This is a genomic window from Paenibacillus sp. J31R122 (assembly GCF_056269185.1).
This window is the reverse complement of the sequence record NZ_JBWDNM010000014.1, coordinates 57,672-115,342: the sequence shown is the minus strand read 5'-3', so window position 1 is coordinate 115,342 and position 57,671 is coordinate 57,672. Positions and strand designations below refer to the sequence as shown.

51 protein-coding genes, 1 pseudogene and 2 riboswitches (1 of these 54 only partly in view) are annotated in these 57,671 nt (G+C 41.3%); of the genes and pseudogenes, 41 read left to right on the top strand and 11 right to left on the bottom strand.

The features are described from left to right. The 3 genes in view from AC0YN7_RS22025 to AC0YN7_RS22015 are tightly spaced (at most 34 nt apart) and all read left to right on the top strand, a layout consistent with a single transcriptional unit that may run on beyond the window. Window positions 1–312 carry the final stretch of a carbohydrate ABC transporter permease gene (locus tag AC0YN7_RS22025; RefSeq protein ID WP_475812180.1) on the top strand. It extends 579 nt beyond the left edge of the window, so the window shows 312 of its 891 coding nt (coding positions 580–891); its start codon lies off the left edge, out of view; it ends in the stop codon at window positions 310–312. Beyond that, window positions 309–1,151 (top strand): carbohydrate ABC transporter permease, encoded by an 843-nt coding sequence (locus tag AC0YN7_RS22020; protein WP_475812179.1) that lies wholly within the window; start codon window positions 309–311, stop codon window positions 1,149–1,151. Before AC0YN7_RS22025 ends, AC0YN7_RS22020 begins: the two co-directional genes overlap by 4 nt. Window positions 1,152–1,185: 34 nt before the next feature. Continuing rightward, window positions 1,186–2,940: a glycoside hydrolase family 35 protein gene (locus tag AC0YN7_RS22015; protein ID WP_475812178.1), complete on the top strand. Its 1,755-nt coding sequence runs from the start codon at window positions 1,186–1,188 to the stop codon at window positions 2,938–2,940. Window positions 2,941–3,200: 260 nt separating this feature from the next. Here AC0YN7_RS22015 and AC0YN7_RS22010 read toward each other — a convergent pair whose 3' ends face one another. After that, window positions 3,201–5,447, bottom strand: a complete 2,247-nt coding sequence (locus AC0YN7_RS22010) for an AraC family transcriptional regulator (RefSeq protein ID WP_475812177.1) — start codon at window positions 5,445–5,447, stop codon at window positions 3,201–3,203. Between the two features lie 297 nt (window positions 5,448–5,744). Between AC0YN7_RS22010 and AC0YN7_RS22005 the strand changes: the two genes are divergently transcribed. The 15 genes from AC0YN7_RS22005 to AC0YN7_RS21935 all read left to right on the top strand — a co-directional run bounded on the left by AC0YN7_RS22005 (window position 5,745) and on the right by AC0YN7_RS21935 (window position 22,269). Beyond that, window positions 5,745–6,620, top strand: a complete 876-nt coding sequence (locus AC0YN7_RS22005) for an ABC transporter permease (RefSeq protein ID WP_475812280.1) — start codon at window positions 5,745–5,747, stop codon at window positions 6,618–6,620. A 68-nt stretch (window positions 6,621–6,688) separates the two neighbouring features. Further along, entirely contained in the window at window positions 6,689–7,540 is an 852-nt protein-coding gene (locus AC0YN7_RS22000; protein ID WP_475812279.1) for a carbohydrate ABC transporter permease, read from the top strand. Between the two features lie 68 nt (window positions 7,541–7,608). Next, window positions 7,609–9,201, top strand: a complete 1,593-nt coding sequence (locus AC0YN7_RS21995; protein ID WP_475812176.1) for an extracellular solute-binding protein — start codon at window positions 7,609–7,611, stop codon at window positions 9,199–9,201. 255 nt (window positions 9,202–9,456) lie between these two features. Beyond that, window positions 9,457–11,502 carry a hypothetical protein gene (locus tag AC0YN7_RS21990; protein WP_475812175.1) on the top strand — a complete coding sequence of 682 codons (2,046 nt, stop codon included), beginning with the start codon at window positions 9,457–9,459 and terminating at the stop codon, window positions 11,500–11,502. 202 nt (window positions 11,503–11,704) lie between these two features. Continuing rightward, a complete protein-coding gene (locus AC0YN7_RS21985; protein WP_475812174.1) occupies window positions 11,705–13,483 on the top strand; it encodes a sensor histidine kinase in 1,779 nt (592 codons plus the stop codon). Next, complete coding sequence (locus AC0YN7_RS21980; protein WP_475812173.1) at window positions 13,458–15,095, top strand: response regulator; 1,638 nt, start codon at window positions 13,458–13,460, stop codon at window positions 15,093–15,095. The genes AC0YN7_RS21985 and AC0YN7_RS21980 overlap by 26 nt, the downstream gene beginning before the upstream one ends. Window positions 15,096–15,225: 130 nt before the next feature. Continuing rightward, complete coding sequence (locus AC0YN7_RS21975; protein ID WP_475812172.1) at window positions 15,226–16,911, top strand: extracellular solute-binding protein; 1,686 nt, start codon at window positions 15,226–15,228, stop codon at window positions 16,909–16,911. A gap of 110 nt (window positions 16,912–17,021) precedes the next feature. Continuing rightward, window positions 17,022–17,879 (top strand): ABC transporter permease, encoded by an 858-nt coding sequence (locus tag AC0YN7_RS21970; protein WP_475812278.1) that lies wholly within the window; start codon window positions 17,022–17,024, stop codon window positions 17,877–17,879. An 18-nt stretch (window positions 17,880–17,897) separates the two neighbouring features. Next, window positions 17,898–18,785, top strand: a complete 888-nt coding sequence (locus AC0YN7_RS21965; protein ID WP_475812171.1) for a carbohydrate ABC transporter permease — start codon at window positions 17,898–17,900, stop codon at window positions 18,783–18,785. A gap of 93 nt (window positions 18,786–18,878) precedes the next feature. Then, a complete protein-coding gene (locus AC0YN7_RS21960) occupies window positions 18,879–19,028 on the top strand; it encodes a hypothetical protein (protein ID WP_475812170.1) in 150 nt (49 codons plus the stop codon). Between the two features lie 49 nt (window positions 19,029–19,077). Then, window positions 19,078–19,695, top strand: coding sequence for an S-layer homology domain-containing protein (locus AC0YN7_RS21955; RefSeq protein WP_475812169.1), 618 nt, complete (start codon window positions 19,078–19,080; stop codon window positions 19,693–19,695). A 41-nt stretch (window positions 19,696–19,736) separates the two neighbouring features. Further along, entirely contained in the window at window positions 19,737–19,871 is a 135-nt protein-coding gene (locus AC0YN7_RS21950; RefSeq protein ID WP_475812168.1) for a hypothetical protein, read from the top strand. A 398-nt stretch (window positions 19,872–20,269) separates the two neighbouring features. Further along, window positions 20,270–20,761, top strand: coding sequence for a hypothetical protein (locus AC0YN7_RS21945; RefSeq protein WP_475812167.1), 492 nt, complete (start codon window positions 20,270–20,272; stop codon window positions 20,759–20,761). A gap of 375 nt (window positions 20,762–21,136) precedes the next feature. Beyond that, on the top strand, window positions 21,137–21,613 hold the full coding sequence (locus AC0YN7_RS21940; RefSeq protein ID WP_475812166.1) for a hypothetical protein: 477 nt from the start codon (window positions 21,137–21,139) through the stop codon (window positions 21,611–21,613). 446 nt (window positions 21,614–22,059) lie between these two features. Next, window positions 22,060–22,269 (top strand): hypothetical protein, encoded by a 210-nt coding sequence (locus AC0YN7_RS21935; RefSeq protein WP_475812165.1) that lies wholly within the window; start codon window positions 22,060–22,062, stop codon window positions 22,267–22,269. Between the two features lie 23 nt (window positions 22,270–22,292). Here AC0YN7_RS21935 and AC0YN7_RS21930 read toward each other — a convergent pair whose 3' ends face one another. Beyond that, a complete protein-coding gene (locus AC0YN7_RS21930; RefSeq protein ID WP_475812164.1) occupies window positions 22,293–23,324 on the bottom strand; it encodes a BMP family protein in 1,032 nt (343 codons plus the stop codon). Between the two features lie 275 nt (window positions 23,325–23,599). After that, window positions 23,600–23,684: riboswitch (cyclic di-GMP riboswitch) on the top strand. Between the two features lie 79 nt (window positions 23,685–23,763). Here AC0YN7_RS21930 and AC0YN7_RS21925 point away from each other — a divergent pair. Continuing rightward, a complete protein-coding gene (locus AC0YN7_RS21925) occupies window positions 23,764–25,476 on the top strand; it encodes a methyl-accepting chemotaxis protein (RefSeq protein ID WP_475812163.1) in 1,713 nt (570 codons plus the stop codon). 195 nt (window positions 25,477–25,671) lie between these two features. Here the strand turns inward: AC0YN7_RS21925 and AC0YN7_RS21920 are convergent, their stop codons facing one another. Then, entirely contained in the window at window positions 25,672–25,884 is a 213-nt protein-coding gene (locus tag AC0YN7_RS21920; RefSeq protein ID WP_475812162.1) for a small, acid-soluble spore protein, alpha/beta type, read from the bottom strand. A 406-nt stretch (window positions 25,885–26,290) separates the two neighbouring features. Next, window positions 26,291–26,917 (bottom strand): annotated as a pseudogene (locus tag AC0YN7_RS21915) (class I SAM-dependent methyltransferase); the annotation flags it as partial. Between the two features lie 273 nt (window positions 26,918–27,190). Between AC0YN7_RS21915 and AC0YN7_RS21910 the strand changes: the two are divergent. The 3 genes from AC0YN7_RS21910 (at window position 27,191) to AC0YN7_RS21900 (ending at window position 28,662) form a co-directional block, all read left to right on the top strand. After that, window positions 27,191–27,673: a DUF2975 domain-containing protein gene (locus tag AC0YN7_RS21910; RefSeq protein WP_475812277.1), complete on the top strand. Its 483-nt coding sequence runs from the start codon at window positions 27,191–27,193 to the stop codon at window positions 27,671–27,673. 10 nt (window positions 27,674–27,683) lie between these two features. After that, a complete protein-coding gene (locus AC0YN7_RS21905; protein ID WP_204820728.1) occupies window positions 27,684–27,890 on the top strand; it encodes a helix-turn-helix domain-containing protein in 207 nt (68 codons plus the stop codon). A gap of 253 nt (window positions 27,891–28,143) precedes the next feature. Beyond that, the gene (locus AC0YN7_RS21900) at window positions 28,144–28,662 is read left to right on the top strand and encodes a class I SAM-dependent methyltransferase (protein ID WP_475812161.1); all 519 of its coding nucleotides are present in this window, start codon (window positions 28,144–28,146) and stop codon (window positions 28,660–28,662) included. Window positions 28,663–28,977: 315 nt separating this feature from the next. Here the strand turns inward: AC0YN7_RS21900 and AC0YN7_RS21895 are convergent, their stop codons facing one another. Then, complete coding sequence (locus AC0YN7_RS21895) at window positions 28,978–30,372, bottom strand: extracellular solute-binding protein (RefSeq protein ID WP_475812160.1); 1,395 nt, start codon at window positions 30,370–30,372, stop codon at window positions 28,978–28,980. 438 nt (window positions 30,373–30,810) lie between these two features. After that, window positions 30,811–33,963, bottom strand: coding sequence for a cadherin-like beta sandwich domain-containing protein (locus tag AC0YN7_RS21890; RefSeq protein WP_475812159.1), 3,153 nt, complete (start codon window positions 33,961–33,963; stop codon window positions 30,811–30,813). A gap of 448 nt (window positions 33,964–34,411) precedes the next feature. On the opposite strand from AC0YN7_RS21890, the gene AC0YN7_RS21885 reads away from it, so the two are divergent. Beyond that, window positions 34,412–34,801 (top strand): hypothetical protein, encoded by a 390-nt coding sequence (locus AC0YN7_RS21885; protein WP_475812158.1) that lies wholly within the window; start codon window positions 34,412–34,414, stop codon window positions 34,799–34,801. Between the two features lie 139 nt (window positions 34,802–34,940). Here AC0YN7_RS21885 and AC0YN7_RS21880 read toward each other — a convergent pair whose 3' ends face one another. Further along, on the bottom strand, window positions 34,941–35,804 hold the full coding sequence (locus tag AC0YN7_RS21880) for a VCBS repeat-containing protein (RefSeq protein WP_475812157.1): 864 nt from the start codon (window positions 35,802–35,804) through the stop codon (window positions 34,941–34,943). Window positions 35,805–36,380: 576 nt separating this feature from the next. On the opposite strand from AC0YN7_RS21880, the gene AC0YN7_RS21875 reads away from it, so the two are divergent. The 3 genes from AC0YN7_RS21875 (at window position 36,381) to AC0YN7_RS21865 (ending at window position 37,887) form a co-directional block, all read left to right on the top strand. Beyond that, a complete protein-coding gene (locus tag AC0YN7_RS21875) occupies window positions 36,381–36,881 on the top strand; it encodes an RNA polymerase sigma factor (protein WP_475812156.1) in 501 nt (166 codons plus the stop codon). Further along, the gene (locus AC0YN7_RS21870; protein WP_475812155.1) at window positions 36,882–37,481 is read left to right on the top strand and encodes a zf-HC2 domain-containing protein; all 600 of its coding nucleotides are present in this window, start codon (window positions 36,882–36,884) and stop codon (window positions 37,479–37,481) included. A gap of 196 nt (window positions 37,482–37,677) precedes the next feature. Beyond that, window positions 37,678–37,887: a hypothetical protein gene (locus AC0YN7_RS21865; RefSeq protein ID WP_475812154.1), complete on the top strand. Its 210-nt coding sequence runs from the start codon at window positions 37,678–37,680 to the stop codon at window positions 37,885–37,887. A 224-nt stretch (window positions 37,888–38,111) separates the two neighbouring features. Here AC0YN7_RS21865 and AC0YN7_RS21860 read toward each other — a convergent pair whose 3' ends face one another. After that, window positions 38,112–38,534 (bottom strand): hypothetical protein, encoded by a 423-nt coding sequence (locus tag AC0YN7_RS21860; protein ID WP_475812153.1) that lies wholly within the window; start codon window positions 38,532–38,534, stop codon window positions 38,112–38,114. Window positions 38,535–38,582: 48 nt separating this feature from the next. Beyond that, window positions 38,583–39,068, bottom strand: coding sequence for a hypothetical protein (locus AC0YN7_RS21855; protein ID WP_475812152.1), 486 nt, complete (start codon window positions 39,066–39,068; stop codon window positions 38,583–38,585). A 159-nt stretch (window positions 39,069–39,227) separates the two neighbouring features. Here AC0YN7_RS21855 and AC0YN7_RS21850 point away from each other — a divergent pair, with 159 nt between their 5' ends. The 14 genes from AC0YN7_RS21850 (at window position 39,228) to AC0YN7_RS21785 (ending at window position 56,040) form a co-directional block, all read left to right on the top strand. Continuing rightward, entirely contained in the window at window positions 39,228–41,858 is a 2,631-nt protein-coding gene (locus tag AC0YN7_RS21850) for a glucosidase family protein (RefSeq protein ID WP_475812151.1), read from the top strand. Between the two features lie 191 nt (window positions 41,859–42,049). Further along, complete coding sequence (locus AC0YN7_RS21845) at window positions 42,050–43,825, top strand: sensor histidine kinase (protein WP_475812150.1); 1,776 nt, start codon at window positions 42,050–42,052, stop codon at window positions 43,823–43,825. A 9-nt stretch (window positions 43,826–43,834) separates the two neighbouring features. Further along, entirely contained in the window at window positions 43,835–45,457 is a 1,623-nt protein-coding gene (locus AC0YN7_RS21840; RefSeq protein ID WP_475812149.1) for a response regulator transcription factor, read from the top strand. A 313-nt stretch (window positions 45,458–45,770) separates the two neighbouring features. Continuing rightward, window positions 45,771–46,556: an ABC transporter permease subunit gene (locus AC0YN7_RS21835; RefSeq protein ID WP_475812148.1), complete on the top strand. Its 786-nt coding sequence runs from the start codon at window positions 45,771–45,773 to the stop codon at window positions 46,554–46,556. A 16-nt stretch (window positions 46,557–46,572) separates the two neighbouring features. Then, entirely contained in the window at window positions 46,573–47,451 is an 879-nt protein-coding gene (locus AC0YN7_RS21830; RefSeq protein WP_475812147.1) for a carbohydrate ABC transporter permease, read from the top strand. 66 nt (window positions 47,452–47,517) lie between these two features. Then, the gene (locus tag AC0YN7_RS21825; RefSeq protein ID WP_475812146.1) at window positions 47,518–49,245 is read left to right on the top strand and encodes a type 2 periplasmic-binding domain-containing protein; all 1,728 of its coding nucleotides are present in this window, start codon (window positions 47,518–47,520) and stop codon (window positions 49,243–49,245) included. A gap of 147 nt (window positions 49,246–49,392) precedes the next feature. Then, window positions 49,393–49,770, top strand: coding sequence for a PepSY domain-containing protein (locus AC0YN7_RS21820; protein ID WP_475812145.1), 378 nt, complete (start codon window positions 49,393–49,395; stop codon window positions 49,768–49,770). A 190-nt stretch (window positions 49,771–49,960) separates the two neighbouring features. Further along, entirely contained in the window at window positions 49,961–50,701 is a 741-nt protein-coding gene (locus AC0YN7_RS21815; RefSeq protein ID WP_475812144.1) for a phytanoyl-CoA dioxygenase family protein, read from the top strand. A 54-nt stretch (window positions 50,702–50,755) separates the two neighbouring features. Beyond that, the gene (locus AC0YN7_RS21810) at window positions 50,756–51,619 is read left to right on the top strand and encodes an AraC family transcriptional regulator (RefSeq protein ID WP_475812143.1); all 864 of its coding nucleotides are present in this window, start codon (window positions 50,756–50,758) and stop codon (window positions 51,617–51,619) included. A gap of 196 nt (window positions 51,620–51,815) precedes the next feature. Next, window positions 51,816–52,895 carry a metallophosphoesterase family protein gene (locus AC0YN7_RS21805; RefSeq protein ID WP_475812142.1) on the top strand — a complete coding sequence of 360 codons (1,080 nt, stop codon included), beginning with the start codon at window positions 51,816–51,818 and terminating at the stop codon, window positions 52,893–52,895. 100 nt (window positions 52,896–52,995) lie between these two features. After that, window positions 52,996–53,139: an RAxF-45 family protein gene (locus tag AC0YN7_RS21800; RefSeq protein ID WP_475812141.1), complete on the top strand. Its 144-nt coding sequence runs from the start codon at window positions 52,996–52,998 to the stop codon at window positions 53,137–53,139. 100 nt (window positions 53,140–53,239) lie between these two features. Then, window positions 53,240–55,174 (top strand): ribosomal protection-like ABC-F family protein, encoded by a 1,935-nt coding sequence (gene abc-f, locus AC0YN7_RS21795; protein WP_475812140.1) that lies wholly within the window; start codon window positions 53,240–53,242, stop codon window positions 55,172–55,174. A gap of 37 nt (window positions 55,175–55,211) precedes the next feature. Continuing rightward, window positions 55,212–55,309, top strand: a riboswitch (guanidine-I (ykkC/yxkD leader). 75 nt (window positions 55,310–55,384) lie between these two features. Then, window positions 55,385–55,726 (top strand): DMT family transporter, encoded by a 342-nt coding sequence (locus AC0YN7_RS21790; RefSeq protein WP_475812139.1) that lies wholly within the window; start codon window positions 55,385–55,387, stop codon window positions 55,724–55,726. Beyond that, on the top strand, window positions 55,726–56,040 hold the full coding sequence (locus tag AC0YN7_RS21785; RefSeq protein ID WP_475812138.1) for a DMT family transporter: 315 nt from the start codon (window positions 55,726–55,728) through the stop codon (window positions 56,038–56,040). Before AC0YN7_RS21790 ends, AC0YN7_RS21785 begins: the two co-directional genes overlap by 1 nt. 67 nt (window positions 56,041–56,107) lie before the next feature. Here the strand turns inward: AC0YN7_RS21785 and AC0YN7_RS21780 are convergent, their stop codons facing one another. Next, entirely contained in the window at window positions 56,108–56,608 is a 501-nt protein-coding gene (locus AC0YN7_RS21780; protein ID WP_475812137.1) for a PH domain-containing protein, read from the bottom strand. A gap of 93 nt (window positions 56,609–56,701) precedes the next feature. After that, window positions 56,702–56,992 (bottom strand): hypothetical protein, encoded by a 291-nt coding sequence (locus AC0YN7_RS21775; RefSeq protein WP_475812136.1) that lies wholly within the window; start codon window positions 56,990–56,992, stop codon window positions 56,702–56,704. A 352-nt stretch (window positions 56,993–57,344) separates the two neighbouring features. Between AC0YN7_RS21775 and AC0YN7_RS21770 the strand changes: the two genes are divergently transcribed. Beyond that, on the top strand, window positions 57,345–57,593 hold the full coding sequence (locus AC0YN7_RS21770) for a YolD-like family protein (RefSeq protein ID WP_475812276.1): 249 nt from the start codon (window positions 57,345–57,347) through the stop codon (window positions 57,591–57,593). The last annotated feature ends 78 nt before the right edge of the window (window positions 57,594–57,671 follow it).

Sequence of the window (57,671 nt, the reverse complement as noted above, 5' to 3'; positions counted from 1 at the left end):
AAAATTGATGGTGCCAACAGCCTTCAGAGTTTCTGGTATATTATCGTCCCTGGTGTGAAAACGGTATTAGAGGTTATTTTGTTCTTAAATGTTGTTGGGGCACTACAAGTGTTCGATATTCCATTTATTATGACGCAGGGTGGTCCAGGTCATGCGAGTAGTACATTCACATTGTATACATTAGAGACGGCCTTTAAATTTAGCAGCTTCGGCATGGCTTCTGCGATGGGTATCACGATGTTAATTCTCATTATAATCCTGAATAGTATACAAAACAGACTGTTCAATTTGAAGGGGGTTGGTGAAGAATGACGAAGACTCTTTTAGCTAACCCAATCCTGAAGAAGCTTGCCTTGTATTTCATTTTACTTATGATATGTATGGTTATTTTCATACCTTTACTTATAACTTTATTTGCTTCATTCAAAACTGCGATGCAGATCGGCTCAGAATTTTCTCTAAAGCTACCTGAAAGCTTTAATTTCAATAACTACAAAGTTGTACTGGAAAAGGGTAAGTTTTTACAGGGGATGGGTAATTCTCTATTCCTTGTTGCAGTCAGTGTCATCATTAATTCTCTACTGGGAACAATGACTGCCTATGCGATTAATAGATTTGATTTTCGCTTGAAGAAGATCATACTCGCTCTCTTTTTAGTAGGTATGATCATGCCAGGTATGATTACTGAAATTTCGCGATTTACCATTATGAGTAAACTCGGACTTTATAATACCATTTGGGCTCCGATCGTAATTTATGCAGCAACGAATTTGATACAGCTCTATATTTATACGCAGTTCATAAATGGTATTCCCAAAGAATTGGATGAGAGTGCGATGCTGGATGGTAGTTCTTACTTTAAAGTTTTCACTAAAATGATCTTTCCACTTTTGCTGCCGGCAACTGCAACATTAGCAATTATTAAAGCGGTTGATGTGATGAATGATATGTATGTTCCTTATCTGTATATGCCGTCAAGCACACTGAGAACGCTGACTACGACCTTGATGTATTTCAGTAGTTCAAAGTTTGGAAGCTGGGATTATCTAAGTGCTGCGATAATACTGGTTATGTTGCCGACACTTATAATTTACCTTATATTTTCAAAGTACATTTTCAAAGGCATTGTAGCGGGTGCAGTGAAATCATAAGAAGATGAGATTAAGCATAAGGATGGGATGAACAATGTCAATATTTCAAGTGAAAAATAATCAATTTTATATGGATGAGCAACCAATGCGTCTAATATCTGGGGCGATTCATTATTTCAGAGTTGTCCCTCAATATTGGCATGATCGTTTGGCGAAGCTCAAGGCATGTGGATTTAATACAGTAGAGACGTATATACCTTGGAATTTTCATGAAGCGGAAGAAGGTAAGTTTAATTTTGAAGGTATGGCAGATATAGAAAGCTTTGTACGACTAGCGGGAGAGATTGGGCTATATGTCATTGTACGTCCAAGTCCATATATTTGTGCAGAATGGGAGTTTGGCGGATTGCCGGCGTGGCTACTGGCGGATAGAACGATGCGATATCGTTGCATGCATCAGCCTTTTCTAGATAAGGTGAATAACTACTACGACGTATTATTACCCAAACTGAAGCCACTACTTTGTACGAATGGTGGTCCAATCATTGCTATGCAAATTGAAAATGAATATGGCAGTTATGGTAATGATACGAACTACTTAGTATATTTGAAGGATGCCATGATCGAGCGTGGGATGGATGTATTGCTGTTTACTTCGGATGGTCCTGAACATCATATGCTCCAAGGAGGAATGGTGCCGGATATACTTGAAACGGTTAACTTTGGATCGAAAGCAGCTGAGTCATTTGAAATACTTCGCCAGTACCAACCTGATGGACCTGTTATGTGTATGGAGTTTTGGAACGGCTGGTTCGATATTTGGGATAAGGAGCACCATACTCGAGAAGCGAATGATGTCGCTGAAACATTAGATAAAATGTTGAAAGCGGATGGTTCAGTAAACTTCTATATGTTTCATGGGGGTACCAATTTTGGATTCACAAGTGGAGCCAATGGTATAGAACGTCATCAATACGATCCGACGATTACGAGTTATGACTATGATGCTCCTTTGAATGAATCAGGAGAGCCAACAGACAAATATTATGCTGTAAGGAATGTACTCTCTAAGTATGTAGAGTTGCCAGAGTTAATATTACCAGAACCAATTCCAAAGCGAGATTATGGGATTGTAAATGTGTACGAAGCAGTTACATTATTTAACCAATTAGATAATTTATCTGTCCCAGAGTGGACGACTAGCCCAGAATCAATGGAGTTTTACGGTCAGAATTATGGATTTATTCTTTACGAAACGTTCATCTCAGGTCCTCGTGAAGAACGTGAACTTATTTTACAAGAATGTCATGACCGAGCATTAGTTTATTTGGATGACGAATTTGTAGGTGTTGTAGAGCGATGGGATAAGAGTAAAAAAGTTAGCTTTACTGTACCAGAGAGTGGAGCGCGTATACGGATTTTGGTTGAGAATATGGGACGTATTAATTATGGAGCTTATTTAGCGGATCGTAAGGGGATTACTGAGGGAGTTCGCCATGGCAACCAATTTTTATTTGGCTGGAAGGTTTACCCGTTACCGTTAAATAATTTAGAGAAGTTAATTGTCAACTCAACTAGTGAAATTCTATCTGAACCGACATTTTATCGCGCTACATTATCAATTAATGAAGAGCCAGCTGATACATTTATTAATTTAGAAGGATGGACTAAGGGAGTCGTTCACATTAATGGATTTAACTTAGGACGTTATTGGAACAAAGGACCACAGAAGACAATGTATATACCTGCGCCACTACTACAGCAAGGTGAAAATGAGATTATTGTATTTGAACTTCATGGTACAAATCGATTGGAATTGAGATTTCAAGACAATCCGATAATAGGTTAGAAGAAGAGAATGTGTATACTCCCTAGAGATTAATCTCTAGGGAGTATACACGTTTATGGGCGAATATTTTTATTACAATGAGGAATGGGAACCAAGCGAAGAGAAGAAATAGGGAGTGAAAGTGTATGAGCAAAAAGCGCAAATAAAAAGAGTACGAGAATCGTCCAAGGGATTACGTATACACGAATGGACTAACGGAGAAATGAAACATCCATTCAAAACTTAGAGAATTTCTGGTATTGGCTATTAGGTCCGGATTCTCAAACATTTTTTATTTTCCTATAATCGCTCGGGGTTATACCCGTACTACTTTTAAATAAACGATAAAAATACGAACTACTAGTAAAACCTGTTTTTTCAGCGATATCAACAATGGTGTATTCGGAAGTCTTCAGCAGCTCTTTAGCTTTATTCAACCGCATTTCGCTAATTATATCAGTTAGTGCATTTGTGGTTAATTGTTTATATAACCGGCTCAAATAAATTGGAGACATCGAGAACTCGTCTGCAATTGAATTCAAGCATAGGTTAGAATTGCCATAGTCTCGCTCAATAATTTGATGTACTTTTCTAATGAGATCTTCTTGCTTTGTACTTCGTTTCTCTTCGAGTTTTTGACTTATTTCTTCAAATATCTTGAAATACGAAGTGTGGATCTCTTCAATGGTCTCAACATGATTGGGTAGTAAGAACGTTGTATCGAATTCGGGAATCGTTAAGATCGCATTGTTCTTTTTTAATGCTTTCAATACGTTATTAACGGTGAGTGCTAAATGCGATATTACAAGTTGAACAACCGTAAAGGAATATTCTGGAATTTCTCCTACGATATCCATATAATAGCTTCGGGCTTTATCCACATTTCCGGACATCAGGTATTCAATGAACTGTTTTTCTTTTTGCACGGGAAACATATATTCTTTGGATTTTAAGTTCATAATGTCATCCGAAAAGAGAACGCTACCGTGACCTTTGAATAAGCGATGGAAAGAAGCCTCATGTACTTGATTGTAAACTGAAATACATTGTTCGATTGATTCTTTCACTTGACTAAAAGTAATCGAGATAGATAATTTTAAATGTTTAGTGATCGACATTTGCATATGCTCTGCCATTTCAATCAGCGAATCCCGTTCCATTTTAATAAGCGGTTCTTGGATGTTGAGTACAAGTAAAAGACTGTCATCCCACATATCAATGGCTTCGACTTGAAAGCTAGTTGAGGCGATTTCCGTACAAACGTTCATTATGGCGTATCTGATCAATTTAATATCATCTTTGTATTGGTCGAGGACTACGGGAAACTGATCGATTCTTATCAAAACAATCAACGATTTACTATCAACCATAAGGCCTGAATTAAAGTATTGTAATTTTTGTCGCAGGACCTCAGCATTATTCGTTTCTCTACCTAAAATCGTATTTCTCAGAAAATCCTGCTTGAGAATATGGTGATGATCACGTCTTTCTATTTCCATGGTTTTGAACTTACGGATGACTTTATCAATCGGGCGATATATACCGTGGGATAAAGTTAACGAAATCAACAATCCTAAGAGAAGAATGCCAAGGCAGATAAAGAGTGTTCGATACCGCATTTGACTTAGTTCATGATTAATATTGCTATAAGGGGTAATACGAACATATCTCCAGCCTAATTGATCGGGTGAAGTGAATGTTATTAACGATTTAACTTCATCTACTGTGTCTACAAAATAAGTAGATTGTGAAGTATCCTGAATAATTTTTTGTATATAGTTTTTATCCGACATATCGGTTAGCATCGGCTGCATGTCATTACTGGAGTACAATATTCCGTCCTGATTAATGATAAACGTATTCTCTTTATTTAGCTCTTTCTCCGATTGATCTAATGGCACGCCTAACCATGATGCCGAGATATTGACTACGACTGCTGTATTTAAATCGTTAGTATCATCAATGACGCTATAACACAAGTAAGTGTAGCTTGATACGGGAGTGCTCTCAAGCGAACCGATGTTATAGGTTCTGGGGATCGGTTGGAAGGGACGATGATCTTTATAGTTCTTAAAAAGGTCTAGAATTCCCTTATCATCAAGTTCAGACTTCAATTGAATTCCGTTTCGTGCATTATTGGAGCTAATATAGAACTGATTGGATTTCGCATTATATACATAAATTGATTCAATGAATGGTAAGGAAGCACGATAGTTATCAAGTTGTTGTTGTGCAAAAATGCGGTCATAGATATTCAAGTTCGCATAATACCTTATTTTGGCTACCGCTGGATCATGGTAAATCTGGGTGGACAGTGAGGTAACCGTTTCTGTCAAATTGGATAATTCTGCTTTAATTTGATTCAGACTATTCGAATCGGAACGATAAACTTGTTTAAGTGCGATGTTTTCGAAGTTCATATATAGAATAGTTGAAGTTATCAAAAGTGTAATAACAACACATCCAATTGAGCCAAAGAGTATTCGGCTATAAACTTTTTTATGTTCTCTGGACCACTTTTTCATCATTTTGTGAAACCCCTTTCAGCGATGGTTTGAGTATACCTGATCAGTTGTGTGCTTTCAATTGAATTCATGCTTGAAATATCCAGAATAGGGTGAAATGTAGAAAAGATTCACGAAAGTACTTAAAGTTCACACTCTAAAAGTGCTGAATTTACAGTAATATGCGACAAGGTTCAGTATATTATCGAATTAGCTTCCTCTATGATTTGGATGTAAGGATTAACAATGATTCTACTCAGGAGGTGGTCAGATTTGATTAAGAAGAAAGGATTTCTATATGAATTAAATAAGAATAAAATCATGTTTTTGATGATAGCACCGACACTGCTTTTTTTCTTAATTAATTCTTATTTTCCAATGGTCGGCGTCTATTATGCATTCACAAGCTTTGATTTTGTAGGTGGTTTATTTAATAGTCCATTTGTAGGATTAGACAATTTCAAATTTTTAACGCAATCTGGCATTCTGTGGAAGTTGACGGTAAATACGCTTGGATACAATTTGGTCTTCATTATATTAGGAAACGTGATATCAATAATGGCGGCAATCCTATTAAGTGAAGTCCGAGGTAAGTTATTCAAAAAACTTTCACAATCCATTATGTTTCTACCCTACTTTGTTTCGTTTGTTCTAATTAGTGTTTTAGCATTTAACATGTTTAACTTTGAATCCGGTTTCGTTAATCAAGTACTGAAATCGTTAGGATTCGAAAAAGTAGATATATACAATACACCTTGGCTCTGGCCAATTTTGATTACCGTATTTTATATATGGAAGAACCTGGGGTATTCGATGGTCATTTATCTTGCATCCATCATGGGAATTAGCGATGACTATTACGAAGCTGCCAAAATTGATGGTGCAAATATTTTTCAGCGAATCTGGCATATTACGGTACCTATGCTGAAGCCAACATTTATTATTCTGCTCTTATTTGCACTCGGAAGCATTATGAAAGGCCAATTCGATCTATTCTATCAGCTTGTCGGGAACAACGGAACACTCTTTAACGTTACGGATATCGTTGATACTTATGTTTATCGATCGTTGAAAGTTAATTTTGATATTGGTATGGCAACTGCTGCTGGCTTGTATCAGTCCATCTTCGGATTTGTAATGATTATGACTGTGAATTATATCATCAAGAAAATTAATGAAGATTATGCATTGTTCTAAAATAAGGCGTTTAGGAAGGAGGGATTACATTGGATGACAACATTTTAAGTTCTAGAGTTTTCCGCTTAATGGCTTACCTGACCATTACGATTTTTGCTGTGCTCTGTCTATTTCCTTTCCTCCTGATTATTTCAGGTTCATTAACAGCCAATGAATCCATTATTCGTGACGGCTTTCACTTGATTCCTAAAGTGTTCTCGCTGGAAGGTTATGAAATGGTATTTACTTTTCCGACTCAGCTAATCAAGGCTTATAGTGTTACGGTTATTGTAACTGTGATTGGAACGCTGCTGGGATTGTTTCTTATTACGATGGCAGGTTATGTTCTGCAGCGGAAAGATTTCAAGTATCGCAATCATTTGTCCTTCTTCATTTACTTCACAACGTTGTTTGGAGGGGGGCTCGTGCCCTGGTACATCATGCTGACCACATATTTTGGGCTGACAGATACATATAAAGTACTCATATTGCCTGGTCTTATGACACCTTTTCTCATTATTTTAATGAAGAACTTTATCAAATCTGCGATTCCAGAAGAATTATTCGAATCAGCCAAAATAGATGGTGCGAACGACTTTACAATCTACTACAGTGTTGTGCTGAAGCTTGCTATGCCTGGAATAGCAACTGTCGGTCTGTTCCTTGCTCTGACATACTGGAACGACTGGTTCATGTCTTCCTTGTTCATTAATGACACTAGCATGTATCAGCTTCAATACTACTTATACAACACGATCAATACGATGATGTTCGTTTCTTCAATGGCCTCTGGAGCTGGAGTAACACTAGGGCGAGAAATTCCGACAGAGTCGACCAAGATGGCGATGTCGATCGTTGTTACAGGACCAATTATTTTCTTATATCCGTTCGTACAGCGATATTTCGTGAAGGGATTAACGATTGGCGCGGTGAAAGGTTAGTACCGAAAGCAAACGTATAAAACTCGTATGCGATCGGCTGACATATAGCAATTAAAAGGAGGATTTACATGAAAAAAGGGAAAAGGATCGTCTTATCAGTTTTAACCTTGGTATTTTTAATCTCTATGGTCATGACGGGGTGCAGTAATAATGCGAAGGAAACGGGGGAAAAACCACAAGAAAAAGATACAAACAATGCTGGAAGCAAGTCATCTCCTACACCGCAGGGGTCAACAGGCATCGATACATCGAAGAGAGTGGAACTTCAGTTCTATATGCTTGGCGATGCACCAAAGGATTTGAAGATCATTGAGGATAAAATCAACAAAATGGCAATAGAAGATTTGAATGCTACCGTCAAATTCAATTTCACAACATGGACAGATTATGATGCGAAGTATAAGCTCCTATTGTCCTCAGGGCAGCAAGCTGACCTAATCTTTACGGCAGAGTGGGTGAATTACCAGTCCTATGCGAAGAAAGGTGCTTTCCTTGCGCTAGACGAACTTCTACCGAAGGCTGCGCCTACACTACAAGCATTTGTACCGCAGGATATGTGGGAAGCAGTTAAGGTAGACAAGAAAATTTACACAGTTCCAGCGACTTGGAAAGAGTATGTAAATGATGGTATTGCCTATCGTGAAGATTTGCGCAAAAAGTATAATTTGCCAGTACCTGTATCCCTTGAAACACTAGAGCAGTATTTAGATGGTATTCGCGCGAATGAACCGGATATGAGACCTCTGGCGGATACTGAAATCAGTCATGTAGAGCCCGTCCGTCAAATGACAACTCAAGCAGTGAATACGAACGATAAAGTTCCATATGGACTTAACATCGAGTATAACAAACTGAGAGACGTAACCTCCTATTGGGGCTCCCCGGCGCATTTGGAAACTTTGAAAATGTACAAGAGATGGTCAGAAAAAGGGTTCTTACCGAAAAATATGTTGAACATGAAAGACAGTGGTCATGATATATTCGCCGCTGGTAAAGCAGCAGTAATTTTAGGAAGTGAGAATCCAAACCGCTTTGCTGATTCTGTTGCCAAAGTGAAATCACTGCACCCGGATTGGGAGCTTGGTTATACTCCATATCCAAATATCAAAGGGTTCTCTTCACCGGCTCACCCGATTCATAATGGTTTTGCAATTCCACGTAGCAGTAAAAATCCAGAAAGAGCACTTGCATTTTATGAGAAAATGGTTACTGATAAACGCTACAATTGGCTGACGCAATACGGTGTCGAAGGAACGAACTTTGAAGTTGTAGATGGAAAATACCAAATGCTTGGTGATGCTCAATCAAATGGCTTTGCAAGAGAAGGCATGAATGGATGGGCATGGAGAAATCCAGATTTAATGTTGTATGATAAGAGCTTTGACCAAGTGCTAGTCATGTTCGAAGAAATGGATAAGATAGCAAAGCCGAATATTTTCCAAGGTTTCGGCGAGGATTGGACGCCTTATCAAGCAGAGAAGGCAGCCGTTGAACAAGTTGAAAAACAATATCTATATCCATTGAATGTTGGTCTAGTAGATGATGTTGAAGCAGGCTTGAAGTTATTTATGGAAAAGGCGAAACAAGCTGGTCTTGATAAAATTCAAGAGGAATACGCTAAGCAGTGGGTAAAGTATTTGGATGATGCAAATATTAAGTAAGCCAGTTTAGAGTGTTACTCAGAGAGAACAACAGGACTAGGCACTGGGGATATAGACACTCCAGTGTCTTTTTGTTTTACAGTAGTTAAGTCCATAGAACTTATGCAGTCAAGGATGTCATGAAATGTAACCTAATGTAAGGAGATGAATCTAGTAACCTCGCCTTTAAATTTATATACTGATAGCATATTGCATTCGATGTTGCAGCGATTGGAGCTTTAAGCTTTATTTGGTGATGAAAAGGGAGGATTTAAGATGTCAGCTGCTGAATTTAATTCATTCGTTCCTTTTTTATTTATTGAAAAAAAGAAGGAAGAAATGCTCGATACCATGCGCAAGCTAAAGAAAGAAGCGGGATTGAATCAATTTATTATTGTCTTTCCGCAGTGGAATGGAGAGTCCAAACAGTCGTCAGCACAGACTGCCTTTGAAAAATTTGGCGATCTCATATTAGACGTACGGCAGCGGCTGGCTAATGAAGCAATTGAAGTGGGATGGTGGTGCTCCCCAACATTATCTGTTGGACCAGAGGAGAATACCTATCAAAAAATAATTGGCATTGATGGTGCTGCTTCGAGAAGAGCCAATTGTCCTTTGGATAAGCGATATATAGAGCTTCTAAGCGGTTATGTTCAAACGGTTGCAAGAAGAGGCAGCCCTCCTTTTATCTTTTTTGAAGATGATTATGAAGTTAGTAATCATGATGTAGTGAGATACGGTTGCTTTTGCCCTTTGCACCTGAAGCGTTTTTCTGAGCAGATGGGGCTAAACCATATTTTATCCCGGGAAGAATTAGAAGCGGTATTTCGTCATGGCGATGAGCAATCCGTAGACTATCGCAAAGCATGGGCAAGGCTGATGAGGGACTCCTTAGCTGAACTTGCCGGCAGCGTACGAACAGCTGTAGATGAGGTGGCTCCAACAACCAGGATGGCACTGTGCCAGCCTTATACCTGCGACTTTGATGGAGATTTTACGGAAGCAGTTGCAAGAGCCTTTGCTGGCGATACAAAACCTTTAGTACGTTTATTTGGAAGTGATTATCATAGTGATGTGGCCGATAACTTTCCAGCGTTGACCTTTCACTTGTTGCATTCCAAGGAGACTATAGGCGATGGTATAGAGCTTATTCATGAATCGGACCCCTATCCGCATTCTCGCTTTTTCTTCTCTACGGCTAAGCTGCGTTCATTAATAACCCTTGCTTTATTCTACGGGCTTGATGGGTCGCAAACCTATGTGACGCAGTATACGGATGGACCTCTTGAAGAGGAAGGCTATTTCAAGATGGTAGGCAGAAGCAGGTCATTTTTTACTGAACTGAAGCGTTCTGTAAGAGGTGCCCAATTAGTAGGGCCAAGGATTTTATATCGACCTTTTGCACATGCATATCGTCCAATAATGGGCAATCAAGCTCCTATTCAGGTAAATCCCGCTTGGGCTTCTGTACTCGGCAGGTTTGGAATTCCTTATTCGATTAAATCGGAGACGGGACCAGTAATGATTTGTGGAGAAGAAGTTCTTGATCTGTCCAATGACGAACTAATGGAGCTTCTATCAGGTGGTGCTTTTCTTGATGGTCTAGCAGCTTTTTATCTTTGCAAGAAAGGCTTTGGGGATTTAATAGGAGCTGAGGTTACGAAGCTGGAAGGCTCCCATACGGATAACATTACCCATGAAAGGCTGACAGAGCATACGGTTTGGCGGGAAAATACTTCTGGAGAACGAATGTATTTTACAAATTTGGCCGCGACTGTTCATCAGGAATCTGTTTTATTCCAACTAGGGGGGCTGGATGAATCGGCGAAGGTGCTATCAGAGTTTGTTGATGAAAATGAACATGTGGTTGCACCAGCAACGGTTATTTTTACTAACCGTCTAGGCGGTCGTATAGCGATAAACGCCTACAATCTGCATCTTAACCACTCCGCTTCTATATATAATTATAAACGGAAAGAACAGTTCAGAGGTATCATTGAGTGGTTGGCTGGACGAAATCTTCCTGTATATGCAGATAAAAATCCGAATGTATTTGTCAGTGCTCAGGAGAACAAAGACACAGGTGACAAGCTGGCTGTAATCTTTAATATGAGCTTGGATCCAATGGAGCAGCTGAGTCTTGTGATCGATTCTTCGTGGAAGAAGAAATACGTGTATACATTAAATGATGACGGAAAAAGGATGTTGCTAGAAGATATGGAGTGGATTGAAAGAGAAACGAATAAATATAACATGAGCTTTTCATGTGCTCGTACAACTTTACATCCAGTGATACTGAGATTTACTGATGAACCATTATAACCAGCTTTTAATAAAGAAATACGATGAAAGCTAAATTTATGAAGAAACCGATCGTCCTTGTCTAAGGACGATCGGTTTCTCGTAAAAATATAGGCATGGGTGTAAGTGGAAACTTATACTTTCCTATATTTCAAAAAGAGGCGCTAACGCGGCCTCTTCTTTTGCTGCTTATGGAGAAAAATACATATGGGGGGGCTTGAGTGTGGTGAAGCGATTAAATATTACAATAACTCAGAAGATTTTATTATTTTTGCTTGCTATACTTCTCTCATTTTATCTAGTCACACTATGGACTAATACGTTGGCAACTAGGAGTATTTATCAGGAAATTACAAAATCGGTACAAAGCAGAGATGCATTTTATATGCACTCTCTAGAGACGGAAATGAATCGAATTACACAAAGCTTGTTTGAGTTTGTCGCTGATAAAGAGTTGATTGAATTATCGATTACAGATACAACAACAGATCGTTTCAGCTGGACAGGAAAAATATTAGCTATTCAAAATAAATTGAAGCTATTGCAAGCTTCTTCAAGTTTGATTAAGGATATAAACGTCGTTATGCCGCAAATCAGCCGTACGTTAGAAACCAATGACTTTCTAACGTCTGTCTCTCTACAGGAGTATGAGGTGTTATCCCTTATTGCCAATGAATCTGCGGTTACGCCAATCGGCGAAAGATTATTTATCAGTATGCGCTATCCTGCGAGAGTAATGAATGTTCGCGAGCCTGTATTTTTAATAGCTGTTGAAATTGACAGGACTAATCTAGCAAGAGATATGAGAGATGTTGTAACGTCTGAGCATGGAAATTCAATGTTAATTCACTTATCGAAAGATTGGATGGTAACCAATGATACAAGTGCGGCGGCACAGCAGGTACTGGAAGTAGTACGTGACTCCTCGCCTGATCTTCTGGAAGAATCACATGTGGAAACGATGAATATTGAAGGAAAGCAGCATCTCATTTCTTATCGAAAAATGAAATCAATAGACATGGCGTTAATTGCTTATGTAAAGGAAGAGAGCTTGCTAGGCCCTTTGAACCTATATAAAAATTGGACAAAAATAATTTTACTTGTGTCGGTAATGGTAATAGCTATTTTCTCTGTATCCTTATATCGAGTCATTCACTTTCCGTTAAGAAAGCTGGTTAGAGCCTTTCGACAGGTCGAGGAAGGTAATCTTGTTACGATTGAAGTGGAAACAAGGCGCGATGAATTTAGTTATTTGTTTTTGCGGTTCAATAATATGGTGTCTCGCCTGGAGGTTTTGATACATGAAGTGTTTGAACGGGATGTTCGCAATCAATTATCGGAATTGAAATCTCTTCAATCACAGATCAGTCCACATTTTCTATATAATTGCTTTTTTATTTTGAATCATCTCATACAGGCGGAAAATAAGGAAAGAGCAGTGAGGTTTTCTGGGCATCTTGGAAACTATTTTCGATTTATTACACGCAATGATGCGATGGAGATACCTCTGGAGTTAGAAATGCAGCATGCTCAGGCTTATATTGAAATTCAAAAAATCTGTTACGGAGAAAAGATTGATATAGAGTTTGAGGAGTTGGAGGAGAAGCACTTGCAACTGACAATTGCTCGATTCGTTGTGCAGCCCCTGCTTGAAAATGCCTTTAAATATGCGATTGAAGAGCAAACGGATGCTAGAGGAGAATTGTGGATTCATTGTGAGGATCACAGTAATGGAATATCTATTATGGTAGACGACAATGGGCAGCAGTTAACCGATCAAAAATTGCGTGAGCTGCAGTTTAGGTTGCTGGCTGAATCAGCCAATGAAGCGGGTGAGACAACTGCATTAATGAACATTCATCGGAGAATTCAGCTCATGTACGGTGGAACTTCCGGAATTTACGTCACTCGTTCTGCACTAGGCGGAATGTGTGTGGAGATTCGTATTATTTTACAACAATCGGAGGTAGCAGACCATGTATCGAATGATTATAGTCGATGATTTGCCTATTATTGTCGAGAGTCTGATGAAGCTGTTTACTAACCAACAGCAAGTAGAGCTAGAGTTGCATGAAGCATATTCTGCGATGGATGCATTAGATATTATGCGTCAGCATCACATAGATATTGTACTTACAGATATTCGTATGCCAGGAATGGAGGGAATTGCGCTGCTCCATGAAATCCGGCTGCTGCAGCCGCTCTGCAAAGTTATATTTCTAACTAGCTATGATGAATTCCATTATGCGAAACGTGCTTTGTCGGGTGGAGGATTTGAATATCTGCTCAAAACTGAGCCTAATGAAGTCATTGTACAAACAGTAAAAAATGCCTCCGAGGCTCTTGATAAGGAGTATGAGACAAAGCGTAAGCTGTACGAGGCAGATATGCAGCATACTAGACTCGTGCCTGTTGTTATTCAAAGCTACATCAAGGAACAGCTACAAGGTAGGGAACTAGATTCAGTCGAGCGCCGAGCGAATTTATTTAAAGAGTGGAATGTTCAAATGGATGCTCATCAACCTATCCAGCTGCTTATTGGCCGGATAGATGCTTGGGACAGGTGGCGTGAGGAGGAGCGCAAGCTGCTTTCTTATGCCGTCCAGAATGTAGGAGACGAATGTATAGGGAGATCCTCTGCATTTATTTCATTACCCTATGACGAGTCAAAAATTATATGGATTATGCAGCCTGTAGAACATTTGGCTAGTTCAGAAGCTGTACAAACCGTATTAGATAAAATTCAAGACAACTGCCGGACCTTATTAAGAGTTTCCCTAACATTAGCCTATCTAGATCGTGCTATTCCATGGAAGCAGTTAGCATATGGGTTTGATGCCATTCGATCATTGCTGTTAGGTGCAAGAGGGGTAGGCAGTGGCCTTTGCCTTATGGTGCGAGTTGAAGCAAATGCAGATAGGAATGTATCGGCGACGCATACAGAGATGGAGCAGGCGAAGACATTGCATAAGGAGCAAACGCACAATTTCAGCTTACTGCGGCATTATTTGGAGGTTGGGCAACAGAGCTCATTCGATGAGTTGTTCCAAAAGGTTGTATCGATGGAAATTAAGGAGCCTGTTAGCGGCTTTTATAAACTGGAATTGTACCATATGCTAGCCTCTTTGTTCTTATCCTTTCTTAACATTCATCCTATGCAAGAGGAATGGTTTACTAAAGTAAATCTAGATAAATTGTTTCGCATTGATCCTGATACGTCCTTGGAAGAGATCCAGCACTATTTCTGCTCCTTGTCAGCTGAAATATTCGTTCATCGAACAGCTCCGCAGGTCCAATATGACAACGAGGTCGTCAGTTGGATTAATCAATATATCGAAAACCATCTGAGTGAGGATTTAACCGTCAATCGGATTGCTGAACTTGTGCAGCTTAATCCTTCTTATTTGTCTCGTCTTTATAAAGGCTCTACCGAAATCGGGTTGTCTGATTATATTCAGCGTTGTCGTATTGCGAAAGCAAAGCAATTACTTAAACATTCTACTATGAAAATATACGAAATTGCGGGTGAGGTCGGCTATGAATCCCGATTATCTTTTATTCGATTATTTAAAAATATAACGCATATGACCCCTCAGGAATACCGCGATTCATAAGAAAGTCATAAATTGTAACGCAGAGTAAGAAGGTGAATCTAGTTCTATAGCAGCACAGCACGTATCATTATAAATGAGAACGTTCTTATATCAACTTTAAATATGAGATATGGAGAGGGAGATCGAAATCATGAAACGTGCCAGAATCCTGCTTTTAATTATTACTGTTTTGATGTGTTTGATGCTAGCAGCTTGTAGCAGTGCTAACGATAAGAACAAGGAAACGGGCAGCACTTCTTCGCAAGAGCAGGGTCAGGATGACAATAAGGGCATACCAGAGGATATTGATACGTTTGGCAAGTATGATCCGCCAATTGAACTGACCACAATTCGTTCGATTTCAGCTGAGCAGTTCTTTGATGAGGGCGAGAGTATTGATAAAAACGCCATTTATGATTACTACGAGAATAAGTTTGGAATTAAATTAAAAAATAAATGGACCGTTACGAATGAATATGCAGCCAAATTGAAAATTGCTATCGCTTCCAATGATCTACCGGATTTCTTTAGGGTTTCTGTTTCCGATCTTCAGCAACTAATTGACAATGATATGATTATGGACCTTACTACGTTATGGGATCAGTATGCTTCTGAGAGTACGAAAAAAGAGTTTACCAAAGATAGTGGCAGGCAGTTAAATACAGCAACGTTCAAAGATAAGCTGATGGCTATTCCTGTAACGAATAGTCCGTATAACAGAATGGGTTTCCTATGGGTACGTCAGGATTGGCTGAAAGAAATGAACCTGCCAGAGCCTAAATCGATTGAGGATATGGTAACGATTTCGAAGGCGTTTGCGTCACGCGACTCTCAGGGGAAAGGCAAATCATATGGGTTGATGCTGTCTAAAGAGCTTTATTTATCAAGTTACTTTAGCGGCTATGGTCTATATCCAAACCAATGGGTGAAGAATGATGCAGGAAATTTAGTATATGGTGGTCTAGATTCCGGCATGAAGAAATCACTGCAGCAGCTGCAGGACATGTTCCAATCAGGACAAATCGATCCGGAATTTGGCGTTAAGGATAATAGCAAAGCATTAGAGCTTGCAGTTAACGGACAGGTAGGTTTATTTTATGGCGATTTCTGGCATAGTGCAGTGCTTCATAGCGGTGCTGTGAAGGACGGCAAGCTCGTTCAGGAATGGGCAGCCTATCCAATCCCTGGTCTCGATGGTCAACCTGCTCTCAGCCCTACTACCGCTTCAGTACCTGAATTCTATGTCATTAATAAAAAAGCTAAGCATCCAGAGGCAGTTTTTAAATTGTTGAATGAATGGATTGAATCGCAAGTAAATCCAACCCCAGATAACAAAACATTGATATTCGGAAAAGACAAAGTAGATAAAGGGCAGTTCTTCTACGAATTAAACCCGATTGTCGTATTCTCCCAGGATAATATAGTGATGTCTGGAGATTTAATTCCAAGAGCACTGCGTACTAACGATCCTTCCATACTCGGAGAAGATGTTGACAGACTGGCTAGGTATGAAAATGCTAAGCAGTATAAGGAAGGTATTATAACGGGTCCCAACTGGCTGCAGCATATGATTGCTGGCGAAGGTGGAACGATGTCAATGATGTATGACGCATATAAGATAGATTTATTCCACTATAACGAATTTTATGGAGCGCCAACCCAAACTATAGGGGAAAAGTGGGGCATATTGGAAGCCAAACAGATAGAAATGATGACTAAGATTATTATGGGATCTGTAAATGTGGATGAATATGATAAGTTTGTTGCGGAATGGAAACGTCTCGGCGGTGATCAGATAACAACCGAAGTAAATGAATGGTATCAAACAATAAAGTAAAAGGAAACCGTTTGCAGCGGCAAGAGGCGAATCATTCGATTCCCTCTTCTTTTCTCTGGGGGTGGTAGCAGTTGATCAAGGAATGGAAACATAATGGAATACTGCATTTGATGGTTCTGCCAAGTCTTGTTGTTGTACTTGTATATTGTTATGGCCCTATGGTTGGTGCGATTATTGCATTCAAAAAATTTATGCCTGCTAAAGGGATTTTTGGTTCGCCTTGGGTAGGATGGGACAATTTCAAGTACCTGTTTTTAATGGAAGACACATCACGCATCATAATTAATACGATTAGTATTGCTGTTATGAAAATAGCGATAGGGCTTGTAGTTCCAGTCATTGCGGCATTATTGCTAAATGAAGTGCGAAAGAATATATTCCGAAGAACATTTCAAACGTTGGTCTATTTGCCTCATTTTCTGTCTTGGGTCATTCTGGGCGGAATTCTAATCGATTTATTATCTCCTACATCCGGTATCATCAATCAAGCACTAGGTTGGTTTGGCGTCGACCCCATTTATTTCCTTGGCGATAATCGCTGGTTCCGCTTTACAATCGTCCTGTCTGATGTATGGAAAGAGTTTGGCTTCAGTACGATCGTCTATTTAGCCGCGTTAACAAGCATTAATCCGATGTTATATGAAGCTGCTGAGATTGATGGAGCAAATCGATGGCAACAAACATGGAATGTGACTCTGCCAGGTATGATACCGATTATTATATTAATGGCGACACTCAGCCTTGGTAATGTATTAAATGCGGGCTTCGATCAAGTCTTCAACTTATATAGTCCTCAGGTATATGAAACAGGAGATATCATCGATACCTTTGTGTATAGGCTAGGATTACAGCAATTTCAATACAGTGTAGCAACAGCGGTTGGCCTGTTTAAATCCGTGATTGCCCTTATATTGATCTCGGTTTCGTATACGATGGCATATCGTTTTGCAAACTATCGTATTTTTTGAAGAGGGAGGGACAAACGATTGCAGACTTCTCGGAAAAGTACCGGATATCAGGTGTTCACGATTTTCAACTATATTTTTCTGAGTGTAATTGCTCTTAGTTGTATTTTTCCGATTATCCACGTGCTGTCATTATCCTTCAGTTCGGCTTCAGCTGTAGCTGCTGGGCAAGTAAAGCTCTGGCCGGTAGATTTTACAATGGCCTCGTACCAGCATGTATTCGGAAAAAAAGAATTTTTAGCTGCTTTTATTGTGTCGATTCAGAGGGTGCTTCTGGGAGTAACTATTAACATGCTATTGGTCATACTGCTTGCTTATCCGTTATCCAAGGAAAGTAAGCAGTTCCGTATGCGTACTGTATATGTATGGTTTTTTGTCTTTACGATGTTATTCAGCGGCGGGCTCATTCCACAATATATATTTGTCAAAGAGACAGGTTTGATTGATACGTTATGGGCGCTTGTATTGCCGGCAGCTGTACCTGTTTTTAATGTGGTACTTCTACTTAACTTTTTTCGCGGCTTGCCGAAGGAGCTTGAAGAATCAGCAAAATTGGACGGTGCTAACCACTGGGTAATTTTATGGCGTATTTTCACTCCTATATCAATGCCAGCTATAGCGACTATATTGTTGTTTACTATTGTTGGCCATTGGAATAGCTGGTTTGACGGGCTGATTTACATGAACCAGCCGGAACATTACCCCCTGCAAACTTTTTTGCAGACGAATGTGATAACAAAACAGTTAACACAAATGACAGCACAGGAAGCAGAGCTCTATTTACGGATAAGTGATCGTACTGGTAGAGCAGCGCAAATTTTTGTAGCAGCATTGCCTGTCATGATTGTGTATCCATTTCTGCAACGTTATTTTATGAAGGGGATTGTACTCGGTAGTGTTAAAGGATGATGGAAAGTAATTATAAAGGGCACATCTAGAGTGATCCATTGGTGAGCAAAGAAATAGTATGCCGATGTTTCATTGCCGGGAGAAGTATGGGAAGTGCTAGTGAAATGGACAAATGAAGGTAAAGAGCAGGCAGCTCAGCCATTTGCAGCTCCGGTTGTAATTTCATTACCAGTTGCCAAAGAAGCAATAATGACCCTCATTGAAATAGAAGGCCTCTCACGGGTTCGAATTCGAACTTGGTGAGAAGCCTTTTTGCTATCCATTGGGTAAGAGTACGACTATGTGAAACCGATTGGGTTCATCAAGTGCAGCAAAAATAACTTCTAAGAATTGTTATATTGATGTACAAGAACCGCAGATTCAAGTTCAATTAAAGGATATTGCCGGACATTGGGCAGAGGAATATATTGTACGTGCGTTGGAATTAGGATTTGTGGATGGCTACCCGGATCGTACCTTTCGCCCAGACCGATCAGTCACAAGGGAAGAGTTTGCTGTAATGCTGGCAAAAGCGATGGACCTATATCCCAAAGGAAACACAGTTATATTCAAAGATCAGCATCTTATTCAGGATTGGGCTCATGCGGGTGTTTTAGCGTTGGTAGAAAGGGGGATTATATCCGGCTATCCTGACAAAACCTTCCGGCCAACAAGAGACATTACACGCAGCGAATTTGCTGTAATCATAGCCAGAACATTAAAGCTGGATACAAATGATGTTCCCCGCACTGCGTTTAACGATTCGAAAGAAATGATGGGTTGGGCCGAACCGTCTATTGCAGCTGCTGTCCATGCAGGCTTGTTGCAAGGAAAAGGTAATAATTGGTTTAAACCGAACGAATTAACTACGCGCGCAGAGGCTGTAAAGGTGATCCTTTCTATTTTGGATGCCAGCTCAGAAACGGATTAGGCTGCATCTTTGAGTCTTGGGAACTTAGGGGAAGGCAATGAATGAGCATGAAACAAAGTGGCGGTGCAGGAGACTATTCCTGCACCGCCATTTTGCACGTTTATCAAACTAACGAGCTAGCCGCGGAATTTGATACTTATTCTCTTCACTTTTCTATGAAAGGAACACCTGTTTAAGCTCTAGATAAGCGACTTTGATGTAAATGTAGCGATTCTCAAGAATACCCTACATATCTTCTGCGGACCTACTTTTTTAGTTTCATTTCTTGAGTATAATTCTTGTTATAGAGTCCATCCTGCACATTTAATTGCAACATTTGAAACTAATGACCTGCTCATATCTAAATTCAACACATTTTCCCCAATTAGATTCAGATTCTGAATCTAATTAACCTCAACAAAGGCATTAGCTGCATCTAGTTTCAATATTTGAAACTAGCCGATGCAAACCATCACTTTTATGAGCAGTACTAACAAAGTTAGTCGTGAATCCGAGTAATATACATGATAAAATGAGTGTATGAGCGGAGTTTCACTCCATACAATGTTTTTATTGGCAGTGAGGTGAATGGGACATGGCGGACAGCACGAAAAAAAAGCTAGAGCGCGAGGCGGTTGATCAGTTTATTAGCTTGTACAACCAAACTGCGGACAATCGCTTAAGATTGCTTTATCAGCAGGAAAAGCCAGACGCTGTGCTGATGGATAGCCGGGGGAACAAGTTGGGACTGGAAATTACACACTTGTTCTACAGTGAACAGGAGGCACGTCAATTGTTTCAGCGGGAGCATCGTTCCATTATTTGTATTGAGTCGATCGATACGCTGATTGAATCGTTAAATCAATTAGTTTTGCGAAAAGAAGCTAAAAGCGCCGGCTACAGCTCAGACTATCCACTGGCCCTGCTTATTCGGAATCTGTCCCCCAGCTTCGGCTGGAGTGATTTTAATCAGGCTTGGGACAAAATTGCAACACCTTCTGCTGCATTTACGGAGATATGGCTTCTCACAAGGGATCGGCCTGCAAAAGAGCAGTGGTATCTCAAAGCGTTGCGATCTCGACCGTAATGACAAAGGCACTTATTCTGTTATAGATTATTTATTTATAATATTTATGATAAGGCATTGGGGATTATAGACGCCCCAGTGTCTTTTTGTTTTACCGAAGTTGAAATGGAACTGTGGAAAATGCATTCCAATATGGCCCACACTTAAAAACACCGTTGACCGTTATATTGACTTACACGGAGAAATTGAGATATGACCAAAGTTTGCCTGAAGCGGAACGCTTCCAAATCATTTTCAAGCTGCATGAGAAAACATTGAAGGTTATTGATTACAGCTATTAGAATTACGCTGTTTTCGTAAGAATTGTTGCTATTTTGACCATACTGATAAAAGGTTGTCTTTCAACTAGTACATTGGAGTTAAAGGGTGGTTAATATGAGAGAAGAATTAAGTATAAATATCTATTTAGACGAAACGGATACTCCGTTTTCAAGATACTATAGGTTAGATGATGTCCACCTAAGCTCTGATCTTGAAGATTTTATTTTGTCAAAGCAACACAGTGGTAGAAGAAAAGAAGTAGAAATATTTTTTTTAGGTCAGAATGATTTTGACGAAAAGTCATTGCAGGCTGCCACATTTAACAGTTTTTCTAACATCTTGAACGAAGAGGAATATACATATGCTAGAAATGTCAAAAAGGCTATTGTTTTATTTGTGCTTGGTATTATTGTTGGGATGATATTCTTGAAGTTTTCAACAACTCATGCCTATATTGCAGGAGTTTTAAGCATTGTGTGTTGGGTTTTTATTTGGTCAGGGACAGAGGTTTATTTTTTTGAAAATAAGCAAATCAAACAAAAAATTAGAAAATGCAGAAATATTCTAAATGCGAATGTACGCAAAAAATAGGGTTTTAGTGAATATTTACAATATGAAGCTGATTTTCGGATTCTATCTTGTGCATCTACCGTTTGGGCTTGAAAGTCGTGATGACGATTCGTATCGCCACACGAAGAAATTGGAAATTACTAATCCGCTAACGGCGAACGTTAGTTAAGGAGCTTGCTTCGATGCAGCTCTTTTTTTGTTTGTTGAAGAAACGGAGTTCTGGTCAGTTTTTTTCTTAAATATGGTAAATGTAAGACATAGTATTTAATTATGGGCGGAGATGGTTCAGGTGCATTTTATTATCGTCTTTCTACTTTTAATAATTATTTTAATCCTTCTTAGAATTAACTCTAAATTACCTAGGCGCGATTTGGAAAAGGAAGCTATAGACCGATACTACAAAAAAAAGGAGGAAGAAATGAAGAAGGAAAAGTAAGGCGAATTTTTACGCTACCGGGGAACGTTAGTTGAACAAAACAAGGAGCAGTATGCCGCAGCAGCTGTTTATTATTAAGCTCCCTTGGTACGATATGATGTTCTCACGAATGCTCGCTTATTCACAGGATTTCACCCGGTTGGTTAAAGATGAAACGATCGGACATGAAAAAAAATACACTTCTCTAACCCCTCTCGGGATTAAAGAAGTGCTTAATATACGAATTAAGAGACTCACTTAGCAATTCATTTTCCGAACGCAGCCCTAGTTAGCTGGAAATTCAGGACCGGTATATTCTGAAGGAATAACAATTTCACCTGATTCGATTTTTTCGGCGTACACTACAATTTTATCCTTCACGTCTTGTGGAACAAAAGGTGACAGGGCAAGTCGAACGGCATCCGGATTTTCAAGTCCGATTTTTTTCACTGTATTCGGCTTCCACGTGCCTTCCGTCAAATCTTTAATTGCTCCATATACTGTCAAGCTTGCATCCGATATCGCAGATCCAATGAAAACATCGGGTGCATCGGCATAATAATCACGAACGTTAGCGAATTGATACACGCCATTCTCGCGTGCCGCTTCCGTAACACCGGAACGAGCCTTATTCAACATAGTAAAGATCATATCCGACCCCGCGTTAATTTGTGCTTGCGCAACACTTTTTGCCAAAGCGGCGTTTTCTTGATCGCCTGTAAACGTGGTAAGGAATGTTGCTTCAGGATTCGTGTATTTCAAACCGTCAGCAAATGCTGCGCGTCCCAATAGACCGGGACCTACGCGTGCACCGGAAATATGAGAAACCACATTCGTTTTTGTCAGAAGTCCTGCAGCTGCACCTGCCAGCCATGCGGATTCTTCCTGTTTTACCTGATAGCTGGACAGGTTATCGCCGGTCAAATTCGTTTGTGTATTAACAAATTTTATTTTCGGGAATTCTTTAGCTACCAACTTCACGGCTTCCGAGCTTTGCCCTGCATGAGCAATGATCATATCCGGGTTTTTCTTGGCCAATTTGCGCAATGCATCCGCAATTTGCGCAGTGTCATGCGGGATATTTTCCACAAACGTCGCTTTGATTCTGAAATCCTCTTCTGCCTTCGCTAATCCACGGTAAGCAGATTCCATAAACCCGCCGTCCTTGGAGGAACCTGGAATCAACAATGCAACTTTTGCTTTCTTATTATTGGTGTGTGACGGGTCCTTGCTAGCTTCTGCGGTAGACAAACCGGATGAAAATACAAGTGCCATAGCCAAGCTCGACAAAGCCAATTTCGATAGTAATTTTCTCAAGATGTACCCCTCGTTTCCAAAAAAGTAGTTTTGTCCGGACAAATCAGAGAATAAACTAGACTTCACTTTTTGTCAAATTATGCCGAAGATAAATAAGGGGAATAAACCGAATAATTGCGAAATAACGTCGTTAGCAGGTCTTTACTCCCTATATAGACAGTGAAAATTGACCTAAATTCCGACATACCGGTATCTAAAGTAGTATTTATTTTTAGTAAAAAGGTCTTGTATATCCCGAAAAGCTATATTATACTTTGGCCAATAGATATACCCATATCACGAAAAGGCATACTTCTCGAAAGAGGGGGACGCAAAGCTACGGGCCTAAGGATTTCGATCTACGGCAGCCGGGTCACCGAAAATTGGGAGGACGTCCATCCCTTTCTTTTGGGGTGGACTTTTTTTATTTTACAATATCTTAATGGGGGATGCTTGGATCATGAAATATATTCAGAATTTACGAATCAAAACGAAAATCGGGGGAATGCTCGGACTTTCCATTATTTTCCTACTCATTATCGGTATTACAGGCTTTTTCGTCATGAACAAGATGGCTAGCAATGCCCGTGCTATGTACGAAGAAACCTTGATTCCGAACAGCCTGGTCGAAGGACTTTTGTTCGGCAATTCGCAAATGGATGCTTTGCAGCTTGAAATGCTGCTGGCGAAAGACGAGGCTATCATTAAGCAAATTCAACAGCAAATTGTTCAGACCCGCGATAAAAATCAGGTGATACGAAAAAGTCTCGAGCAGATCACGTTGTCTTCGAGAGCACAAGAGCAGTACCAAAGCTTTATCGATTTGATCCCTAAAAACAACGAAGCCAAGAAAAAAGTGGATAACTTGGCAGTTGCCAATCAAAAAGAAGCAGCGCATAAGGAATATGTAAATTCGTTCAAGCCGATCCGTGCAGAAATGATCAAAAGCCTGGAGAACGTTGTTAAGTTCAATGAAGACGACGCAAAAATCTTTTATGAGAAAAGTGTTCAAAGCTCCAAACTGGCTACATCGATCATCGTTGTCGTTACCCTACTTGCCGTCATTTTATGTTCCTTGATCGGATACGGCATTTCTAATATGATCACAAGACCTGTCCGCACCATTCAGCAATTGATGGCAAAAGCGCAGGACGGGGATTTAACGGTTAACGCTACATACCAATCAAAAGACGAAATCGGTCTTCTTTCAAAGGATTTCAATGGAATGATCACTAGCTTGAGAGAAATCATTGCGAAGATCGTCCTCGAGTCTCAGAACTTGTCTGCAAGCTCGGAGCAATTGGCAGCAAGCTCCGAACAATCCAGCCAAACTACCCATCATGTCGTTGCGGCCATTCAAGACATTGCTGGAGGTGCCGATCAGCAGATGCAAAGCTCTATCGAAAGCGTAAGAGCAATGGAAGAGATGGCTACCGGCGTTAATCGGATTGCAGAATTTTCAGGCAATGTATCCGCAATGTCAATGGAGGCTTCCAAGGAAGCCCAGGAAGGCAATATTTCGATCCAGAAAGCGATGTCCCAAATGGATTTGATCCGAGAATCGGTCAACGATTCGGCCAAGGTTGTTAACCAACTGGGTATACGATCTCATGAAATCGGTCAAATCGTCGATGTTATTACCGATATTTCAATGCAGACGAATTTGCTTGCATTGAATGCCGCGATTGAAGCTGCAAGAGCGGGCGAACACGGGAGAGGCTTTGCTGTCGTTGCCGACGAGGTTCGGAAGCTGGCGGAGCAATCCAGACAATCGGCGGAACAAATCGTGGTGATCATTCAGCAAATTCAAGGTGAAACTCGTTCTGCGGTTGTCGCCATGGAAAAAGGCAGCATAGAGGTCGAACACGGAACTGTGATTATGAAGGAAGCAGGAGAGGCATTCCGTAACATTATGAATGGGGTGCAGCAGGTGGCTTATCAGATGGAGGAGGTATCTGCCGCATCACAACAAATGTCGGCAGGCACAGAGGAAATTACCGCTTCTCTCCACGATATGAACAGCATTACGGAAGCTGCCTTCTCGAAGACAGAAAGTGTAGCTGCCGCTTCGGAGCAGCAATTAGCTACGATGGAAGAAGTTTCGGAATCCGTGAATGCGTTGACGCGTATGGCTCAAGAATTGCACGATATGACTTTACGTTTTAAGAGCTGATCGCCCCGTTGCTAGAGGCTGTGCAATGAAAAACCGCCGTTGGTTGAAACCAACGGCGGTTTTTTAACCTGTCAGCTATTCGTTGTTATGAACTTCTACAGCTAAATTGATAACCCGGCTAATTGAATGGGCTCCACTTTGTTCGCATATGCTGTAAGCGTCCCTTCGACCGTAATCGTATTTTTAAATTTTAAATTAGAATCTTCTTGTCCCTGAGCCAAGAGATTGTTCTGCAATTTGAATTAACGCTCTTGTGATGTTTCCACCAATAGTACCTGCATCACGAGTAGTCATATTCCCATTGTAACCATCTGGAGACCATTGAATCCCAAACTGTTGTGCTACCTCATATTTCATTTGGTCAAGTGCTGCTTGTGCTTGTGGAACGACTAAACTTTTTCTGCTCATGTATGTTCACTCCTTAACTGGATGTGAAGTTATTTTGTGGATTGTTTTGCTTTTTATACATCAATTATTGGAATTAGAAGTGAAATAAATGAAGAACTATAGCTAAAGGCTCTAGGAGGACGATGGTATTAAAAATAGATTTTCTATCGAAAAATCAGAATGGTCGAATACCCGAGAAGAAGAGTATAAAAAATATTGCTTAGATATTGTTTATAGGTTTGGAGATAAGGTTACGGCTGATAATGGAAAAGTATATATGATTAAAGATGGCGAAAATAACGAATTAGTTAAGCCAGAAAACCAGAAGACATTTTGGTATGAAACGTGGCTGGAATTAAAATTTTTTTGCGGAATTGATTAAAGAAATCTCTTCGTTAATGAGACGATTTATTAAGATAACGGGGAACTATAGTTTTCTTGCTTTGACTACAAGAGTTACAGGAAGCATCTTTGCTTTTTTTGCAAAATCGCTGTTATCGTCCCGCGAGATAATTTCATCATCAGATTGCTCAATCATTTGCTCAATTACAAATCCCGCTTTTGCCAACGCATTCACATAGGTTGATAGTTTACGGTCCGATAATGTTAGCGTACATTCATCAAGAGATACCGAATACCAAGATTCATCGAAATAACATTTTTTAAAAGCAAGCATATTATTTTCTGCAACAACACATTTGTGTATAGGGTGAGACCAACTGAAAATAAATACACCGTCTTTTTTAAGGTAAGAGGCGATCCGGCAAAAAGTACCCTCAAGGTCGGTGGTCCAGCCTATGGCATAAATCGAATAAACAAAGTCAAAATAATCGACTGGTATGCCACATTCTTCTTCCATGGGAGAACAGATCAATTTTGCTGAAAGACCGCACGCCGTCAAGTGTTGCCTTGTCTTTTTGATTTGGTTTTCTGATATATCCATACCCCATAGTTCAGATGCTTTGCGTTCCCCCTGATATTGCAAGGATTGACCGTTTCCACAGCCTATCTCCAGCATCTTTTTCCCTGAGACATCGCCAAAAAGACTTGCGCGTTATCCCAATAACACATATCGAACACTCTGCGCTATTAACCCCCAAATAATATACCGTTTTTTTATGAACAAATCCACCTAAAATTATCCATCAACTAGCAGGTTAGTTCAGTTATAGAGCATTTCTTTGTAATGAGGAATGCTTTTTTTTGGTTTAAAAATGGATACCTACATAACAATAACAAAATATTTAATAAGAGAAATTTTTTATTGCAAAACGATAAATTCGGTGTTAAAGTCAAATTAAATTTGATAATAAGTGAGGGGCTTTTTATGGAACGAGGAACAACACTCTTTTTAAAGGTAGCTGTTATTCTAATTGGAATCCCAGTTCTTGCATTGTGCATATTTTTGGTGCCAGAGATAGCGAATTATGCAGCAGAATTGTATCCAGATCATACTTATTTGAAATATCTCGTTTTAATCGATTTGTATGCAACGGCGATACCTTTTTACTTTGCTCTGTATCAAGCTTTTAAACTTTTAAGCTATATTGACAAGAACAAAGCTTTCTCTGAATTATCTGTACAAGTATTAAAAAATATAAAATACTGTGCAATCGCAATCAGTGGCTTGTATGTGGTAGGCATGCCACTCTTCTATTTTATTGCGGAGAAAGACGATGCCCCAGGTATCATAGTAATCGGAATGGTCATAATTTTTGCCTCCATGGTGATTGCCGTTTTTGCTGCTGTTCTCCAAAAGCTTTTAAAAGTGGCTATTGATATAAAATCTGAAAATGATTTGACGGTCTGAGGTGAATAACATGGCGATTATAATCAATATTGATGTGATGTTGGCTAAAAGAAAAATGAGCGTAACAGAACTTTCGGAGAGGGTTGGAATAACAATGGCTAACCTTTCTATATTGAAAAATGGAAAGGCAAAAGCGATTAGATTATCAACTTTAGAGGCGATTTGTAAGGCTTTAGAATGTCAGCCTGGAGATATTTTAGAATATAAAAGCGACTAAGACACTCAAGGATTAAATGAATAATCGACCGTATTGAATGCTAACGGGGAACGATGGTTCCATAATACAAATCATGCTTGCTCAATTGCCGCAACTGCCAACAGACCATCTGCTTAAATTATTGAAAGTCTGATCGTCGCTTATTGAAGGAGGGTACTATGGACAAAGAGAAACTCATCCGTAAATTCGATAATCAATCCAAATTTACGAAATAAGAAGGAAGAAGCAGTCGGAATGGAAATGGCGGGAAAAATTGATCGGGAGTGCAAAGGGGAAGGTTCTTGAGGTAGCTGTTGGTGCTGGAGCGAATTTTTACTTTTACCCCAAAAATGTGGATGTGACTGCTGTCGATTTCAGCGGTGCTATGTTATCCAAGGCAAGAGAGTCCGCCACGGCTAGCAAAGTTCGCGCCACATTTATTCAATCCGATATTGAATCTATTTCGTTTCAGGAAGACTCATTTGATACCATCGTCTCGACATTATCTTTTTGCGGCTACGAATATCCTGTTAGAGTGTTGGAATCTTTTAGCAGGTGGTGCAAGCCGTGCGGTCAAATTTTGTTAATGGAGCATGGTCTCAGTTCAAACCGATTGATTGGCAGCACCCAAAAGATCATCGAGCCTGTATTCCTACGCGTTATCGGCTGCCATCTGGATCGTAATATGATCAATATTTTTCAGCAGTACCCGATTCATATACATCATATGGAACGCTACAAGTTTAATACCGTTCATTTGGTGTGGGCATCGCCAAACAAAGGAGAGGGTTAACTCGGAAATATTATCGTCAAAGGACTCGGATTCCTATTCTTTTCGGATTTATATCGACAAGTCACTGCGTAAACTTAGGAAACACCGTATACCGAATGGTACGTAAGGTGTTGTGGGAGGTCGGCTACCCAACTAATGGGTAGCCTCCTATCCGATTGCATGACGGCGGTCGGTCGTCCACATGCGGATGCCACTCCCACACCGAAAAATCTGCATGGTGAAGGGCACTCTCTGCTTGATGCGAAGCCCGGCCTCAAATGCTTGCGCATCGCCATAGGTGGACAAAATGCCGGCAAAATCATAGGCCGGATCTCCTCAGTTCCCCATATATCCCTTCCAATCCGGAGCCAATAAAGCTTTCACTTCCTCTAAAATGGTCGGTTCATCCTTTATGCCGAACCAATACAGTTTGAGTATGTTGCGTAAGGCATACAGTCGTTTGAGCGGTAACATCAGCTCCGAATGCAAGTGATACGTTGAGATGATCTCATGATGAAGATCAAAGCGGGAAGGTCGATGATTCCTGCACTCATCCCGCGCCGGATCAAAGGGAACCTGGAGTGCAGGCAAGCTGAGAGAAGTATGATGAACAAAGTCTTGCGCCTCCGGCGATGAAAGGAAACGCATCAACAGAAGCGCTGCCTCCTTCTCTTTAGAAGCCCGATTAATCGCCCATCCGGTCGTGAGCAGCAACGTTTGGTCGAACCTGCCCTGTGGAAGAGGGGCGATTTCAAAAGAAATATTTTCCTTGAGCAGTTCATTCAGTGAAAAATAAGTTGCCAAAAACATTGATGCCCGTCCTTCCCGGAAGATTTGCATGACTTCCTCTTCCGTTTCGGAAGCGAATACGGGTATGCCATTGCTTTTGAACAACAGGTCTCGCGAAAAACGGAAGCTGTCTATCAACAAGGGCAGATCCACTTCATAGCCGCCATCATCCTTACGCGTAAAATGAAGCCCGTTCTGCATTAAAAACACAAGCCATCGATTAATTGATAACAGATGATAAAAGAATCCAATGCGACTTCCACCCTTCGACAGCTTTCCTGCCGCGAAGCGCAAGTCATCCCAGGTCCACTCTCTGCAAGGCTCAGCCACACCCGCCTCACGGAAATGCTCCAGATTATAGCACAATACAACCGGAGAGTATAAGAAAGGCAAGGCGTACTGCGTGCCGTCCGCTTGGAAAGCTCCGTTCAACTTATCGTTTACTCCGGCTTGAGGAGCAACGGGCTCCAGCATATTCAGGCGGTCGGATTCCAGCATGTCGCAAAAATCAAAATGGTTCAACAAGACGATGTCTACTTGCCCATTGTCCAAAAAAGGAGCCATCCCGTCTGCAAAGGATGGAAACACACCTATGCGAACAAGCTGAATTTGAATATTGGGGTATTGCTTATGAAATAAAGCTAGGAGCCGTTCGAATTCTACATCCCGGATGAGTGAGTCCCGATAAGCAACCTTTACTATCGTATTCGAAGCCACGCGATTGCCTACGCGGGGCTGCTTCATGATCAGCGCTTCCTGCACCAATTGATCCAGTCCTTGACGAATCGACCGGTTGCTGAGGTCAAATTTCCTTGATAACGTTTCCTCAGACGGCAAAAAATCACCCGGAGTGTAAACTCCGCTCTCTATATCACTTTTAAGTGCTTCGACGAACTGCTGTACCTTAGCCTGGAATGTTCTTTGATCCGTTTTCTTCGCCATCTTGTTTTAACCTCTCGTCCATGTTCCCAAATTAATTCATTACCTCCTATTATATCGGTTCTCTGATGCCAATCCAACCGTCCATTTAATAGCTAACAATTGCCTCCTGGAGCAAAAAACACAGCACTGTAATAGTCGCTGTGTTGATAACGTGTATCTAGTGTACGATGATCGGTGCTTTGACGATGTTGCCATGCTAATAAAATGTATCACGAGAAAACGATGGTTACTGCGAAATATCGCAAGCATAACAGGAAAGGCGCGAGCCTCTGCTCGCGCCTGCTAATGTTGTGATCCGTCCAACGACCATACAATCCCGGCTGTTGCTTTTACAGCAATGCTGTATTTTTAAAAAAAGTATATAGTGGAAGTGGCTCTAAACCTACGGTAAATGCCAGCGTCAAAGATGGGGTAAGCGTTTATTCTTGATTGTCGTTATTATTTATTATTATTTTGATGTCCAGGCGGGGCGCTGCAGCCTTCCTTTGGCCCTTTACAGGCATTTACGGTTACCGTGTATACTGTTTTTTCCTGACTTCTGGGCGCAGCAACTTCGATAACCGTGATGGTTTCTCCGGCCTTGACATCGATTTCCCAAGGGGTTCCCGACTGATGTGCAACGCCATTAATGGTTACAGTTGCATCATTATCCTTCGTTTCGGGAATTAATGCAACCTTCTTAACCGAAGGCCAGACGTTCAATTGATAATTGTGAACAGTAGGATCGAATTCCGGGTGGAGCTGGCCGGTATCGGCAGAAAGTGCCTTCAAGAGCGAGCTGCCTGCAGGGATGACTTCGGCTGACAAATGTTCTACGGAAACATTGCCTGCATAATCGATGGCTGTTACCATGTATTGGCCTGGTGCGGCTGAATCGGCCGGAATGCTTAAGCTAACCGTACCATTTACGCCATCACGCTGCACCGTACCGATTTGTGTTACGTTGTTGCCGCCATAGAAAACCTGGAATTGCTTCATATCCGCATTAACTGGCCATTTCAATACAAGGCTCTTGTCATCCATCCATTCGTATTGTAGCGAAGCATCCGCACTGAACGAAGGGGCAATGTCGTCGTACATATACAAATTAGTTGAATTTTTAACCGTAAATATGCGGCCATATTCATCTTGGGCAAAGTAATTGCCGGTAGTAAGCGTCGTATACTCCCAGGTCACCGGATCCAATCTGAAAATATGACTCACCGATTCGCCGTACAAATAGCCGTTATGGAAATTCAAAGAACCGCCAGCCAGAACGATGTCATTCCATGCGAATGGATAAAGTGTCTTGGTCCGGACAACCTCCCGCTTTACAGGGTCAAATTGGAATAGTACGCCATTCGTCAAGCCCCACAACATGCCGTTCTCGTCGAAGGCAAGCGCAGTAATTGCCCGTTCCCCCTGCACCGGATTCATTTCAAACACCTTTTGTTTCGTTGCCATATCAAAGATGAATAGCGTGCCGTCTTGCTTGACAGGCTCAGCGGTAATGCCGCCCCAAACCGTCGTTCCGCCATACAGCAGACCGTCCTTGTAAACGAGTGCCATCGGGCTTTCATGTTCCACGGGAAAGAAAGTCTCAGACGTCTCGGCAGCCGGATCATACAGCGTTAAGGCGCCACCCAGTTTGCCTATGATGGGCACTGTTCCGATGGCAAGCTTATCGCCAGCCTCGGCGAATGCAAACGGTCGATCCTGAAGCGTGGAGCTTATCTCGATATTCAAGCGTCTCGGATTGACCGACATTTTCCAAGGTAAACCAGAATCGTATTCATAAACAGACGCATTTGGGTAAAGGCCGAAATACATCTTATCTCCGAAACTGCCCATACCCTCGACTTGGGCCATTCCGCTCAACGATTCCATCTTAAAAGTATTAATATTAAATCTTGTCATCGACTGCGGGGACAAATATCCGCCAACATAAATGTTTCCGTCTGGTCCGGTAGTGACGGAACGAAGTGTGTTCGCTGACCCGAGTGGGTCTCCCTCAATCCATCTTCCTTTCTTTGTTTGAAGATTGTAGGCCATGATTCTGCCTCTTGAGGTGATCGTGACGACGCTTTCTCCAGGCATATCAGGCAAGTTCAGATTATACCAGCCAAACCCTCTGCTACCGTTATTCTCCATACTAAAGCCGGTTGACGTCGTTTCCCGTGTCGTCACGTTGAACGCGGCCAACATGTTATTTTGTACGAAATAAACATTTCCGTCAGGTCCTGCAGGAGAGACATCCAATCCAGTTGTGTTCGGAATTTCTCCGATCCATTGCCCATCGTGGGCGTCGTAGACGAGTGTGACGTTGTTAAGCGGACTGCTGGCATCCTGATATGTCATTCGCGCAAACAGCAAACCGTTCGTAAAGTTTAAATCATACACCTCTTTATGATGGCGAAACGCTTCTGGCAACAGAATCGCCTTTTTAGCGCCTGTTTCGGGATCGAGCTCAAACAACTGGGCTTGGTTGGCGCCCGTTCCTGCGTATACTTTGCCATCGCCGTAGGCGATGCTTCTAACGTATTGTTCTCCTTCCGCGATTGTTCCAAAGTCGGTGAAAGCGTTTGTAGACGGGTCGTACCCGAACACTTTGCCATTCGGGTAAGTACCGCCGTAAATGCGTCCTTCATCGCCAGCAACGACTGTCCAAAGATGTGATTCGGAAGAAATCGCTTTTCCAAGGTTGTCTATCGTATTGGCACCTGGACGATAGCGGTAAAGAATGCCCTCCCTCTGTGTCGCAATGTACACGTCGCCGTTCGGGGCTGTTGTGCTGCCCCAAGAATAGCCAGCATCTTTTAGCTCGAATGAAGCGACCCTTTCGCCCGTTTCCGCCCTAAGCACAGAGAACATGGCCGGCGCGCCGTTGGCCGTCGTATAAATGTAGTTTTCTCCTGCAGGTCCTTTCCCAAAAGCTGCATGCGGGATCGTTACCGAAGTGATCGCTGTTCCGAGCGGGACCGATTTGTCGACAGGGGTTGGCTCATCCTCATTAACGCTAAGCAGAACTTTGTCGAAGTATGCTTTCGTTACAGGAGTCGTTCCCGAATAGAGTAGCACGGACACATATTCCGTACCCTCTGGAGCAACCTTGCTTGCTGTCAACGGGCGCCATGCATTGACGACGGATTCCCCCTTGGATATGGAATCAATCCGTGTTTTAGCGGCGTCTCCCTTATGAAATTGCAAGTAAATATTGGAGGTGCCTTCAAGCACATACGTGTTCACTGTTGCCGTAAAAGACTTTCCGGCTTCTGCCGGCAAATAAACACTAAGCATACCGTAGTTTTTATCATCCGGATCTTCTAAATAGAGACTCTTCTCGCCTATGTAGCTCTTGTCGCTGGTAACCATAAATCCGCCTTTTCCAATCGTTTGCTTCCAGCCGGGAATATTACCCCCCGCATCAAGAGGCTCCTCAAAGCTGGGATTGACCAGATCAAGCTTAACATTAACCCCTGTCGCAGACACCTTTTTCGATCCTAACGTTCCGCTGGGCATGAGACCCAGCATCATTACAAAACAGATAAAGAGAGCAATTGCCTTCAAAGATAGTTGTTTCTGCTTGAAGAGAGTATAAAATGGACTTCCCACTTCAATCAAACTCCTTCCTCTAATGTAAATGTAGTTTAAATACAAGATGAATATAGCGCTTACATTCAGGGTATGTCAATAAGCGTAAAGAACTATTCCGGCCATTTAAAATAGTGCTTTGTATTTAAAGATGTAACTTACATTTGACGAGGGAAAGTTCATAGTGATCGATTAAAGTTAACTGGGTAGAGCGGGGAGAGCGGGGAGAGCGGGGAGAGCAGGCGGAGCGGATGGAAAGGGTGTAGTAGGTGCAGTAGATAGAGCATATACAATAGTCAGAGTGGGTAAGTTGGAATGGTGGAAGAGTGTCGATCTTTCCAGGAAAACCTCTTGAGAAGGCCATCGTTTCCGATGATCAGTAACTTGTTAACTTCATATTCTAAGGTAGAAATATGCAACTTTCTATCTCTTATTGCAGTCTATTTGTTGAAAAGAAAGGAGTATTTAGGTGAGGAGAAAGCTTTTTAGTTATATTGGGGCTATAGTAATGCTTGGTATTTTAATTGGTGGTGTTCTGTATTCTCAAAATTTAATGCATCCAAAACAGTCAGAAGTTCAACGTTATTATACGAAAGGGATAGTGCAATCATTATCTCAAGCTAACATTACTGTTGATGATGTGAAAATAACGTATACGCTTGAAATCACCAATGTTGAATCTGATGAAGGGCCTAGTGTTATAGCCCTGAACAATCAAACAGAGGTTTACACAATTATTAATAATAAAAAACAATCAGTTCCGATAGATAAACTCAAGGAAAATCAGAATGTGGAAATATGGTATGAGTTTGCAAGTGATCATGTAGTAAGAGCTGGGCAGGTTAATGTATTACCATAAATAATTGTTGTTCGAATGTGGTTGAAAAAACGAGGACACCTATTTTTATTTAAGGTGTCCTCGTTTTTTTATCTACATATTTAAATAAACACTTTTGTCAGGAAATGTCCTCGGACATCTGTACTATTATGGGAATTACTTAATACAGCTCAATTAACTTTGTGCCAAGTATTGATACAGTCAATCTTGAAGAAATAAATGTAAAACCATTCCATGTTAAAATGTTTTCTACATATCCTAATGTATCGGCATTTGATGTACCAATGATACGCTGTAAAGCCAACAAATCATAGCTCAAATTTTTCTGATTTGTAACGATTGGATATAAAGCCCCCAAAGCAAGAACCTCACCTTTGATTGGCTTTTTCAATTTTCCATTGTCATCGTAATATTGGGATAAATATTCCAAGCCTTTGTTGCTTATGTCTATTGTGAAAAGTACGTCAAGTTGTGGACTGCTCACACTCACCTTATAAAAATCTTCATAATGTACATTGAATTTATACTCATCATTATATTGATTAAAATCGAACATTTCACGTACAATGTTATTCTTAAATGAGTAGATATAGAAAATACCATATCCTCCACTTCCGCCTGTATCGATGCTAACTAGTATGTCACTAATATGATCCTTGTCAAAATCACCGAGGAACAGTCTGGCGTTGTATCCAGCATTGAATTCAAGATTAACCGTGGTACGCTGTTTAGAAAGTCCATCTTCGATAACAAGTGTAATATTGTCAGCGAAGTTTCCAGATGGTCCTTCGGGTTTATTGCCGTATAAATATACGATATCTACAATTCCGTCTCCGTTTACATCCCCTTGCTTCATGTCCAATATAAATATGTTTCTGGAAAAGTCAATCGTTTGGTTCATTAGAAATCCCAAATTTGGGTTTTGATAAGGATATTGCATAATATTTCTCCCCTTTAAACCTTGAATCGATCCCATAAAACATCCAGAATCACCCATTCCATCGATAACCCGCAACTTCTCCATACTCAACCCGCGTTGGAGGTGGGGGTAGTTGCATATATGCCATTTGGCTTCACTCCGTATAAAGGGGTATTGATTGTGCTGTTGTATTATTATTTCCAAGCGCTCAGTCTTTCTTGGGTATAATACGTGGGTGAATAACTAAATGACTGTGCAGATGCCTAATCTGGTATTGCCGGGCGGTAATTTCTTCAATGGGTTGATTTTATCTAGCTTGCGATTTAAACTTCATAATAGAGCGTCCTCCTGGATGATGGGATTTTTAGGGCTATGACCCGTTGCGTACTTCCATCGTACCGAGGCGCTCGTTTTTTTTGCAAAGCAGAAAATTAACGCTCTACAGGAATGCTAACGGGGAACAATAGTTCAACAACAACTCAAAGGCTGCCGACGGACAGATATCGGCGGTCTTCATTGTGATAACAGGCAGAAGAACTTAATATCCTGAATTTGATAACTTATCCGCCAAGTGCTTAAATTTTGGCGGTTTTTTAAATTTTTAGTAATATGCTATGTGAATAAAAACTTTGTAACGAATCTGAATATTAAGGTACTTATATATGGGAAGGGGGTTAGTGTTTGAAGGAATTTAAAGAACTGTATGGACGTTATTCAAAGGACCTGTTTAATTATTTGCTTTATTTAACAAATGATAATTCCTTAGCAGAGGAATTAGTTCAAGAAACCTTTTATCAGGCTTTTAAATCCATTCATCGATTTCAGGGTAAGTCCAAAGTCAAAACTTGGTTATACCAAATTGCAAAACATGTTTATTATAATCAGCTCAGAAAGAACACTTCTTCTTATAAAGTCGAACATTTTCGTGAGGAAGTCGGTCGTATGAATAATTTTGATACGCCTGAATTAATGTTTGAGAAGAAAGAAGAGGTAAAACTTTTGCATTCAGCAATCATGGAACTTCAAGAACCTTACAAACAAGTGATAATTCTTCGAGCTTTTAACGAATTAAGTTTCCAGGAAATTGGCGAAATCTTAGCTGAAAGCGAAAATTGGGCGAGAGTTACTTTTCACAGAGGTAAACAGAAGCTTCAAACCATCTTAAAAAAAGGGGGAATCTAAATGACAATAAAATGCGAAGTGATTCAAGACTTACTACCATCATATCTTGACAAACTGACAAGTGAAGGCAGCAATCAATTGGTAGAGGTGCACTTAAATAAATGTGATACTTGCAGAGCGGTTTATAACGAAATGAAGAAGGAATTACCGCAAATGGACGAAAAAGATAAGGAACTTTCTGACAAGAACGAAATCCAGCTTATGAAACGAATAAAAAGTAAAATCATTACGGTTATTACTACCATCGTAGTCATTTTTTCAATATTAGGCTTTGTTGTCGGTGTGTATGGCAATGTTTTATTCCAAGAAGGGGACCCCGTTCCTTTGATAACATCTATTGCAAAATTGGAATTTACCGATGCAGATTTTGTTCTGTACGCCCAGGGACCCGACCAATATGTCTCGGAGTTTGAATTTGGTTCTGATAGATACAAAGTGGTCAAAGATTTTATGCAGGAAAAAGGATGGGCTTTCAAAGAGCAAATGGGTTCAGGTCTTATTTTTGAAAAAGATGGAGATAAAATAGTTATTGAGACAAGGAAATACACCCGTAATTACTTCGTGTGGAGCATACCTGAAATTGAGACGAAAATGAACTAACGGAGAACTTTAGTTGAATAATGAACATTGATGAGCAGGCACTACGGTAGCCTGCTTTTTTCATTGAAGTAACGGGCAGGATAACGAAACTTTCCAACCACTGGAAGCGTTTTAATCAAGGGATGTAGCTTGGAAACAACTCATTTATAACGTCGTGTAGGAAGAATAAATGATATTTAGAGATGGAGGAATAGTCATGGAGACGAAGGAGGAAAATTTTTCAAATGATAGCATCATGGAGTCAATAAAAAGTTTAACAGAGAAAGATGCAAAGACTTTCTTGAACCTTATATATGCACTTTTGAAAGATAACAGGATTCCGAGTGAACAATTGATTTCAAATTTATTATCCATTTATGAGAAACAAATACCAAGAGTGGTTAAAGCAAGACATAATAATAATTAATCATCAAGCTTCTATAGGACGCTGTGCAGAAAGATATCTGAATTTGAACAACGGCTAAATGATGTGAGTAGATAATATTGTTACGCTAACGGAGAACGATAATTGAATAATACAAATTGATGAGTAGGTTCTAAGGTAGCCTGCTCTTTTTATTAAGTGCGTGCTTCTGGGCACGCGATTAATAAAAAAACGACCAACAACTATTAGTTGTCGGTCGTTTGGATTCAAATACGATCATGAATAAACAGCGGAGTGACAAACGCTCTGCAATATTCCTCTGCAGTCTGCTGGGAGGAATACCCGAGATCTTGTAGATGCAACAGTAGCATGGGCGAGAAGGAGGTGGCAATTATTAGAGAGGCGAGCTTAGGATCAAGGTCAATTAATTCCCCGCGTCCAGCCGCTTCCTCCATCAGTTCTTTCATCTTACTCACAAGATAAATGAAAGGCGCCGCTTCGTAAATATTTTCCTTCGCCTCCTCCAACCGCTCTGAGTGGGTAACGGCCTTTAGCCACTCCATATCCTCATAAATGAGGTCAGACATTTTGGCGATTAGCACGGAGAATCGCTCCAAAACCGGCTGCTCCTTCGCGTCAAGCAAGTATTCCTCTATATCATCCATGAACAGGTCTAACTTATTTTTCATGATCGCAAAGCATAGCTTGCTCTTATTGGCATATCTTGCTTCAATTCCCTAGAACAGCCAAATGGCCGCACTCATCAGAATCAGACCGGGGATGACTAGTGCTCTCGGTCCGAATTTGTCAAATAACAAACCGGAGATCGGCGCCATAATACCATTTAATATACTGCCCGGCATCATGACTAAACCCACACTGAGTGCAGTAAGCATCATTACATTTTGCAAAAATAACGTGAGCATAATCATCGTGGAGAACATAGCCATCATCAACACGAGCATCAGCACCGTAACGAGTGAAAACATCGGATAACGGAAAACGCGTAAATCCAGCATCGGTTCCTTCACTGCAAGCTGACGCCATACAAAAAGGATCAAACTTATTCCGCCTACAAGGAGGCACCATACGACCTTGGGATCCGACCAGCTGCTCGCACCCGCGCTGCTAAAGCCATAAACGATACCTCCAAAGCCGATGGAGGAAAGAAGGATGGAGATAATGTCGACCTTCGGTCTAGTTAGTTCACTTACATTGTTCAAATAAATCGCTGAATAATAGCAAAGTCAAAAAAGTCCAAAAAAAGGGTAAGATTTTTACTATATTAAAGGTCTGCGTGTATCCTATATTAAAAGTGCTAGTCGGCGAATATCCCCGTAATGGGAAGCGCTCTCGTCATATAAGTGGGAGGACGATAATAGATGATCGCAAGCTTTACTATAGAGTGGAAGAATGGACCGAGTCTGGGAAGTGTAAACGTTACTGAAGGCGATGTCATAAAAGGGACTATCGTTAGAGGAGAAGGGAAATTCAGCGAGGAAGGGTTTTCTACAGCTGGAGGGTCGGCCAGTTTAGATATTATGGTTGAGTTTGCGGATATAGAAAAATCGGCAGCCGCGCTTGTGATGATAGACACGGCAGAGAACCCGTTTAGTTTCTTTCTACGCGATGTGAGTGTGCAGTATCCCATCTACATCCCCGCCTATGAAGTGGTGATAACTCACTCTGAGGATGCTCGAAGTTATGAGCAGATTGAGCAGGAGATTTCGGCATTAAATCTTCGAACCGATTTGCAGCAAATCGAGATAGACCCCGAAGAAAACTACTTGAACACTGCGAGTCATACTCGCGAGATCGCATCCCAGACATGGCTTGGTTTATCTCGTGATATACGTATATTCGGAGTTGGTTTCCGTGGAGTTGGCGGGGAGGAGCGTCTGTGGGATTGGGTGCAACCGAGATTTCACGGTTATGAAGTGACGCTTCCTGAGAACGATGACAAACCGGTCTGTTACCGTTATATGCTGGGAAGAGGAATTGGCTGCGTGGAGGGAGTGACCCGAAGGCTTGAAGAAGGGACATTACCTATATTGCATGCGGCGATTACGGATAATGATGTCGTTTATAACACAATTTCCTTCGTCTCGTACGAGAGCAGTCATTTAAATGCTCAAACTCTAAGTGGTACCCATTATTTGGCGGCTGATGGATACGGGCATGGACATATGTTTACTGAAACGCATCAGAATCAAAGGGATCGATTACTTCAGCAGGAGATGAGCCACGAAGAAGAGACGGTGCTCTACTTTAGGGCCATTGCCACGAACCATGCAAAGGTGCCGAGGTATGCCTGGTTTAAGAATGTCATTCCAAATGCTTTTGTGCTGAATAACGATCAGAATTACACCTTTGATGCTGGACGCGGTTATGTTCAATTTTCAGAAGATCGTGTTTGTTGTGTTTCCAAGCTAAACGGGAACCCGCTTACAGCAGAAGAAACAGCAATCTTAATTCCTCCAGGTGAAACAGCCACTTTTGAGTTTTTTTTGCCGCATCGTCCAATTTCCCAGAAGCGTGCTGATGGGCTTATCTGTCAATCATTCACCGCAAGACTGGAAGAGTGCCGCGATTTCTGGCAGCACAAGCTGTCCAAAGCAGCGGCGATCAAGCTTCCTGAGAAGCGTATAGAGGAAATGATCAAAGCCGGACTGCTTCATCTGGACCTCGTCACCTATGGATTGGAGCCAGCTGGTACAGTTGTTCCAACAATTGGAGTCTATACAGCGATCGGTTCGGAAAGTGCTCCGATTATTCAATTCATGGATTCCATGGGATGGAGTGATTTAGCAGAAAGATCGTTACAATTTTTCCTCGATAAGCAGCATGACGATGGATTTATCCAGAATTTTGGTGGTTATATGCTGGAAACGGGTGCTGCATTGTGGAGCATTGGAGAGCATTACCGGTACACAAAGAACGATGAATGGTTGAGCCAGATTAAGGGGAATTTGTTGAAAGCGTTCGAGTATCTCGTAGAGTGGCGTAACCGAAACAAGACAGATGAGCTTCGAGGTAAAGGATATGGCATGCTGGAGGGCAAGACGGCAGACCCAGAGGATCCGTTCCATTCTTTCATGTTGAATGGCTATGCTTACCTTGGAATGAGCAGACTTGCGGAAATTCTAGCTTTAAGTGATCCTATACGTGCCGGACAAATCCGTGTAGAAGCTGAGTCGTTGAAGGAAGATATTCGCCAAGGCTTGTTCGCGTCTATGTCCCAATCCCCCGTCGTGCCGCTCGCTGACGGTAGTTGGGTACCTACAGTTCCACCATGGGTCGAGCACCGAGGACCGCTTTCTCTGTATGAAAAGGCGGGGAAATGGTTCACGCACGGCTCGGCGGTCGCCCGTGATTCGTTGCTTGGCCCACTTTACTTAGTTCTTCAGGAGGTTGTTCAACCTGACGAAGCTGCAGCAGAGTTTATTCTAAGTTATCACAATGAATTGATGTGCACGAACAATGTCGCATTTAGCCAACCCTATTATAGTATTCATCCCTGGGTTCATCTCAAGCGGGGAGAGATCAAGCCTTTCCTTAAGGCGTATTATAATAGTTTTGCTGCATTGGCAGATCGGGAGACTTACACTTTCTGGGAGCATTTCTGGTACGCAAGCCCGCACAAAACCCATGAGGAAGCCTGGTTCCTCATGCAAACCCGTTGGATGCTGTATATGGAAGAGGGAAGTACGCTGAAGCTGCTTCCAGGAATCCCGCGAAAATGGATGGAGAATGGAAACGTCATCGAACTTAATGATGTTGCGACTTATTTCGGATCTGTAACCTTACAAGTTGAATCGCGACTGGAGCAAGGCATCGTTGTGGCAAAGGTGACCTGTAAATCAGATAGAAGACCAGATTCGTTAACCATCAGATTGCCCCATCCAGAAGGATTAAATCCCGCAAAAGTCACGGGGGGCATCTATTCCGTTTCGCAGGAATCAGTCCGAATTGATTGTTTCACCGGATACGCGGAAATAACTTTGAGTTTCTAAATGTCCGTTGTCCAAAAGGTTATGCTATAATCCTCCTAGTAACAACATACACCCTTCAACTAGTGTACGCTCAATTGTTAATATGACGTTTCTTATCATTATAAACGGACAGGTCCAGCGTCCCGATAAGAGCGTCTTTTCTTCTTTCCTGCGAACAACAACTTCCATGAGAGGGGCTATATTTGGTATCGATGAAAACAATTCATAGCCCTGTAAAAGGCATGCAAAGACTCTTCTTTGGTTTGAGAAAAAAATTTATACTACTTACTTCCCTCGTTGGCGTAGTGTTTATAACGGTGCTGAGCGCATTGTTGTCGCAATTTATGGAGAAATACACGATGGACAATATCAATCAGTACGTAATGAGCCTTAATGTACAAATAAGCAACAGCATCGATTTGTATGTTAACGATATGCAGAAGGTGCTGATGATTCTCTCAGGGGATATGAATCTTCCTATCATAGCAGACAATAAATTCATAGGAACGTATGAAGGCTATCAGGCATACAACAAATTTTATGATAATATACGATCGCTGATTTTCTTCAAAGGCTACAGGTCATTGGCGGTTGTTTTATATGATCGGCAAGAAATTTTAACGACAGATTTAACCGATGGTCAGGACTTCAAATACTTTCGTCAAAAATTAAATAATAACAATTACAAAGAAATTACCGATTCCGAGGATTCGATTATCCTTCTGCCGGAATTTTCACTGCTGCCCGATAAAGATAACAATGTCCTATTCTCTCAAGCGATTAAGCTGTGGGGCAATTTTCCCGGAGAGAAAGACTTCATGGTACTTAGTGCAGATAAAAATCTTTTTAAGAGTTTCCTAGCAGGTGTCAATAACAAAGCATTTGATGATATCTTGATCACTACCGCAGCTGGTCAAGTCATCTTCAGTCTGAATTCCGATGTATCGGCATATGCAGAGTTCAAAGAGAAAGATTTAAGCAGCTTATCCGCATTCGAAACCCTCCAATTTAACGGGAGTAGTTATTATGCAACGATTAACAACTCCGCTTCAACAGACTGGTACGTCATTTCTTTGATTAACAAGAATAAGATTGACAAGCAAATATACGACTCCAAAATCACAATTATGTTTATAGGAATCATCGTAATCCTCGTTCTTATCATCGCGGTAAATTTGTTCGTTACGAGAAGTACTAGGGATTTAAAAAGGCTATCCAAAATGATGAAAAATATAGAGAAAGAAAATTTTAGAGGGAGGAGTGAGATTAATCGGAATGATGAAATCGGTGACTTAAGCCGCAGCTTTAATTCAATGGTCAAAAATGTTCTGGAAAATCAGGTGCTGAGAAAAGAAGCGGAAATTAAAAGCTTGCAGGATCAGATCAACCCACACTTTCTGTATAATACGCTTGACAACATTAGCTCTCTTGCTATTAAGCAGGATTATAACACGATCATTCAAACGGTAGAGAAGCTGGCCGATTTTTATCGTTACAATATGAATGTTGAAAGCAATAATCTTGTAAAAATTGAGACGGAAATTCAGCATGTGAAAAACTATCTTGAAATCATTACTCTTCGATACGGCACTAGATTGAAGGTCAATTATGACATTGATGAAGCCGTGTTGGAATGTAAAACGATCAGATTTATGCTGCAGCCCGTTGTTGAGAATTGTGTGAAACATGCATTTAATGAAATGTATCTTAATTGTGTAATCGACATTAAGGTCTATTCTGGCGAGGATGCAGTTTTCCTCGAAGTGTCGGACAATGGAGCGGGTATTGACGAAAGCCTCTTGAGCAAAATCATGAGCTGTATTAATGGAGGAAGACAGTCGCTGGATCACGGAGGCAACGGGGGCGTAGGGCTTAGAAATGTGAATCTGCGGTTTAAGCTCGTGTTTGGAGACGCATATGGAATAGTAATAAAGAGTACGCGGGGCAAAGGGACGAGAGTTATCATTACCAGCCAAATCCTGAAATGAGGTGCACTCATGATTAAAGTGTTGGTCGTAGATGATGAAGAGCTAATTGTGGATAAAATCGTATATTTGTTAAAAAAGAGTACCATAAAGTTCGAGTCCATATTGTGTGCGGGCAACGGCCAAGAGGCGCTTAATTTGATCGCAGCCGGAGATATTCCGGATATTATCTTGTCCGATGTCAGAATGCCAATCATTAATGGTTTGGAATTAATTGAGAAGGTAAGAAGCTTGCACCCGGAGGTCCGATTTATTGTAGTAAGCGGATATGCCGAGTTCGAGTATGCTGTGAAAGCTATGCAGTATGGTGTAACCAATTATGTACTTAAGCCTGTCAAGGAACATGAGCTTATTGATGTTGTTGAGCAAATGCGGGATGAGATTGTAAAAGTTAAGTTGGAGAAGGAAACGATAAAACAGACGGAGTCGATAAAAGAAGAGAATAAGCGGATGGTAGTTGATAAGATGCTGTATCACATGCTTAACCATCTTCAGGTTGATAACAGCTTGAGACAAAGTCTGGAAAAGAATACCGGTATTCTGAGTCATAAGGCTTATATTGTTTCTGCGATTAAGCTCCATCCTGCTCAGCAGCAAGTCAAACGAGATATCTATACCGAATTGCAACACCACTTTGGCATGAAATCAGATTACATCTGGTTGATGGAAGACATTTTTGGTAGAGACACCTTGATTCTTATATTCGGTGGTAAAGATAGTGATGATATCGTCGTAACGGCGGAAAGGGAAACGAAAATACTTCACAAGCTGCTTTGCGAGGAGTATCATGTGGCAGCTACTGTTGGAATCAGCAATATATCCTGTGATTTGAGAACGGCTTATCAAAACAGTATCATTGCATTGAAAAACCGGTTCTTGTTTGGTATGGGGAAAATCTTCATTTATAGTACGAATATATTTCATAAGGACAGAGCCTCACAATCCTTTCTATTTAAAGTGAAGATTACAGAACAAAGTCTGGAACATAAAAGCATGTTGAAGGTCAAAAGTATCCTTCGTCAATTTGCGGAGGAAATTTTTATCGATCAAATTATCGATTATCTTGGCGAGACATCCATCGATTATCTCTTCAACGAATATATGAATATCATCATCCGCTTCTGTCTGAAGAACAATGTTGATTTTTTGGAGAAAATCGAACCGGATGTTATATCGGGGAAAACTCTGGACGGTCTAGATGATAACTTAGCTATTATGAACATAATCGAGACAACGATTGAACGTATATTCAATCATCCTTTCCATGAGAATGTCGACCGGAGTAATTCGACGCTTCACTATTCGGTAGTAGACAATATCATCCACTACATTAACGGGAATATCCATGAAGAAATTACACTTCAGACGATATCTGAGAAGTTTACTATTAACCCTTCGTATTTATCGAGGGTGTTTAAAGCTGCTACTGAACAAGGGTTCGTTAAGTATGTAACCAGCCTTAAGATCGCAAAGGCACAGGAGCTTCTTAAGGAAGGGAGTATGGACATTGCGGATATTGCTCACGGATTGGGTTTTTCCGATCAGCAATATTTCAACCGGGTGTTCAAGAAGTCGACGGGAATGACTCCAAATGAAGCTCGTTTTAAGAGTAAAAAAAGTCCAAAAATTATGTAAGATTTTTACTATATTAATCATACTCCTTTAACGTAAAGTAAGAGTATAAGCAATGCATGATGACTAGTAAACGAACGGTGGTGAAGAGAGAGCTAGACTCACGAAATCTCAGGGACAAAAGAAACTATTGATGTCAACATAAAAGAAAGCGCTTACATTAAGTGTCCACTATTACTTGAAGCAGGTGATCAACATAAATAAACTATATCGTCAACGATGGCTAATAGCATTTGCATTACCCGGATTTATATTCTTTCTCGTGTTTTACTATTTCCCTATGTATGGAGTAGTTATTTCTTTACAGGAATACGACGTGTTTAAAGGGATTTTTCATAGCAGGTTTGTGGGCTTTGATAATTTTCGAACCCTGTTCAATATGCCTGACTTTACTAATGCCCTCAAAAATACGATTATCATTAGTTTACTGAAATTGCTCATTATTTTTCCGCTTACGATTATCTTTGCACTGTTAATCAATGAGATCAACAAGAGTTGGTTCAGGAAGTTCATACAAACGACCTCCTATCTTCCTTACTTCGTATCCTGGGTTATCGCAACTGGGATTTGGTATAAGTTGCTCTCGATTGACGGCGGAGTGGTCAATGATTTGTTGATGTACCTTCATATTATCAAGGAACCCTTTTATTTTGTTGCTGATCAGAATGCATTTTATCCGCTTATTATATTTACCGAAGCTTGGAAAGGGATGGGTTTCAGTGCAATTATATTCAATGCAGCCTTGACGGGGATCGATATGCAATTATACGAAGCGGCAAGGGTAGATGGGGCAAGCAGGTTCAGGCAGATCTGGCACATCTCGCTGCCCGGCATCAAAAATACGATTGTATTAATGTTTATACTCAGTGCCTCAGGATTGTTGAGAGCCGGTCAGGATCAAATGTGGACGATGTCAAATGTCATGGTTCAGAATAAGGCTGAGATTTTAGATACACTTGTCCTTAGATACTTGAAGGATATGGGGATTATGGGATATTCGATTGGAACGGCTATGGGGATCTTTCAAGCGGTTATTGGTCTGGTTCTATTTATCACCTGTAATTACTTAGCGAAAGCCATGAAGAGTGATTCCCTTATTTAAGTGAGGAGGTGCGACAATGAGAACAAAGAAGATTGACCTATTTACTATAAGTAACAGTTTTCTAATGCTGCTATTTGCATTCGCTTGTATATACCCTTTCTACTATGTATTTATTATTTCTCTTAATGATCCTTTGGATGCGCAGCGAGGAGGCATCTATCTGTGGATTCGATCCTTCTCGATGGAAAATTATAAAGCAATCTTCAAAACGTCCGAACTGCTAGAAGCATTTCAAATTACTATTTTCAGAGTAGTATTGGGCTCCATACTGCATTTATTCCTTACTTCGATGTTTGCATTCGCATTGACCAAAAAGCATTTTGTATTCAGAAAATTTCTGAATTGGTGGATGCTGATCCCCATGTATTTCACAGGTGGAATCATACCTACCTATGTCGTGATGGACATGCTTGGACTGGTCAACAATGTTATGGTCTACGTTCTGCCTCATCTGTTAGCAACCTTCCATATTCTCATTATGCGAACCTATCTGAATGAATTACCGCCCGCGCTGGAAGAGTCGGCCGTCATTGATGGAGCAGGTGATGTAGCGGTGTTCTGGAAAATCATCGTTCCATTAAGTGCTCCGGTACTCGCTACGATTGCTTTATTCATTGGTGTATTTCATTGGAACGATTGGTTTACAGGGTTTACTTATATGACAAGTGAAAATCTCTGGAGCACTCAGAATGTGCTGTTGAAAATCATTCAAACGAATGAAGCCTCAAATATTGCCTATATTTCGAAAATGAATTCAGGATTAAAGGCAACCGTTACTGCCGAGTCAGTAAAAATGGCCATGCTGGTCATCACAACAGTTCCGGTTATTGTTGTCTATCCGTTTCTTCAGAAGTATTTTGTCAAGGGTATGATGCTCGGTTCAGTCAAAGGTTAGCATTACAAATTGATATGAGTACCACATGGTATTTATATATAATAAGATCAAAAGGGAGAGGTTAACATGAAAAATACAAAGAAGATTGTTGCTCCGATAGTCGTGCTTTTGTTGTTGATTTCAAGTGTGCTTGCCGGTTGCGCCAAATCAAACAACACGGTCAATGAAGCGACGCCCACGGCATCATCGGCCGAACAGCAGGCAACAGGTACAACTGAACCAGTGAAGGAAGCGCTCCCGTCAGAGCTTATCGTTTCCTCGTTCAACTGGGGATGGCCAACCGTAGACGAGGCTCAGGACAGAATCGGGCCCGAGCTTGAGAAAGCGCTGGGGTTTAAAGTTAAGCTGAATGTACTAAAGGCAGGAAGCTCCGATGAAGCTGACAAGAAGCTTCAGCTATGGGCGGCTACGAAAGCAGCAGATATGCCAGACATCTTAATGACTACAAGCTCGACCCTTGCAGCGCAAACGATAGATTCTCTCGGGCGAAACGGAATATTGCTCGAGTGGAATGACATTCTGGATCGCATGCCGACTTACAAGGACCAGGTTAACCACCTTCTACCAATAAGCACGGATGTAGAGACCGGCAAGCTGTTCCGCGCGCCTCAGAACTTCGAATCACCGAAGGGGATCAAGCCGGCTACCGCACCTTTAATTCGGAAGGATTGGCTTGATCAGCTTGGCTTGCCTCTGCCCAAGACAACGGATGAATTGCGTGATACATTGATAGCTTTCCGAGATAACATTAAGCTGCCAGACGGTCAAAAGGTTATTCCTTCGGTTGATTTCGGTGAAATGTTCTGGACCGATAAGTATATGTTCGATAATCCGGAATACTCTTATGCAGGCTCCGGCAATATAACGGTTGGTTTGAACGATTGGTTCACAGATAAGAACGACGGTAAAGTCAAAAGGCATGATATGGAGTTCTCAGACAATGTGTACGAATTTTTGGCATATTACAACTCTCTTTACAAAGAAGGCTTGCTTGACAAGGAAAGCTTGACGATGAAGTATGGACAATACCAAGAGAAGATATCCAGCGGAAGAGTGGGGTTATTCGGAACGTGGGGAACTCACGTTATGACGGTCAATGATACGTTGGTAACTATTGACCCTAAAGCTCTATTTGTCGGTACTACTGTATTCAACACCAAGACGAATCCAACATTTAAAATTAACAATAAAGCCATGTTAGGGGTTAACTCTTACTGGATCATCAAGAAAAGCATTAGTGAAGAACAGTTGAACGCTTTCATTAAGTATATGGAATACACGATGGGGGAAGAAGGCTGGAAACTGACTACTTACGGTCAGGAAGGAAAAGATTGGGAGTATGATGCCGACAACAAAATTGTCGAGACACAGGAAGCAGTAGATAAATTCAAAGGGAATCTTGGAGTCAAAATTCCTGAAGGAATCTGGTATTACAGCCCAACTCCAAACTATGATCTTAAAGTGAAATACGATGCTCCAACTGCATATGACAAAAGGCCCGATGTTGTAGAAACATTGAAAAATATGGGTTTCAAACAAGGGGATGTAGCCTATACCTATATTACAGACAAAGCACCTTATGTGCTTCCTGGCCCTATTGAAGTTAAAAAGGGTGCAGGTTATGTGACGAGGTGGAAAGACATGGTGGTGTCAGGGGTGCTGGCCAAATCCGATGATGAAATCAAGCAGATCATAGCGAAATGGCAGGAGACAGAAAGAAAGTTGGGATATGACGAGATTTCAGAGGAAAGAACGAACAATTTAAAGACAGTCCCTGATCTGGATGTGAAGTAATTAGTGATCTAGATGCAGAGCTCCTGTTGTGATGATTACTTGCTAACGCTGCAAACTTTAAGGTTTAGCGCAGTTCTTAGTTGGGTCTAACTTCTGGAGCTCTGCTTTTATTTATTCATTCATACTAAAAAAGATAGCTTCGAAGAAGTGGATGTTTATATTGCTGCGGATTCGGGAAGAGTGTTGCACACGGTAATTGATAATGATGACGAGCGTGATGCAACGGCTTCAGCTGTAACGCCAAACCCTCCGGCTGCCGGCGGTTCACAAAATGCGATTACAAAAGAGCAGGCAGGAAAGCTGGCTTTGACAGCAGTTAAAGGCGAAGTGCTGAATGTAAAAAGTGATTGGGATGACGGAATCCAGCAATATGAAGTGAAGATCAAGACAAGCGAGGGGACTGCCGAAGTTGACATACCTGCAGTAAATGGGAATATTCTTTCAATCGATTATGACGATTATGACGACGATCATGATGATGATGACTACCATAATGATGACTATGATGATAACGACAACGATTAAACGTATACCGGAATTAATGTTGTCTAACTTTTAGTTGAAGTCCGGCTAGTTCTCCATGGGAGGCTGGCCGACTTTTCATTTTCCGAAATAAAGCATACTTTTCCCGAACTAAAGCAAAGCTTTTAAAACTCAATAACTCCATAATGAAGTTGTTAGCTTTTAGCACATATTTTGAGGAGGTAAGGGGAAAATGTCCGTAAATGGTACATTGACAGGAGAGCAGCTAGCGGGATATCGTGAGAATGGATACGCATTACATCGGAAACCATTGTTCGGTCCGGAGAAGATGCAAAAATTAACCGATATTTTTGAGGAACAGTGGGTAGCGGTTGGCAGAAAGCTGAACAGCGAGCTGGATACTCCTCATTTTCGCGATGAGCGTTTGCTTGAGTTTTTGCTATCCGATGAGGTTCTCGACTTAGTAGAGCCGATTATCGGTCCCAATATCGGATTGTGGTCGAGCCATTTCATCTGCAAAGAACCATTGGTGGGCAAACAGACGCCATGGCATGAAGATTCCGCCTATTGGAAGGGCAGACTATCCCGTTTTGATAAAATCGTAACCGTATGGCTAGCAATTGACCCTAGCAACAAGGAAAATGGTTGTATGAGGGTCATACCGGGAACTCATCGTAACGGCTTCTCGGAATATGAGAGTGTGGACGAGGGTCAGAACATCTTTTCTACAGAAATTAAACAAATCGACGAATCGAAAGCCGTATATTTTGAGCTGGAGCCTGGAGAATGCTCTTTGCACGATTCTCGAATTATTCATGGGGCACCGCCGAACAAAAGCCCTCACCGCCGCTGCGGATATACGATGAGATATTTCTCTACGGAGGCACAGGTCATTCCTGAGAAAAATCCAGGGTTCAAGGTTTGGCTTGCCCGTGGCAAGGATATCGCAGGAAGCCAGTTTGTAAACGGATAAAACATTGCTTGCATAAGTTTGGTTAATAAATTGAAATGACAGGGAGGCGTATCGATGACGATTCGTGATATACCCGAAAGGCTGTTAAACGATCAGTATATGGATGCGTTGACCACTTTTCGTATTTATCAGCATACCCTTGACGTAACGATCGATACTCACTGGCATCAGTTTTTCGAACTGGGACTTGTTGTGTCGGGATCCGGTACGCATATCTTAAACGGAACCCCGGTCCGCTTGGAGCTGGGCCACACGTTTCTACTGACACCGGCAGACTTCCATCAAATTATACCCGACTGCGGTCAGACGCTTAGATTATACAATCTAATTTTCACTGAAAGAATGATATCGGAAGAGCTTTTGGAACAATTATTCGAGCGCAAGAAGGAATATGTCTGTCTCTATGAAAAGGAAGATTATGTAGAGGCCGAGCGGGAATATGAGCGTATTCTGAAAGAATCAACGGGATGGCGCGAGCATAGCGGAATAATCGTAAAAGGCTGCATCGAACGGTTACTCGTCGATTTGTCCAGGAGCTGTCCGCTCGTGGAAAAATCGACCTTGGAGGAAGCAGGGGTACCGGTTCATCCGTCCATTCGCAAGGCGCTTCTTTATTTACAGCACCATTTCCGCGATCCTCTCCTCCTAGGGGAGGTCGCTCGGTTAGCAGGATTATCCGCTAACTATTTCAGTGAATGCTTCAGCAAGCAGACGGGATTCACCTTTCAGGCTTATGTGCGCGACATGAGGCTCCGCTTCGCCAAATCGCTAATCAGCGCTACTACGCTGCCGATAACGGAAATATGCTTTGCGGCCGGCTTTAATACGTTACCCTATTTCGAACGGGCTTTCAAAACACGTTACGGAGTTTCGCCGAGAAGTCTGCGTTCAACTCCAACGGATATCATCATGGAATAAGAGGCTCCTCTTGAGTTCAATAGAACTTGCGGGAAGCCTTTTTTCTATCTTTTATTGTATTAAATATCGACAAATCAGCCATTTCATGTATTATGTTTTATAGAAAGCGCTCGTTCGACAGAGAAGCTATGAGGTTCGAAGGAAGCTTTGATTTTTAGAAGAAGTTACAGAAGAGCTAACGAAAGGATGAGCGGTATTGCGTGAGTCGGAAGTATTCCCTGAGTATGCGTCAACTCTTTTGCCACAAGTCATCGAGAAAGCAAGGAACCTACAGAACGAGGAAACAGTAGACTTGATTTTCATCACAGATCTTCATCATGAGGTGGGCGGCAACATGCTGCAAACAACAGCCGTTGTTCGAAAACTATCAGAAGCTATACCTCTAGATTGCATTGTATCTGGCGGAGATATGAGCATGAACGGCGTTAAAGCCGATGTCTTACGATCGCAAAGAGAAATCATGAGTGAACTTGCATTAGCTAAATGCACTCTTCTTCCTATATTTGGTAACCATGACGATAATACGATACATGATTTTTACAACCATCCGAATAGTGTAGACAATGTTATTTTTCCTGGGGAAGCATATGAGGATTTTTTCAGTGGGTTAAATGAAATCGTTTCCTTCGACAAGGAAAAAGCATATGGCTTGTATTACTATTATGAAATCCCAGCGAAGAAAACCAGGATCATCATCTTGAATTGCATAGACATTCCTTACGAGCAGACAGAAAACGGGAATCTTAAATACAATGGTCAATGGCAATACGCTTTTTCGGACAAACAGCTTAATTGGGTCGCTCATACTGCGCTTGATTTTAGTGAGAAGCCGGACAAGGAGAATTGGAATGTCGTCTTCTTCTCGCATATAGCGATCCTGCAAGAAGGCGTATATGGAGCAGATAACGATATTGCAAACGGAGAAGTAATGTGGGAGCTTATTAAAGCTTACAATGCCGGTACGTCGTACTGTTCGACGCCAACTTCTGGCGACTTTGCTTCCTTTGTTGATGTTGACTACACGGAGCAAGGCCGTGGGAATGTCGCAGCTTGTTTCTTCGGTCATGTTCATTTTGACCAGGTGATTCGTAGAGATGGGATTAATCTGATCTCCACGCTCAACGCCTATACCAATCAAGATTTCGAAGATGCTCCGGAAAGAATCAAAGGAACAGAATCAGAAACCGCATTTGATATTGTAAGCATCGATTATAGCAAAGGGAAATTATATTTGACGAGGTTTGGAGCGGGGCATGACAGAGTGGTGGAACTGTAATCAGGTACTTGCTGCTTTTTTTTACATAAGAGATAACATTGCCAGGACACGCTGTTTTATGATACATTGAGACTAATTATTTTTGAAGGGGGTGAGGTAGGTGAATCACGAAATGGCCAACAACCGTATTAGCCAGCTGCCGATTGCTATGGCTGGCATTGTTCATACATTTTCCGCTAACGGGATCAGTCTGTCCAATTATAACAATACGATTGTACCATTCGCGAGAAGATGCCTACCTTAACCACAACGGATAGTTTTACATCCTAAGGGTCGCAGGCTTGTTGCTGCGGCTCTTTTTGTGCATGTAAGTTAGGGTCTTCATCTAACAGGAGGCTCTTAAAATGATAATAGTTAATGTTCAAAATATAAAGAAATACCATGCAGCAAACCTAGTTCTGGACGGAGTAACACTTCAGCTTAAGGATGATGAGAAGGTTGGATTGATCGGTCGCAATGGAAGTGGGAAATCGACCCTACTCCGATTAATTTCGGGACTTGAACAGGTAGACGAAGGTATGCTGACGATCAAGAAGGATTTGCAAATTGGTTATTTACCGCAAATTCCTGCTGAATTCGAGGAACTAAATGTGTATGAGGTGTTGTCCTATGGTTATCGGACACTCATGGTCACGAAGCAGGAAATGTCTGTCTTGGAACAGCAGATGTCGAGCTCCGAGGCGGCTGCAAATCCAGATATGCTGGAGCGGCTGCTCAAGTCATATGCGTTAGTTCAAGATCGCTTCGAGCAAGGCGGCGGCTATGAGATGGATACGGCTATTGATCAAGTAGCGAGTGGCTTGCAAATTGAACAAAGCAGTTATGAGCGAAATTTCGGAAGCTTGTCCGGCGGGGAGAAGACACGGATTGTTCTAGCCTCCCAGCTGGTTGTCCGTCCGGCTTTGCTTTTACTGGATGAGCCGACAAACCACTTGGATCTTAAGGGTATAGAGTGGCTGGAGCAGTTTCTTCAGCGATATGAAGGCGCATGTGTCATCGTTTCGCATGACCGTTATTTTCTTGATACCGTCGGCACGAAAATGATCGAACTGGAGGACGGAGAGGCATTTACGTATCACACCAACTACAGCGGGTATATGAAGGAGAAGGAAGAGCTTCTCTTACAGCAGTTCGTGCAGTTTCAAGAGCAGCAAAAAACGATAAAAAAAATGAAAGAAACAATTCGTCAATTGGAGGAATGGGGACGCATTGGTGGAAACGAGAAATTTTTCAAACGAGCAGCCTCCATTCGAAAAGCTTTGGAGAAGATGGAGGCGGTAAAACGTCCTGTCATGGAGCGGAGATCGGCAGATTTCGAGCTCAATCCACTTGATCGCTCAGGTCGTAAGGTCATCACTTTCGAAGGCGTGACGAAAAAATTCGGAGAAAAAATGGTTTTGAATAGAGCAGAGGGCAACCTGCTGTATGGCGAGAAGGTTGTACTACTCGGGGATAACGGATCGGGGAAAACAACACTTTTCAAGCTGCTTCAAGGCATGATTGCTCCGGATGAAGGTGTGGTGGAGCAAGGATCGCGTGTGGAAATCGGTTATTTGGCTCAGCAGGAGCCGGTGCAGGATAACAAGCTGACAGTACTGGAATTTTTTAAAGCGGAAGGGAAGCTAGAGGAAGGCGAAGCGCGAAATGTCCTGGCAAAATATTTATTCTATGGAGCTGACGTGTTCAAGCCGCTGCAAATGCTCTCGGGCGGTGAATGGTCCCGTCTGAGGCTAGCCTTACTTGTTATGCGAAAGCCAAATCTTCTTTTGTTAGATGAGCCGACGAATCACCTGGATATGGCTTCACGCGAAGCTTTAGAGGAGGCGCTGGAGGATTTTCCGGGAACGATACTTGCGATATCTCATGATCGATATTTTATAAATCGTCTGGCAAAATGCGTGTGGGAGCTGAAGCAAGGGAGGATTTCCACATATCTGGGCAATTATGATGATTTTAAGGAGAAGTACGAAGACCGAGCGTCTGAAGAAATGATGCCGATAAGCGGTGCATCTCGTAAGGCTGATCAACAGCAACCGGATGAAAAGAAGGTTGAAAGCGGCAGTCCAACACGCTCCAACGAGCGTAGACTTGAGAAGCTGGAGCTTGAGATTGCTGCGCTTGAAGAAAAGCTAGCTATTTCGGATGAAGAGCTGCAGCGCTTAGATCATATTGGCGATGCCTCCCAGCTTGAATCGAGGTGGCGTGAAAGGGAAGGCATGCAGTCACAGCTTGATGTGCTAATGGAATTATGGCTGGAGCTGTCGAAAGACTTGTATTAATCTCAGATATATGTATAATTTAAAATAATTGAATATCTAAAATGTTTTCTAGGGTTCCGCGACTAATAGGTTGGCCTGGTCCGAGAGAAAACTCACAGCTATGCTGTGTCACGGAGGGATAAAAGCCTGGGAGAAACTGTTTGTATAACAGTTATCTCTTGGGCTTTATTTTTTTATTTTGGTAATAATAAAATCGGAGGTGTTTTTTATATGAATACAAATTGGATTAAAGTATTTGTTGCCGCTTTTTTTGAAGTGTTTTGGGTTATTGGCTTAAAACATGCAAATGACTTTTGGTCTTGGACAGGAACAGTTATTTCTATTATTATCAGCTTCTATTTAATGATAATGGCAGGACGAAAACTTCCCGTAGGGACTGTATATGCGGTTTTTGTAGGATTAGGTACAGCAGGGACTGTCTTTTCGGAAATTATATTTTTTGGCGAGCCATTTAAAGTGGGCAAAATCGTTTTGATTCTAATCTTATTAGCAGGTGTAATTGGCTTGAAGTTAGTTACAAAAGACAAGGTTCAGGAAGGAGCTGAGTCCTAATGGCGTGGATATCCTTAGTATTAGCAGGGCTATTTGAAATGTTTGGTGTCGCAATGATAAATAAATTGCATAAGGACCGTAATTGGCAAGCCTTTGCTCTGTTAATTGCCGGATTCGGTGCAAGTTTTCTATTCCTTGCTTACGCAATGAAAACACTGCCTATGGGGACAACGTACGCAATTTGGACAGGAATTGGCGCCTCTGGTGGTGCGATATTAGGCATGTATTTATATGGTGAGTCAAAAGACTGGAGAAGAGTTGTTTTTATAGCTATGGTTTTAGGTGCAGCAGTTGGATTAAAACTTATCTCGTAAAAGAGAAGACGAGCTCCCTTAGGGAACTCGTCTTTCGTAGTAGTATAACATTCTCTTACTTATCTTCTTACATATTCTCGCGGTAAGTAATGTTCTGCGCTGCTTTCTCTTCCCTGACAGCATGTCGGATGATATCCTTCACTTCCTGAACATCTTTCACATCATCAAGTATTAATACGGGATTGGTCTTGTCTAATGATAGAATTGTTATGGATCCAACACCCAATAGACGATCAGGTAGAGACTGGCTGACTGAAATATCCTTCACTCCGATAAGCTCGATCTCGTCCGTCTTTTTACCGATAAGACCAGAGCGGATAATTATTCGCTGATTCGTAACCTTATAGGACGTCGAGTTCACATGAGCTGCTTCTTTAATACGATCGGATAGACCGCTTGGCTTACCTTCCCATAGAACAACCTCTTCATGAGTTGAACGTACTGCTGGCGACGATGCGGCAGCGGCAGATTCATTCCCACTCTTCGTTGCATCTATTTTCAAGCCGCAGTTTCCACAAAAGTTCATTCCCTCTTGATGAGCAACTCCACAATTTGTACAAAATGCCATTTAACGGACCTCCTCTAGATAACGATAATTCGGTGATTTTATGATCGGTATTGGACATTATTTTACTTTATATTCGCCATTTAGCCAATGGTTTTAATCTTTGGACATATACTTTTCAAGCTCAGCTTTTTTTACTGTTAAAAGCTTGACTAGATCTGCTTGTGAACGATCGATTCTCGTAACTTCTTCGTTCAATTTATTAATTTGAGTTAACTTGCTGCTTAAATCGCTTGGCGAGCTGCTCACTTTAATATTTTTTTGCAGCTGTTTGATTTTAGAAAGTGCTTTCTCTTTCTTTTTCTTGTCATCGATACTTTTCTTTTGAGCATCAGCTATTTCTCTGTTTAAACGCGTAATGATGGATGTAGTAAAGCTAATAGACATTTGAACACCTCTTAATCGGATGGGGTAGCATTGACCCATTCTACTATAATTGCTTGGTTTATGCGAACGAAGACTTTTTGTTAATGAGATAGTGAGTGAAATATTGGTAATTTTAGTTTTTATTGAAGAAGTAGGATGTTACGATGCGGCATGCTATAATAAGTTACCAATACGCTTGAATGAATCAAGGAAGGGCTCCCGTTGCGGAGCCCTTTTCTATATATAAGCACATTTATAAGTTTACACTTATAAATGTGCTTATATATCTCCGCGAAACATACGCTTTTGCCGCAGAGAACGACGACAGCCGTTTACGCTTGTTGGATTAACGGATTGTATACATAAGGAGGCGATAGTTGTGGCCAAAGGACCGAAGAGACCAACAAGAGATGAATTTGAGTTAGAAGAACTTGGCGAGAGGCTGGTCGAAGCGAAACAGGAAGGCAGTGAGCTGCTTCTGACGATCTGGGCAGCAGAGGAGAAGGTAAGAGGAGTTATTACAGAGCTGGATTCACGAACGAAGAAGGTTCATGTTGAATATAAGGGAAGTGTTACAAAAATACCATTTCTAGACATTATGAAGGTTGACAGACCTCTTTAGGTTAGCTGGTTTATATACAGAATACTGCATAGTGGTGTGGGCTGATCCGAAAAATGAGCAGTAGCACATATTTTCATT

Excerpts from the sequence above, each read along its gene's own strand:
- AC0YN7_RS22020 (WP_475812179.1), top strand. The coding sequence starts at position 309 with ATGACGAAGACTCTTTTAGCTAACCCAATCCTGAAGAAGCTTGCCTTG.
- AC0YN7_RS22015 (WP_475812178.1), top strand. The coding sequence starts at position 1,186 with ATGTCAATATTTCAAGTGAAAAATAATCAATTTTATATGGATGAGCAA.
- AC0YN7_RS22010 (WP_475812177.1), bottom strand. The coding sequence starts at position 5,447 with ATGATGAAAAAGTGGTCCAGAGAACATAAAAAAGTTTATAGCCGAATA.
- AC0YN7_RS22005 (WP_475812280.1), top strand. The coding sequence starts at position 5,745 with ATGTTTTTGATGATAGCACCGACACTGCTTTTTTTCTTAATTAATTCT.
- AC0YN7_RS22000 (WP_475812279.1), top strand. The coding sequence starts at position 6,689 with ATGGCTTACCTGACCATTACGATTTTTGCTGTGCTCTGTCTATTTCCT.
- AC0YN7_RS21995 (WP_475812176.1), top strand. The coding sequence starts at position 7,609 with ATGAAAAAAGGGAAAAGGATCGTCTTATCAGTTTTAACCTTGGTATTT.
- AC0YN7_RS21990 (WP_475812175.1), top strand. The coding sequence starts at position 9,457 with ATGTCAGCTGCTGAATTTAATTCATTCGTTCCTTTTTTATTTATTGAA.
- AC0YN7_RS21980 (WP_475812173.1), top strand. The coding sequence starts at position 13,458 with ATGTATCGAATGATTATAGTCGATGATTTGCCTATTATTGTCGAGAGT.
- AC0YN7_RS21975 (WP_475812172.1), top strand. The coding sequence starts at position 15,226 with ATGAAACGTGCCAGAATCCTGCTTTTAATTATTACTGTTTTGATGTGT.
- AC0YN7_RS21970 (WP_475812278.1), top strand. The coding sequence starts at position 17,022 with ATGGTTCTGCCAAGTCTTGTTGTTGTACTTGTATATTGTTATGGCCCT.
- AC0YN7_RS21950 (WP_475812168.1), top strand. The coding sequence starts at position 19,737 with ATGAGCATGAAACAAAGTGGCGGTGCAGGAGACTATTCCTGCACCGCC.
- AC0YN7_RS21945 (WP_475812167.1), top strand. The coding sequence starts at position 20,270 with ATGGCGGACAGCACGAAAAAAAAGCTAGAGCGCGAGGCGGTTGATCAG.
- AC0YN7_RS21940 (WP_475812166.1), top strand. The coding sequence starts at position 21,137 with ATGAGAGAAGAATTAAGTATAAATATCTATTTAGACGAAACGGATACT.
- AC0YN7_RS21925 (WP_475812163.1), top strand. The coding sequence starts at position 23,764 with ATGAAATATATTCAGAATTTACGAATCAAAACGAAAATCGGGGGAATG.
- AC0YN7_RS21920 (WP_475812162.1), bottom strand. The coding sequence starts at position 25,884 with ATGAGCAGAAAAAGTTTAGTCGTTCCACAAGCACAAGCAGCACTTGAC.
- AC0YN7_RS21910 (WP_475812277.1), top strand. The coding sequence starts at position 27,191 with ATGGAACGAGGAACAACACTCTTTTTAAAGGTAGCTGTTATTCTAATT.
- AC0YN7_RS21905 (WP_204820728.1), top strand. The coding sequence starts at position 27,684 with ATGGCGATTATAATCAATATTGATGTGATGTTGGCTAAAAGAAAAATG.
- AC0YN7_RS21895 (WP_475812160.1), bottom strand. The coding sequence starts at position 30,372 with ATGGCGAAGAAAACGGATCAAAGAACATTCCAGGCTAAGGTACAGCAG.
- AC0YN7_RS21880 (WP_475812157.1), bottom strand. The coding sequence starts at position 35,804 with ATGGAGAAGTTGCGGGTTATCGATGGAATGGGTGATTCTGGATGTTTT.
- AC0YN7_RS21870 (WP_475812155.1), top strand. The coding sequence starts at position 36,882 with ATGACAATAAAATGCGAAGTGATTCAAGACTTACTACCATCATATCTT.
- AC0YN7_RS21865 (WP_475812154.1), top strand. The coding sequence starts at position 37,678 with ATGGAGACGAAGGAGGAAAATTTTTCAAATGATAGCATCATGGAGTCA.
- AC0YN7_RS21860 (WP_475812153.1), bottom strand. The coding sequence starts at position 38,534 with ATGAAAAATAAGTTAGACCTGTTCATGGATGATATAGAGGAATACTTG.
- AC0YN7_RS21850 (WP_475812151.1), top strand. The coding sequence starts at position 39,228 with ATGATCGCAAGCTTTACTATAGAGTGGAAGAATGGACCGAGTCTGGGA.
- AC0YN7_RS21845 (WP_475812150.1), top strand. The coding sequence starts at position 42,050 with ATGAAAACAATTCATAGCCCTGTAAAAGGCATGCAAAGACTCTTCTTT.
- AC0YN7_RS21840 (WP_475812149.1), top strand. The coding sequence starts at position 43,835 with ATGATTAAAGTGTTGGTCGTAGATGATGAAGAGCTAATTGTGGATAAA.
- AC0YN7_RS21830 (WP_475812147.1), top strand. The coding sequence starts at position 46,573 with ATGAGAACAAAGAAGATTGACCTATTTACTATAAGTAACAGTTTTCTA.
- AC0YN7_RS21825 (WP_475812146.1), top strand. The coding sequence starts at position 47,518 with ATGAAAAATACAAAGAAGATTGTTGCTCCGATAGTCGTGCTTTTGTTG.
- AC0YN7_RS21815 (WP_475812144.1), top strand. The coding sequence starts at position 49,961 with ATGTCCGTAAATGGTACATTGACAGGAGAGCAGCTAGCGGGATATCGT.
- AC0YN7_RS21810 (WP_475812143.1), top strand. The coding sequence starts at position 50,756 with ATGACGATTCGTGATATACCCGAAAGGCTGTTAAACGATCAGTATATG.
- abc-f (WP_475812140.1), top strand. The coding sequence starts at position 53,240 with ATGATAATAGTTAATGTTCAAAATATAAAGAAATACCATGCAGCAAAC.
- AC0YN7_RS21790 (WP_475812139.1), top strand. The coding sequence starts at position 55,385 with ATGAATACAAATTGGATTAAAGTATTTGTTGCCGCTTTTTTTGAAGTG.
- AC0YN7_RS21785 (WP_475812138.1), top strand. The coding sequence starts at position 55,726 with ATGGCGTGGATATCCTTAGTATTAGCAGGGCTATTTGAAATGTTTGGT.
- AC0YN7_RS21780 (WP_475812137.1), bottom strand. The coding sequence starts at position 56,608 with ATGGCATTTTGTACAAATTGTGGAGTTGCTCATCAAGAGGGAATGAAC.
- AC0YN7_RS21775 (WP_475812136.1), bottom strand. The coding sequence starts at position 56,992 with ATGTCTATTAGCTTTACTACATCCATCATTACGCGTTTAAACAGAGAA.